Annotated in this window: 49 protein-coding genes, 1 tRNA gene and 1 pseudogene (1 of these 51 running past the window's edge); 29 read left to right on the forward strand and 22 right to left on the reverse strand. The window is 73.1% G+C overall.

What is annotated here, in order from left to right:
- Both ACZ66Z_RS16715 and ACZ66Z_RS16720 read left to right on the forward strand, forming a co-directional pair.
- Window positions 1-77, forward strand: partial view of a hypothetical protein gene (locus ACZ66Z_RS16715; RefSeq protein WP_469934699.1) — the end only. It extends 109 nt beyond the left edge of the window; 77 of the gene's 186 nt are visible here — the last part of the coding sequence; its start codon lies beyond the left edge, outside the window; it ends in the stop codon at window positions 75-77.
- 119 nt (window positions 78-196) lie between these two features.
- Window positions 197-700, forward strand: coding sequence for a GNAT family N-acetyltransferase (locus ACZ66Z_RS16720; RefSeq protein WP_469934700.1), 504 nt, complete (start codon window positions 197-199; stop codon window positions 698-700).
- 27 nt (window positions 701-727) lie between these two features.
- Here ACZ66Z_RS16720 and ACZ66Z_RS16725 read toward each other — a convergent pair whose 3' ends face one another.
- Window positions 728-4,048 (reverse strand): S41 family peptidase, encoded by a 3,321-nt coding sequence (locus tag ACZ66Z_RS16725; RefSeq protein ID WP_469934701.1) that lies wholly within the window; start codon window positions 4,046-4,048, stop codon window positions 728-730.
- Window positions 4,049-4,220: 172 nt separating this feature from the next.
- Here ACZ66Z_RS16725 and ACZ66Z_RS16730 point away from each other — a divergent pair, with 172 nt between their 5' ends.
- Both ACZ66Z_RS16730 and ACZ66Z_RS16735 read left to right on the forward strand, forming a co-directional pair.
- A complete protein-coding gene (locus ACZ66Z_RS16730) occupies window positions 4,221-4,793 on the forward strand; it encodes a TetR/AcrR family transcriptional regulator (protein ID WP_469934702.1) in 573 nt (190 codons plus the stop codon).
- 111 nt (window positions 4,794-4,904) lie between these two features.
- Entirely contained in the window at window positions 4,905-7,091 is a 2,187-nt protein-coding gene (locus ACZ66Z_RS16735; protein ID WP_469934703.1) for an MMPL family transporter, read from the forward strand.
- Window positions 7,092-7,118: 27 nt separating this feature from the next.
- Here the strand turns inward: ACZ66Z_RS16735 and ACZ66Z_RS16740 are convergent, their stop codons facing one another.
- Window positions 7,119-7,481, reverse strand: coding sequence for an SsgA family sporulation/cell division regulator (locus ACZ66Z_RS16740; protein ID WP_469934704.1), 363 nt, complete (start codon window positions 7,479-7,481; stop codon window positions 7,119-7,121).
- A gap of 190 nt (window positions 7,482-7,671) precedes the next feature.
- Here ACZ66Z_RS16740 and ACZ66Z_RS16745 point away from each other — a divergent pair, with 190 nt between their 5' ends.
- The 6 genes from ACZ66Z_RS16745 to ACZ66Z_RS16770 all read left to right on the forward strand — a co-directional run bounded on the left by ACZ66Z_RS16745 (window position 7,672) and on the right by ACZ66Z_RS16770 (window position 12,967).
- Window positions 7,672-8,739 (forward strand): energy-coupling factor ABC transporter permease, encoded by a 1,068-nt coding sequence (locus ACZ66Z_RS16745; protein WP_469934705.1) that lies wholly within the window; start codon window positions 7,672-7,674, stop codon window positions 8,737-8,739.
- Between the two features lies 1 nt (window position 8,740).
- Window positions 8,741-9,502 carry a cobalt ECF transporter T component CbiQ gene (cbiQ, locus tag ACZ66Z_RS16750; protein ID WP_469934706.1) on the forward strand — a complete coding sequence of 254 codons (762 nt, stop codon included), beginning with the start codon at window positions 8,741-8,743 and terminating at the stop codon, window positions 9,500-9,502.
- Window positions 9,499-10,239 (forward strand): energy-coupling factor ABC transporter ATP-binding protein, encoded by a 741-nt coding sequence (locus ACZ66Z_RS16755; RefSeq protein WP_469934707.1) that lies wholly within the window; start codon window positions 9,499-9,501, stop codon window positions 10,237-10,239. Before cbiQ ends, ACZ66Z_RS16755 begins: the two co-directional genes overlap by 4 nt.
- A gap of 74 nt (window positions 10,240-10,313) precedes the next feature.
- Entirely contained in the window at window positions 10,314-11,480 is a 1,167-nt protein-coding gene (locus ACZ66Z_RS16760; protein WP_469934708.1) for a serine hydrolase domain-containing protein, read from the forward strand.
- 66 nt (window positions 11,481-11,546) lie between these two features.
- Window positions 11,547-12,038, forward strand: a complete 492-nt coding sequence (locus tag ACZ66Z_RS16765) for a YbaK/EbsC family protein (protein WP_469934709.1) — start codon at window positions 11,547-11,549, stop codon at window positions 12,036-12,038.
- 137 nt (window positions 12,039-12,175) lie between these two features.
- On the forward strand, window positions 12,176-12,967 hold the full coding sequence (locus ACZ66Z_RS16770) for an SDR family NAD(P)-dependent oxidoreductase (RefSeq protein ID WP_469934710.1): 792 nt from the start codon (window positions 12,176-12,178) through the stop codon (window positions 12,965-12,967).
- Window positions 12,968-13,041: 74 nt separating this feature from the next.
- On the opposite strand, the gene ACZ66Z_RS16775 is transcribed toward ACZ66Z_RS16770, so the two are convergent.
- From ACZ66Z_RS16775 to ACZ66Z_RS16785, 3 genes are read right to left on the reverse strand one after another with little or no spacing between them, the layout of a single operon-like run.
- Window positions 13,042-13,893: an EamA family transporter gene (locus ACZ66Z_RS16775; protein WP_469934711.1), complete on the reverse strand. Its 852-nt coding sequence runs from the start codon at window positions 13,891-13,893 to the stop codon at window positions 13,042-13,044.
- Entirely contained in the window at window positions 13,890-14,387 is a 498-nt protein-coding gene (locus tag ACZ66Z_RS16780) for a YbaK/EbsC family protein (protein WP_469934712.1), read from the reverse strand. Before ACZ66Z_RS16780 ends, ACZ66Z_RS16775 begins: the two co-directional genes overlap by 4 nt.
- A gap of 54 nt (window positions 14,388-14,441) precedes the next feature.
- A complete protein-coding gene (locus tag ACZ66Z_RS16785; protein WP_469934713.1) occupies window positions 14,442-16,079 on the reverse strand; it encodes a penicillin-binding transpeptidase domain-containing protein in 1,638 nt (545 codons plus the stop codon).
- Between the two features lie 152 nt (window positions 16,080-16,231).
- On the opposite strand from ACZ66Z_RS16785, the gene ACZ66Z_RS16790 reads away from it, so the two are divergent.
- The gene (locus ACZ66Z_RS16790) at window positions 16,232-16,405 is read left to right on the forward strand and encodes a hypothetical protein (RefSeq protein WP_469934714.1); all 174 of its coding nucleotides are present in this window, start codon (window positions 16,232-16,234) and stop codon (window positions 16,403-16,405) included.
- A gap of 58 nt (window positions 16,406-16,463) precedes the next feature.
- Here ACZ66Z_RS16790 and ACZ66Z_RS16795 read toward each other — a convergent pair whose 3' ends face one another.
- Window positions 16,464-18,218: a dolichyl-phosphate-mannose--protein mannosyltransferase gene (locus ACZ66Z_RS16795; RefSeq protein ID WP_469934715.1), complete on the reverse strand. Its 1,755-nt coding sequence runs from the start codon at window positions 18,216-18,218 to the stop codon at window positions 16,464-16,466.
- Window positions 18,219-18,270: 52 nt separating this feature from the next.
- On the opposite strand from ACZ66Z_RS16795, the gene rsmI reads away from it, so the two are divergent.
- From rsmI to ACZ66Z_RS16825, 6 genes are all read left to right on the forward strand, one after another.
- Window positions 18,271-19,158 (forward strand): 16S rRNA (cytidine(1402)-2'-O)-methyltransferase, encoded by an 888-nt coding sequence (gene rsmI, locus ACZ66Z_RS16800; protein WP_469934716.1) that lies wholly within the window; start codon window positions 18,271-18,273, stop codon window positions 19,156-19,158.
- 138 nt (window positions 19,159-19,296) lie between these two features.
- Entirely contained in the window at window positions 19,297-19,716 is a 420-nt protein-coding gene (locus tag ACZ66Z_RS16805) for a hypothetical protein (protein ID WP_469934717.1), read from the forward strand.
- Between the two features lie 40 nt (window positions 19,717-19,756).
- Window positions 19,757-20,626 (forward strand): TatD family hydrolase, encoded by an 870-nt coding sequence (locus ACZ66Z_RS16810; RefSeq protein WP_469934718.1) that lies wholly within the window; start codon window positions 19,757-19,759, stop codon window positions 20,624-20,626.
- A 72-nt stretch (window positions 20,627-20,698) separates the two neighbouring features.
- Complete coding sequence (locus ACZ66Z_RS16815) at window positions 20,699-22,009, forward strand: ubiquitin-like domain-containing protein (protein ID WP_469934719.1); 1,311 nt, start codon at window positions 20,699-20,701, stop codon at window positions 22,007-22,009.
- A gap of 119 nt (window positions 22,010-22,128) precedes the next feature.
- Window positions 22,129-23,001 carry a 16S rRNA (adenine(1518)-N(6)/adenine(1519)-N(6))-dimethyltransferase RsmA gene (gene rsmA, locus ACZ66Z_RS16820; protein WP_469934720.1) on the forward strand — a complete coding sequence of 291 codons (873 nt, stop codon included), beginning with the start codon at window positions 22,129-22,131 and terminating at the stop codon, window positions 22,999-23,001.
- Window positions 22,998-23,933, forward strand: a complete 936-nt coding sequence (locus ACZ66Z_RS16825; RefSeq protein ID WP_469934721.1) for a 4-(cytidine 5'-diphospho)-2-C-methyl-D-erythritol kinase — start codon at window positions 22,998-23,000, stop codon at window positions 23,931-23,933. Before rsmA ends, ACZ66Z_RS16825 begins: the two co-directional genes overlap by 4 nt.
- Here the strand turns inward: ACZ66Z_RS16825 and ACZ66Z_RS16830 are convergent.
- Window positions 23,930-24,901, reverse strand: coding sequence for an NHL repeat-containing protein (locus ACZ66Z_RS16830; protein WP_469934722.1), 972 nt, complete (start codon window positions 24,899-24,901; stop codon window positions 23,930-23,932). The two genes, ACZ66Z_RS16825 and ACZ66Z_RS16830, sit on opposite strands and share 4 nt — an antisense overlap.
- A gap of 210 nt (window positions 24,902-25,111) precedes the next feature.
- Here ACZ66Z_RS16830 and ACZ66Z_RS16835 point away from each other — a divergent pair, with 210 nt between their 5' ends.
- The 4 genes from ACZ66Z_RS16835 (at window position 25,112) to ACZ66Z_RS16850 (ending at window position 32,151) form a co-directional block, all read left to right on the forward strand.
- Window positions 25,112-26,434, forward strand: a complete 1,323-nt coding sequence (locus ACZ66Z_RS16835) for an acyltransferase family protein (RefSeq protein ID WP_469934723.1) — start codon at window positions 25,112-25,114, stop codon at window positions 26,432-26,434.
- Window positions 26,435-26,507: 73 nt separating this feature from the next.
- Window positions 26,508-28,313 carry an ABC-F family ATP-binding cassette domain-containing protein gene (locus ACZ66Z_RS16840; RefSeq protein WP_469934724.1) on the forward strand — a complete coding sequence of 602 codons (1,806 nt, stop codon included), beginning with the start codon at window positions 26,508-26,510 and terminating at the stop codon, window positions 28,311-28,313.
- Between the two features lie 138 nt (window positions 28,314-28,451).
- Window positions 28,452-30,326: a PQQ-binding-like beta-propeller repeat protein gene (locus ACZ66Z_RS16845; RefSeq protein WP_469934725.1), complete on the forward strand. Its 1,875-nt coding sequence runs from the start codon at window positions 28,452-28,454 to the stop codon at window positions 30,324-30,326.
- A gap of 13 nt (window positions 30,327-30,339) precedes the next feature.
- On the forward strand, window positions 30,340-32,151 hold the full coding sequence (locus tag ACZ66Z_RS16850) for an outer membrane protein assembly factor BamB family protein (protein WP_469934726.1): 1,812 nt from the start codon (window positions 30,340-30,342) through the stop codon (window positions 32,149-32,151).
- 67 nt (window positions 32,152-32,218) lie between these two features.
- On the opposite strand, the gene ACZ66Z_RS16855 is transcribed toward ACZ66Z_RS16850, so the two are convergent.
- Complete coding sequence (locus ACZ66Z_RS16855) at window positions 32,219-32,665, reverse strand: hypothetical protein (protein WP_469934727.1); 447 nt, start codon at window positions 32,663-32,665, stop codon at window positions 32,219-32,221.
- A gap of 151 nt (window positions 32,666-32,816) precedes the next feature.
- On the opposite strand from ACZ66Z_RS16855, the gene ACZ66Z_RS16860 reads away from it, so the two are divergent.
- From ACZ66Z_RS16860 to ACZ66Z_RS16880, 5 genes are all read left to right on the forward strand, one after another.
- Entirely contained in the window at window positions 32,817-33,500 is a 684-nt protein-coding gene (locus tag ACZ66Z_RS16860; protein WP_469934844.1) for a helix-turn-helix transcriptional regulator, read from the forward strand.
- A gap of 133 nt (window positions 33,501-33,633) precedes the next feature.
- Entirely contained in the window at window positions 33,634-34,677 is a 1,044-nt protein-coding gene (gene galT, locus ACZ66Z_RS16865; protein ID WP_469934728.1) for a galactose-1-phosphate uridylyltransferase, read from the forward strand.
- Window positions 34,674-35,669, forward strand: a complete 996-nt coding sequence (gene galE, locus ACZ66Z_RS16870) for a UDP-glucose 4-epimerase GalE (RefSeq protein ID WP_469934729.1) — start codon at window positions 34,674-34,676, stop codon at window positions 35,667-35,669. The genes galT and galE overlap by 4 nt, the downstream gene beginning before the upstream one ends.
- Window positions 35,666-36,814, forward strand: a complete 1,149-nt coding sequence (gene galK / locus ACZ66Z_RS16875; RefSeq protein ID WP_469934730.1) for a galactokinase — start codon at window positions 35,666-35,668, stop codon at window positions 36,812-36,814. The genes galE and galK overlap by 4 nt, the downstream gene beginning before the upstream one ends.
- Window positions 36,815-37,042: 228 nt before the next feature.
- Entirely contained in the window at window positions 37,043-37,825 is a 783-nt protein-coding gene (locus ACZ66Z_RS16880; RefSeq protein WP_469934731.1) for a LuxR C-terminal-related transcriptional regulator, read from the forward strand.
- On the opposite strand, the gene ACZ66Z_RS16885 is transcribed toward ACZ66Z_RS16880, so the two are convergent.
- Window positions 37,784-38,281, reverse strand: a complete 498-nt coding sequence (locus tag ACZ66Z_RS16885; RefSeq protein WP_469934732.1) for a MarR family winged helix-turn-helix transcriptional regulator — start codon at window positions 38,279-38,281, stop codon at window positions 37,784-37,786. The genes ACZ66Z_RS16880 and ACZ66Z_RS16885 overlap by 42 nt on opposite strands.
- Before the next feature lie 163 nt (window positions 38,282-38,444).
- Between ACZ66Z_RS16885 and ACZ66Z_RS16890 the strand changes: the two genes are divergently transcribed.
- Window positions 38,445-39,278 carry a trans-aconitate 2-methyltransferase gene (locus ACZ66Z_RS16890; RefSeq protein ID WP_469934733.1) on the forward strand — a complete coding sequence of 278 codons (834 nt, stop codon included), beginning with the start codon at window positions 38,445-38,447 and terminating at the stop codon, window positions 39,276-39,278.
- A 230-nt stretch (window positions 39,279-39,508) separates the two neighbouring features.
- Here the strand turns inward: ACZ66Z_RS16890 and ACZ66Z_RS16895 are convergent.
- The 4 genes and pseudogenes from ACZ66Z_RS16895 to ACZ66Z_RS16910 all read right to left on the reverse strand — a co-directional run.
- Window positions 39,509-40,990 (reverse strand): annotated as a pseudogene (locus ACZ66Z_RS16895) (FG-GAP repeat domain-containing protein); the annotation flags it as partial.
- Window positions 40,991-41,269: 279 nt separating this feature from the next.
- Window positions 41,270-43,000 (reverse strand): FG-GAP-like repeat-containing protein, encoded by a 1,731-nt coding sequence (locus ACZ66Z_RS16900; protein WP_469934734.1) that lies wholly within the window; start codon window positions 42,998-43,000, stop codon window positions 41,270-41,272.
- Window positions 43,001-43,321: 321 nt separating this feature from the next.
- On the reverse strand, window positions 43,322-44,011 hold the full coding sequence (locus ACZ66Z_RS16905; RefSeq protein WP_469934845.1) for a TetR family transcriptional regulator: 690 nt from the start codon (window positions 44,009-44,011) through the stop codon (window positions 43,322-43,324).
- Window positions 44,011-44,991: an acyl-CoA desaturase gene (locus tag ACZ66Z_RS16910; RefSeq protein WP_469934735.1), complete on the reverse strand. Its 981-nt coding sequence runs from the start codon at window positions 44,989-44,991 to the stop codon at window positions 44,011-44,013. Before ACZ66Z_RS16910 ends, ACZ66Z_RS16905 begins: the two co-directional genes overlap by 1 nt.
- A gap of 238 nt (window positions 44,992-45,229) precedes the next feature.
- Here ACZ66Z_RS16910 and ppc point away from each other — a divergent pair, with 238 nt between their 5' ends.
- Window positions 45,230-47,959 carry a phosphoenolpyruvate carboxylase gene (ppc, locus tag ACZ66Z_RS16915; RefSeq protein ID WP_469934736.1) on the forward strand — a complete coding sequence of 910 codons (2,730 nt, stop codon included), beginning with the start codon at window positions 45,230-45,232 and terminating at the stop codon, window positions 47,957-47,959.
- A gap of 66 nt (window positions 47,960-48,025) precedes the next feature.
- On the opposite strand, the gene ACZ66Z_RS16920 is transcribed toward ppc, so the two are convergent.
- From ACZ66Z_RS16920 to ACZ66Z_RS16950, 7 genes are all read right to left on the reverse strand, one after another.
- Complete coding sequence (locus tag ACZ66Z_RS16920) at window positions 48,026-48,967, reverse strand: LPXTG cell wall anchor domain-containing protein (RefSeq protein WP_469934737.1); 942 nt, start codon at window positions 48,965-48,967, stop codon at window positions 48,026-48,028.
- Window positions 48,968-49,093: 126 nt separating this feature from the next.
- Complete coding sequence (locus ACZ66Z_RS16925; RefSeq protein ID WP_469934738.1) at window positions 49,094-49,537, reverse strand: hypothetical protein; 444 nt, start codon at window positions 49,535-49,537, stop codon at window positions 49,094-49,096.
- Between the two features lie 40 nt (window positions 49,538-49,577).
- Window positions 49,578-50,174 carry an aminoacyl-tRNA hydrolase gene (pth, locus tag ACZ66Z_RS16930; protein WP_469934739.1) on the reverse strand — a complete coding sequence of 199 codons (597 nt, stop codon included), beginning with the start codon at window positions 50,172-50,174 and terminating at the stop codon, window positions 49,578-49,580.
- A gap of 91 nt (window positions 50,175-50,265) precedes the next feature.
- Window positions 50,266-50,853 (reverse strand): 50S ribosomal protein L25/general stress protein Ctc, encoded by a 588-nt coding sequence (locus tag ACZ66Z_RS16935; protein WP_469934740.1) that lies wholly within the window; start codon window positions 50,851-50,853, stop codon window positions 50,266-50,268.
- A 280-nt stretch (window positions 50,854-51,133) separates the two neighbouring features.
- Window positions 51,134-52,108: a ribose-phosphate diphosphokinase gene (locus tag ACZ66Z_RS16940; protein WP_015034148.1), complete on the reverse strand. Its 975-nt coding sequence runs from the start codon at window positions 52,106-52,108 to the stop codon at window positions 51,134-51,136.
- 121 nt (window positions 52,109-52,229) lie between these two features.
- Window positions 52,230-53,675 carry a bifunctional UDP-N-acetylglucosamine diphosphorylase/glucosamine-1-phosphate N-acetyltransferase GlmU gene (gene glmU, locus ACZ66Z_RS16945; protein WP_469934741.1) on the reverse strand — a complete coding sequence of 482 codons (1,446 nt, stop codon included), beginning with the start codon at window positions 53,673-53,675 and terminating at the stop codon, window positions 52,230-52,232.
- A 109-nt stretch (window positions 53,676-53,784) separates the two neighbouring features.
- A tRNA-Gln gene (locus ACZ66Z_RS16950) sits at window positions 53,785-53,855 on the reverse strand.
- A 377-nt stretch (window positions 53,856-54,232) separates the two neighbouring features.
- Between ACZ66Z_RS16950 and ACZ66Z_RS16955 the strand changes: the two genes are divergently transcribed.
- On the forward strand, window positions 54,233-55,522 hold the full coding sequence (locus tag ACZ66Z_RS16955) for a sensor histidine kinase (protein WP_469934846.1): 1,290 nt from the start codon (window positions 54,233-54,235) through the stop codon (window positions 55,520-55,522).
- Window positions 55,523-55,623: 101 nt separating this feature from the next.
- On the opposite strand, the gene ACZ66Z_RS16960 is transcribed toward ACZ66Z_RS16955, so the two are convergent.
- On the reverse strand, window positions 55,624-56,115 hold the full coding sequence (locus ACZ66Z_RS16960; RefSeq protein ID WP_469934742.1) for an SUKH-3 domain-containing protein: 492 nt from the start codon (window positions 56,113-56,115) through the stop codon (window positions 55,624-55,626).
- 8 nt (window positions 56,116-56,123) lie between these two features.
- Window positions 56,124-56,636, reverse strand: coding sequence for a YwqJ-related putative deaminase (locus ACZ66Z_RS16965; RefSeq protein WP_469934743.1), 513 nt, complete (start codon window positions 56,634-56,636; stop codon window positions 56,124-56,126).
- Window positions 56,637-56,823: the final 187 nt, after the last annotated feature.

Raw genomic sequence — 56,823 nt, forward strand, 5'->3', positions numbered from 1 at the left:
GTGAGCGCTCCGAGGAGGAGACCCGCCGGGCCCGCCAGGAGCCCCAGGACCGCATGGACCGGGAGTACGAGGCCTGAGTCGGTCCGTCCTTGAAGGAGGCGCACCCGGGACGCCGGGTGCGCCTTCGCGCGTGCAGGGACGATCTTGGCTCGTAACTCACGCGCGCCCGCCGCCGGATCTTCGTACCGTGGCGTGCATGGCCGCACTCGAGATACTCCGCCCCGACCACGCCCCCGCCCTGCTCGCCTTCGAGCGGGAGAACCGGGGGTTCTTCGCCGCGCGGGTGCCCGACCGGGGCGACGCGTACTTCGAGGAGTTCGACGACAGGCACCGGGAGCTGATCGAGGCGCAGGAGGCGGGCGAGATCCGCTTCCACGTGCTCGTCGCGGAGGGCGGGGAGATCGTCGGGCGGGTCAACCTGGTCGACGTGGACACCGGCGCGGGCAGCGCCGAGCTCGGTTTCCGGCTCGCCGAGAAGGCGACCGGGCGGGGGATCGCCACCCGGGGGGTGCGGGAGGTGTGCCGGCTGGCCGTCGAGGAGTACGGGCTCAGCCGGCTGACCGCCTTCGTGGCCCTGGGCAACGACGCGTCGCGCGCGGTCCTCGCCCGGGCCGGCTTCGGGGCCGTGGGGAGCGTGGTCCTCGACGACGGCGAACCGGGCACCGCCTACGAGTTGGACCTCGTCCTGGCCGCCGTCTAGGGCCTCCCGCCGGTCGGGCCGGGCTCCCTACGCCTCCCCGCCCCGGTCGTCCTCCGGCCGCGGCGGCAGTTTCGGGCGGGAGCGGTCCGGGAGGGACTCGTAGCGCGGGGGGCTCGCCGCCGGGGTCTCCTCCAGGAGGGCGAGGGCGACGTGGACCGCGTCGTCGAGCTGGGCGTGCCGGCCCTCGGCCCAGTCGAGGGGGGTGCGGAAGACCGCGAGGTCGGGTTCGACGCCGTGGTTCTCCAGGGACCAGCCGTACTCGGGGAACCAGGCCGCGTTCATCGGCACCGTGATCTGGGTGCCGTCGCCGAGCCGGTGGCGGCCGGTCATGCCGACGACCCCGCCCCAGGTGCGCTGACCGACGACGGGACCGAGGCCGAGGAGCTTGAAGGCGGCCGTGATCATGTCGCCGTCGGAGGAGGTGGCCTCGTCGGCGAGGGCGACGACGGGGCCGCGCGGGGCGTTGGAGGCGTAGCTGACGGGCTGGGCGTTGCGGGTGAGGTCCCAGCCGAGGATCCGGCGGGTCAGCTTCTCGATGACGAGTTCGCTGATGTTGCCGCCGGCGTTGCCGCGGACGTCGACGATGAGGGCAGGCCGGGAGACCTCCATGCGCAGGTCGCGGTTGAACTGGGCCCAGCCGGAGCCGCCCATGTCGGGGATGTGGAGGTAGCCGCAGCGGCCGGCGCTGACCTCCCGCACCACCGCACGGCGTTTGGCGACCCAGTCCTGGTAGCGCAGGGGGCGCTCGTCGATGAGCGGGACGACGGCGACGCGGCGGGCGCGTCCCTCTCCCTCGGCGGGGACGAAGGTGAGCTCGACGGTGGTGCCGCCGGTGCCGGAGAGCAGCGGGTACGGGCCGCTGACCGGGTCGACGGGCCGGCCGTCGACGTGGGTGAGGACGGCGCCCTCGCGGATGCCGGTGCCGGCGAGCGGGGAGCGGGCCTTGGAGTCGGAGGACTCGCCGGGCAGGATGCGCTTCACGGTCCAGCCGGCCTCGCGGGGCACGAGGTTGGCGCCGAGCAGGCCCATCGGCCGCTGGTAGTGCGGTGGTCCCTCGTTGCGGCGGGCGGGGGTGACGTACGCGTGCGAGGTGCCGAGTTCGCCCATCACCTCGCGCAGCAGGTCGGCGAACTCGTCGGGGGAGGAGACCCGTTCGACGAGGGGGCGGTACTGGTCGAGGACGGCCGTCCAGTCGACCCCGCCCATGTCGGGTTCCCAGAAGTAGGCGCGGACGATCCGGCCGGCCTCGTCGAAGGCCTGCCGCCATTCGGCGCCGGGGTCGATCTCGTGCAGGATGCGCCGCAGGTCCAGGTAGACGGTGGAGTCGCCGTCCCCGGGCTCGGTGGCGGGCACGGCCCGCAGTTCGCCCTCGTCGGCGACGACGAGCCGGGTGCCGTCGCCGCTGACCGCGAACCAGTCGAGGTCCTTGGCGAGTTCGCTCTTGCGGGCCTTGGTGATGGAGAAGTGCTCCAGGGTGGGCTTGCCGGAGGTGTCGGCGGGGTTGGCGAAGGTCTCGCCGAGCGCGCCCGAGATGGGCCAGCGCAGCCAGACCAGGCCGCCGCCGCTGACCGGGTGCAGCGCCGAGTACTTGGAGGCGGCGACGGGGAAGGGCGTGACCCGGTCGGGGAGCCCCTCGATCTCGACGGTGACCGTGCCGTCGCCGGTCTCGGTGTCGTCGTCGGCGGGGTCGAGGCCGCCGGCCGCCGGGCGCCCGTCGGGGAGCAGCGCGAAGGGGGAGGGCGTGGCGGAGGAGAGCGGCACGAGGTAGGGGCGGCAGCCGAGCGGGAAGGACAGGTCGCCGGTGTGCACGTCGTACACCGGGTCGAAGCCGCGCCAGGAGAGGAAGGCGAGGTAGCGGCCGTCCCGGGTGAAGACCGGGTTCTCGTCCTCGAAGCGGCCGTTGGTGACGTCGACGACGGTGCGGGCGCCGGGGCCGGAGATCCGGGCCATCCTGATGGAGCGCAGGGAGCGGCCGATGCCGGGGTGGGACCAGGTCAGCCAGTCGCCGTCGGGGGAGAAGGCGAGGTCGCGGACGGGCCCGTTGACGGACCTGATCAGCTCGGTGACCCCGCCGTCGGACTCCTCGGTGGTGTCGAGGAGGAGGAGCCGGCCGTCGTGGGAGGCGATCGCGAGCCGCTCGCCGTCCGGGTCGGAGACCATCTCCTCGACCCGGCCGAGGTCGCCCGAGGCGAGCCTGCGGGGCGGCCGGTCGCCGCTGGCGCGCGGCAGGTAGGCGACCTCGACGGCGTCCTCGCCCTCGGCGTCGGTGACGTACGCGACCTGGCCGCCGCTGCCGAGCATCTCGGGGAGCCGGACGCGGACGCCGGGGGTGTCGACGATGGTGCGGGCGGGGCCGTCGCGGTGGGTGAGCCAGTAGAGGCTGCCGCGCACGGAGACGGCGGAGGCCCGGCCGGTCTCGTCGACGGAGACGGCGTCGACGTGGTGGGCGGCCGGCACCTGGTAGGAGCGGCGGCCGACGCGCTGGCCGCCGAGCCGCACCTCCAGCCGGCGGGGGCGGGAGTCGGCGGTGAGGGCGTCGACGATCCACAGCTCGCCCGCGCACTGGTAGACGACCCGGTGGCCGTCGCTGGAGGCGTGCCGGGCGTAGAAGTCGTCGTGGTCGGTGTGGCGGCGCAGGTCGGTGCCGTCGGGGAGGCAGGAGTAGAGGTTGCCGACGCCCTCGTGGTCGGAGAGGAAGGCGATCCGGCCGTCGACGACCATGGCGGAGTCGAGGTGGCCGCCGATGTCGGGGAGCAGCCGTTCCCCGTGGAGCCAGAGGCGGCCGGTGGCGCCGCCCAGGTACCGCTTCCAGGCGGCCGGTTCGTGCGGCGGCTTGCCGGTGAGGAGGAGGGTGCGGCGCTCGGCGCCGTCTCCGCAGACGGCGGGGTCGTCGGTGAGGGCGATGTCCGAGACGGGGCCCCAGGGCTGGCGGAGGCCGGGGGAGCCGTCGGTGGGGACGGTGTAGGCCCAGGAGTAGTACGAGAAGGGCTGCCCGTGCGAGGAGACGGCGAGGATGTCGGAGCGGCCGTCCTTGTCGGGGGGCGTCCAGCCGCAGACCCGGGTGTCGGTGGAGCCCCAGTAGGTGAGCCGCCGGGTGGGGCCGCCCTCGACGGGGACGAGGTGGATCTCTGGGTCGAGGCTGCGCCAGTTCGTGTACGCGATGTGCCGCCCGTCCGGCGAGAAGCGCGGGTGGCCGACCCGCGTCCGGTCGACGGTGAGGCGCCAGGCCCGGCCGGGGCGGTGGCCCTCGGGGGCGAGCGGGGCGATCCACAGGTCGTCCTCGGCGGCGAAGCACAGCAGGTCGTCGTGGAGGTGCGGAAAACGGAGATACGCGACGTCGTCACTCACCTCCCCATGCTTTCCGCGCGGCGGGGGTGAGGCAACTCGTACGGGTGTGCGTCCCGGTTCGGCGTGTGGCCCAGGACACGTACGAAACCGTTTCGTTTCGCTGGGAGCGGGGGTTATCTTCGTACGGTACGAAACCGTTTCGTTCGCTTCTTCACCGGATCGGAGCCACGGCATGGCACGCACCAGACTCACTCCCGAGCGGGAGTCCGAGCTGTACGCGGCCGTGCTCGAACTCCTCCGCGAGGTCGGCTACGACGCCCTCACCATGGACGCCGTCGCCGCCCGCACGCACTCCAGCAAGGCCACCCTCTACCGCCAGTGGGGGAGCAAGCCCGAGCTGGTCGTCCGGGCGCTGCGCGCGAACAAGCCGGCCGATCTCTCCGAGATCGACACCGGCTCCCTGCGCGGCGACTTCCGGGAGCTCATGGAGCGGACCGACGACTGCCAGATGGAGAAAGACTCCGCGCTGATGCGGGGCCTGGCCCATGCCGTCCACACCCACCCCGACCTGCACCGGGCACTGCGCGAGCTGCTCATCGAACCCGAGATGAACGGCCTCGACGAGGTGCTGCACAGGGCGGTCCGCAGGGGTGAGGTCGACGCCGACAACCCGGCGCTGAAGCTCGTCCCGCACATGCTGATCGGCGCGTTCGTCGCCCGTCCGCTGATCGACGATCAGCCGGTCGACCGCGCGTTCCTCAGTGCCTACGTCGACGCCGTCGTGCTCCCCTCACTCGGCGTCTGACCCCGCTCTCCTTCTTTTGCGTTTCTCCGTTCCCTCCCCCTGACGACGAACCGCTCCGCCGTCGGGCCGGCTCCCCATGCCCTGTCCCACCCACACCGGGAGTACGCCCCCGTGGCCACGTTCCTCTACAAGCTGGGCCGCACCGCCTTCCGGCGCCGACGGCTCGTCGCCCTCCTCTGGGTGGCGCTCCTCGCGATCGCCGGCGTCGGTGCCGCCACCGCGCCCACCGCAACCTCCAGTTCCTTCTCGATCCCCGGCACCGAGGCCCAGCGCGCCTTCGACCTGCTCGAAGAACGCTTCCCGGGCGCCGGAGCCGACGGGGCCACCGCCCGCGTCGTCTTCAAGGCCCCCGAGGGCCGGAAGATGACCGACCCGGCCCACAAGGCCGTCGTCGAGGAGACCGTCGCCGCGCTCAGGTCCGGCTCGGACCAGATCGTCCAGGTCACCGACCCGTACACCGCGCACGCCGTCTCCCGGGACGGCTCCACCGCCTACGTCTCGGTCTCCTACGAGGTCAACGCCATGGAGCTGACCGACGGGACGCGCGAGGCGCTGACCCGGGCCGGTCACAACGCCCAGGGCAAGGGGCTGACCGTCGAGGTCGGCGGCGACGCCCTCCAGAGCATGCCGGAGCAGGGCGCGAGCGAGGCCATCGGCATCGTCCTCGCGGGCATCGTGCTCGTCATCACCTTCGGCTCGCTCGTCGCGGCCGGGCTCCCGCTGCTCACCGCGATCATCGGCGTCGGCATCGGCGTCTCGACGATCACCGCGCTCGCGAACGTCCTGGACCTCGGCACCACCACCTCCACGCTCGCGTCGATGATCGGCCTCGCCGTCGGCATCGACTACGCCCTCTTCATCGTCTCCCGCTACCGCGCGGAGCTCGCCGAGGGCCGCGCGAAGGAGGACGCGGCCGGGCGCGCGGTCGGCACGGCCGGCTCCGCCGTCGTCTTCGCCGGACTCACCGTCGTCATCGCCCTGGTCGGCCTGGCCGTCGTCAACATCCCGATGCTGACGAAGATGGGCTTCGCCGCCGCCGGCACGGTCGTGATCGCGGTCCTCATCGCGCTCACCCTCATCCCCGCCCTGCTCGGCTTCGCGGGCGACAAGGTCGTCAGCCGCAAGCAGCGCAGGGCCGCGAAGGACGCCGACGGCGCCGGTGACACCGCCGGGGCGGGCGACAGGCCCAACGGCGGCACCCGCTGGGCCCGCTTCGTCATCCGCCGCCCGCTGATGGTGCTGATCGTCGGCGTCCTCGGCCTCGGCGCGATCGCCGTGCCCGCCGCCTCCCTGGAGATGGGCCTGCCGGACGACGGCGTGAAGCCCACCTCCACCTCCGAACGCCGGGCGTACGACGCGCTGTCCGACGGCTTCGGCCCCGGCTTCAACGGCCCGCTGCTCGTCGTCGTTGACGGCGACAAGGCGACCGCCGACCGGACGGTCTCCACGATCAAGGGCCTCGACGGCTGGGCGGCGGTCACCCCGGCGACCCCGAACAAGGCCGGCGACGCCGCGATGATCACGGTGGTCCCGAAGGACCGGCCGTCCTCGACCGCCACCGAGGACCTGGTCCACGACATCCGCGACGCCACGGGCGACGACGTCCTCGTCACCGGCGCCACCGCGATGAACATCGACTTCTCGCAGAAGATGAACGACGCGCTCGTGCCGTACCTGGCGCTCGTCGTCGGCCTCGCCTTCGTGCTCCTGACCCTCGTCTTCCGCTCGGTCCTGGTGCCGCTCAAGGCGGCCCTCGGCTTCCTGCTCTCGGTGGTCGCGGCCCTCGGCGCGGTCGTCGCGGTCTTCCAGTGGGGCTGGCTCGGCGGCCTGTTCGGCGTCGAGCAGACCGGCCCGATCATGTCGATGATGCCGATCTTCATGGTGGGCGTCGTCTTCGGCCTCGCGATGGACTACGAGGTCTTCCTCGTCACCCGGATGCGCGAGGCGTACGTGCACGGCCAGCGGCCCGGCGAGGCGATCGTGACCGGCTTCCGGCACAGCGCCCGGGTGGTCACCGCCGCCGCGGTGATCATGATCGCGGTCTTCTCCGGCTTCATCGGCATGGACGACCAGATGGTCAAGATGATCGGCTTCGGCCTGGCCGCCGCCGTCCTCTTCGACGCCTTCGTGGTCCGCATGGCGATCGTCCCGGCCGTCCTGGCGCTCCTCGGCCGCAAGGCCTGGTGGCTGCCGAAGTGGCTGGACCGGATCCTGCCGAACGTGGACGTGGAGGGCGAGGGGCTCGCCGGGTCCGCGAACGGGACCGAAGCCGCGAAGCCGGACCTCGTGAAGGCCTGATCCCCGGCCGGTTCCGCACGGGCGCCGTCAGCGCGTCGTCACCGACGACGCGCTGACGGCGTACGTGTGCTTCAGGAAGCGCAACAGGGCGGTGGTGTCGAACTGCACGACCGTGACCCCGTCGTCCCGGTGGAGTTCGACGACCGTCTGCACCCGGCCGCACGGCCAGACGCCGATGTCGCCGCGGCGGGTCGGGGTGCGCATCCCCGTCTCCAGGACGGCGCGCGGGAAGGACCACTCGACGCCGCCCGGGAAGACGAAGCGGACGGTCGCGGGGGAGTGGCCGGGGTCGTAGTGCAGGGCCACGGGGACCGGGCGGGAGAGGGGGGCGTCGCTGATGATCCGCCCCTTGGCATGGTCGTCGATCACGTGCTCGTTTACGGCGGCCATGATGACTCCTCACCTTTTGTCCTCTTGTCTACCAATGTCCCACTCCTTCCCTACCGGTGCGCGGCGCATGCGTACGGGGAGAGAGGTGTGCGCGGTGTCACGCGGCGGGCGTGCGCGGGGTCACGCGCCGGGGTTCTGTGACCGATGCGCTCTTGCAAGCCCTTCGCAAGAGCGCTCTATCATTTCGAACGTGCATGTACCTGACGGATTCATCAACGCCCCCGTATCGGCCGCCGCCGGTGTCGTCGCCGCCGGCGCCGTCGCCGCCGGCCTGCGCGGAGCCCGCCGCGAACTGGACGAGCGGACCGCGCCCCTCGCCGGCCTCGTCGCGGCCTTCATCTTCGCCGTGCAGATGCTGAACTTCCCGGTCGCCGCCGGCACCAGCGGGCACCTCCTCGGCGGTGCGCTCGCCGCGATCCTCGTCGGGCCGTGGACCGGCGTCCTGTGCATCGCCGTCGTCCTGCTCATGCAGGGCATCCTCTTCGCCGACGGCGGCCTCACCGCCCTCGGCGTGAACATCACGGTCATGGGCGTCGCCACCGTCGTCGTCGCCTACGCCCTCTTCCGCGGCCTGGTCCTCCTCCTGCCGCGCACCCGCCGCTCGGTGACCGTCGCCTCGTTCGCCGCCGCGCTCGTCTCCGTACCGGCCGCGGCCACCGTCTTCACCCTCGTCTACGCGATCGGCGGCACCACCGACGTCCCCGTCTCCAAGGTCCTCACGGCCATGGTCGGCGTGCACGTCCTCATCGGCGTCGGCGAGGCCGTCATCACCATGCTGACCGTCGGCGCCGTCGTCGCCGTCCGCCCCGACCTGGTGCACGGCGCCCGCGGTCTGACCGCGCCGCTCAAGCTCCGCGTCGACGGCGAGCTCATCGACGTCGCTGACGTCGCTGACGTCGCCGACGTCGCTGACGTCGCCGACGCCGCCCCGGCCCCCGCCGTCCCGGCGGGCTCCCCGAAGAAGCTCTGGATCGGCGGCGTCGTCACCGCCCTCGTCCTCGCCGGCTTCGTCTCCTTCTACGCCTCCTCCAGCCCCGACGGCCTGGAGAAGGTCGCCGCCGACCAGGGCATCGACAAGAACGTCGAGGAGCACGCCTCCGCGAACTCCCCGCTCGCCGACTACGGGGTCAAGGGCGTCGAGGCCCCCCGTCTCTCCGGCGGCCTCGCGGGCGCGATCGGCGTCGGCGCCACCCTCGCCGTCGGCACCGGCGCCTTCTGGGTCGTACGCCGCCGCAAGACCGCCGCCCTGGAGGCCTGACGTGGGAGCGGGGCACGCGCACAAGCTCTACCGGCACGGGCACTCGCCCGTCCACGGGCTGCCCCCGCACACCAAGCTCGCCGCCGTCCTCGGCTTCGTCGTGGTCGTCGTCTCCACGCCCCGCGAGGCCGTCTGGGCCTTCGCCCTCTACGCCGCGCTCCTCGCGGCCGTCGCGGCGAAGGCCCGGATCCCGGCCGGCTTCCTGCTCAAGCGGCTCCTCATCGAGATCCCGTTCGTCGCCTTCGCGCTGCTCATGCCCTTCGTGGTCCCCGGCGAGCGGACGACGGTCCTCGGCCTCTCGCTGAGCGTCCCCGGCCTGTGGGGCGCCTGGAACGTCCTGGCCAAGGGCACCCTCGGCGTCGCCGCCTCCGTGCTCCTCGCCTCCACCACCGAACTGCGGGCGCTGATCCTCGGCCTCCAGCGCCTCGGACTGCCGCCGCTGCTCGTCCAGATCGCCTCGTTCATGATCCGGTACGGCGACGTCATCACCGACGAGATGCGCCGCATGTCCGTCGCCCGCCGCTCGCGCGGCTTCGAGGCGAAGGGCGTCCGGCACTGGGGCGTCCTCGCCAAGTCGGCGGGCGCGCTCTTCATCCGCTCGTACGAGCGCGGCGAACGCGTCCACCTCGCCATGGTCAGCCGCGGCTACACCGGCACCATGCCGGTCATCGACGAGGTGACCGCCACCCGCGCCCAGTGGACGTACGCCGCCGCCCTGCCGCTCTCGGCACTCCTGATCTGCATCCTGGGACGGACCCTGTGACACCTTCTCTCGAGGTCTCCGGCCTCGCGTACGCCTACCCCGACGGCCACCAGGCCCTCTTCGGCGTGGACCTGACCGTCGGGCGCGGCGAACGGGTCGCCCTCCTCGGCCCCAACGGCGCCGGCAAGACGACCCTCGTCCTCCACCTCAACGGCATCCTCACCGGCGGCGCGGGCACCGTCACCGTCGCCGGGCTGCCCGTCGGCAAGAAACACATGGCCGAGATCCGCCGCAAGGTCGGCATCGTCTTCCAGGACCCCGACGACCAGCTGTTCATGCCGACCGTCCGCGAGGACGTGGCCTTCGGCCCGGCGGCGGCCGGCGTCCGGGGCGCCGAGCTCGACGCCGTCGTCCTCCGCGCACTGGAGAGGGTCGGGATGGCGGAGTTCGCCGACCGGCCCCCGCACCACCTCTCCTTCGGGCAGCGCCGCCGGGTCGCCGTCGCCACCGTCCTCGCCATGGAGCCCGAGATCCTCGTCCTCGACGAGCCGTCCTCCAACCTGGACCCGGCCTCCCGCCGCGAGCTCGCCGACGTCCTCCGGACGCTCGACGTCACCGTCCTGATGGTCACCCACGACCTGCCGTACGCCCTGGAGCTCTGCCCGCGCTCGGTGATCCTCAGCGAGGGCGCCATCGCCGCCGACGGGCCGACCGCCGGGATCCTCGCCGACGAGGAGCTGATGGCCCGGCACCGCCTGGAGCTGCCGTTCGGCTTCGTGCCGGGCTCGGTGGTCTGACGGCCCCCGGAATCCGCCCCTCACCGGCCGCGTTGCACCATGGAGGGTCGGATCGGCGAGTGAGGAGTGGGGACGTGGACGTCCAGGGCACGGTGGCGGCGGGCTGGGAGCCCGTCAGGGACGCGTTCCTGCGCAACTTCGACCAGCGGGGCGAGCGCGGCGCGGCCGTCGCCGTCCACCACGACGGCGTCCGGGTCGTCGACCTGTGGGCGGGCGCGAAGGACGCCGACGGCACGGACCCGTGGACCGCCGACACCGCCCAGGTCGTCCGCTCGGCCACCAAGGGCGTCGCCGCCGCCGTCCCCCTGCTGCTGCACCAGCGCGGACTGCTCGACCTGGACGCCCCCGTCGCCTCGTACTGGCCCGACTTCAAGGCCCACGGCAAGGACCGGGTGACCGTGCGGCAGCTCCTCGCGCACCGCGCCGGAGTGCCCGTCCTCGACCGGCCCCTCAGCCTCGCCGAGGCCGTCGACCTGCCGACCGCGACCGGGGCGATAGCCGCCCAGGCGCCCGTCTGGGAGCCCGGCACCGCCCACGGCTACCACGCCCACACCTTCAGCTGGCTGCTCTCCGGCCTGGTCCACCGGGTCACCGGCCGCACCATCGGCCGCTGGGTCGCCGAGGAGATCACCGGTCCCCTCGGCCTCGACCTGTGGATCGGCCTGCCCGACGCCGAGGCCCACCGCGTCGGCCGGCTCGCCCCCGTCGAGGAGGTCGACCCGCCCGGCGGCGGCGCGCTCAAGCTCCGCCCCAAGCGCTCCGTCGCCGAGGCCTACCGGGATCCCGAGTCCCTCACCCGCCGCGCCTTCGGGGTCATCGACCCCCAGCCCGACGAGAACGACCCCGCCTACCGGGCCGCCGAGCTCCCCGGCTCGGCCGGTGTCGCCACCGCCCGCGCCCTCTCCCGCTTCTACGCCGCCGTCCTCGGCCCCGTCGACGGCGCCGAGCGCCTCTTCGCCCCCGCCACCCTCGCCCTCGCCCGCACCGAGGAGTCCGCGGGCCTGGACGAGGTGCTGCTCGTCGGCACGCGCTTCGGCCTCGGCCACATGCTGCACGGCCCGGCCTCCCCGCTCCTCGGCCCGTCCTCCTTCGGACACCCCGGCCGCGGCGGCTCCCTCGGCTTCGCCGACCCGGACGCGGGGATCGCCTTCGGCTACGTCACCAACGGCATGCGCAAGACGGTCACGGCCGACCCGCGCGCCCAGGCGCTGGTGCGCGCGGTCCGCTCGGCGGCACTCTGAGGCCGCCTGCGGCGAGTAGGGTCGACACGCCGGAGACGTACACAAGTCCCAAGGGGAGCAAGGCCGATGGACTCCATGCACGACACGTACGAGAAGCTGCTCGCCCTGCTCGACGAGCGCGGCGCGGCCCACCGGGTGATCGAGCACGCCCCCGAGGGCGCCACCGAGGCGGTCAGCGCGCTGCGGGGCCACGCGCTCGACCGGGCGGCCAAGTGCATCATCGCCATGGTGAAGATCGGCAAGAAGGAGAAGCGCTTCGCGCTCGTCGTCGTACCGGGCGACCGGCGCGTCGACCTCGCCGCCGTGAAGGCGCTGTACGGCGGCACGTACGTCTCCTTCGCCTCCCCGGAGATCGCCGAGGAGCTCGCCGGCTCCCCCAGCGGCACCATCCTCCCCTTCGCCTTCGACGAGCGCCTCGAACTGCTCGTCGACCCCGCCCTGTTGGCGCACCCGGAGTTCTTCTTCAACGCGGCCCGGCTCGACCGCTCGATCGCCCTCTCCACCGAGGACTACCGGGCGATCGCCGAGCCGCGCGTCGAGCGGGTGTCCACCGACTGACCGGCGGGACCGGACGACGGCCGGCGTGAGCGCGAGGACCGCCGGCCCGTCTTCCCGCCCGGGCGGCACGGGACGTGCGGCGTCAGGTGACCGCCAGGGCGTTGCGGGAGGGTTCCACGGGATGCTGGGATCGGCCCATGGACCTCAGGGAACGCTTCGGCGGATACGCGGTACTGGTCACGGGCGCGGGACGCGGCATCGGAGCGGCCACCGCCCGGCGGCTCACGGCGGAGGGGGCGCGGGTCCTCGTCACGGACGTCGACGAGGAGGCGGCCCGCGGGACGGCCGGGGAACTCCCCGGGGCGGAGGCGCTGCGCTGCGACGTCGGCGACCGGGCGTCGGTCGACGCGGCCGTCGCGCACGCGGTGAAGGCCTTCGGTCGCCTCGACGTCCTCGTCAACAACGCGCTCGGGCCCGTCGTCCCCGACCGGGACCTCTTCGAGGACGAGCCCGACGAGACCTGGGCCGTCCAGCACGACGTCACCTTCATGGGCGCCGTCCGCTGCGCCCGGGCGGCCATGCCGCACCTCGCGGCGGCCGGCGGACGCGGGGCGATCGTCACGATCGGCTCGGTCAACGCGGAGGCGGACTTCGGCGGCCACGCCTACAGCGCGGCCAAGGCGGGCCTCGCCTCCCTCACCCGCACCCTGGCGGGCGACGCGGCGCCGCGCGGGGTGCGGGTCAACCAGATCGACCCGGGCACGATCGCGACCAGGGCCTGGGCGGACCGGGAGGCCGACCTCACGGCCCTGGCCACCCGCGTCTACCCCCTGGGCCGCGTCGGCACCCCGGAGGACGTGGCGGCGGCGGTGGCCTTCCTGGCCTCCACGGACGCCGCCTGGATCACGGGCACGACCCTCCGCGTCGACGGCGGCCTGCTCGCGGTGCACACCCACTTCGGGGAGGTGCTGGGCGAGCGGCGCCCCTGAGGCGCCGCGCGGAAGGGGCCGGCGCCCCGGCGGCCGGCGCCCGGCCGACGCCGTCGGCACCCGGCGCCCGGCGCTCACCCCGCGTGCAGCATCAGCCCGATGCCCACCACCATCAGGCCCGCCGCGGCGATCCTCGGGGCGCCGAAGCGCTCCTTGAAGAAGAGGGCGCCGATGGCCGCGCCCACGATGATGGAGGATTCGCGCAGGGCGGCGATCGGAGCCAGGGGGGCCTTCGTCTGGGCCCACAGGACGAGGGCGTACGCCGCGACCGACAGGGCCGCGCCGAGGAGGCCCCGGGCCGCGTACGGGCGGAGCTGGGGGAGGAGCGCCGCACGCCGGACCCAGAGGGCGTAGGCCGGGATCGCGAGGCCCTCCAGGACCATCAGCCACCCGATGTAGCCGAGCGGCGTGCCCGAGGCGCGGACGCCGACGCCGTCCACGACCGTGTAGAGGGCGATCGACAGGCCCGTCGCGCCCGCCGCGAGCAGGGCGGGCCAGTGCGGGCGGGCGCCCTTGCCCCGGATGCCCCACAGGGCGAGGCCCGTCAGGCCCGCGGAGGCCACCGCCACCCCGAGCAGCTGCCAGCCGTCCGGCACCTCGTGGACGAAGACCGCCGCGAGGACGGTCACGGCCAGCGGGGCCGTCCCCCGCGCGATCGGATACATCTGCCCGAAGTCGCCGAGGCTGAACGAGCGCATCAGCAGGACGTAGTAGCCGACGTGCAGGAGCGCCGACGCGAGGAGGTACGGCCACGCCCCCGCCGCCGGCAGCGGCGCGAAGCACGCCACGGCCATGCCGATCAGCGCCCCGCCGCCGGAGATCAGCGTGAAGGAGAGCAACTGGTCCTTGATGCCGTGCGCGATCGCGTTCCAGCCGGCGTGCGTGACGGCCGCGACGAGGACCGCGAGCGTGACGAGCGGCGTCACGCGGCGGGCTCGCGGACGTCCACCAGCGTGCCGCCGGCGTGCGCGACCAGCGCCTTCGGGTCCATCGCGAAGACCGTGTGCGGGGTGCCCGCCGCCGCCCACACCACCGGGTGGTCGAGGACGCCCCGGTCGGCGAGGACCCGCGTCCCGGTGCGGTGCCCGAACGGCGGCACGCCCCCGATCGCGTACCCCGTCGCCTCCCGGACCGCCTTCGCGTCCGCCCGGGTCACCTTCTCGGCGTCCAGCTCCTGTCGTACCCGCTCGACGTCCACCCGGGACGCGCCGTCCACCAGGACGAGGACCGGCACCCCGTCGGCCGCGAAGACCAGCGACTTCACGATCTCCGCGACCTCGCAGCCGATGGCCTCGGCGGCCTGTCGCGCGGTCCGGGTCTCGTCCGGGAAGCGCCGGACCTCGACGTCGAGACCCGCCTCCCGCAGGGCGGCGGCGAAAAGGGGATGGGCGGCGGAAGCGGTGTCCTCGTCAGTCGTCATGGCCCGCACGCTAGTGGTCGGTGTACGGGCCACGCGAACGGGTTCCGGCGGGGGTCACCCCGCCTTCAGCACCTGCGCGACCACCGGGCCGGCCGCGTCGCCGCCGTGTCCGCCGGCCTGGACGACGGCCGCCGCCGCGAGGTCGCCGGAGTAGCCGGTGAACCAGCTGTTCGAGACGGCCTGGCCGTCGAGCTCGGCGGAGCCGGTCTTGGCGCCCTTGGGGAAGGGGACGCCGGCCATCGCCTCGGCGGCGGTGCCGTGCGTCGCCGCCGCGTTCATCATCCGGTGCAGGCCGGAGGCCACCCCGGGGGAGAGCCGGTCCGCCGTCGCGAACTCGCGGTCGTCGAGCTCCCTCGCCACCAGGTACGGCTGGAGGAAGCCGCCGTTCCGGACGGTCGCGGAGAGCGAGGCGACGTTCAGGGCGCTCATCGTGATCCTGCCCTGGCCGATGTACGAGGCGGGCGTCTCGGCCCCGGCCGACTCGGGCACGGAGCCGTCCGCCGCCTGGACGCCGATGTTCCACGTCCGGCCGATGCCGAAGGAGTCGCGGGCGGTCGCGCCGAGGGCGGTGTCCGCGACGCCCTCGTCGCTGAGCTTGCTGATCGCCTTGATGAAGGCGGTGTTGCAGGAGCGGCGGAAGGCGTCGGTGAGGGTGCCGCCGGTGATGCCGAACCTGTCGAGGTTCTGGAAGGTCCTGCCCCGCGACAGGACGTCGGGGGGACACTCGACCCGGCTGTCCGGCGTGGCCAGACCGTGCTGCATCATCATCGTCGCCGTGACGATCTTCATCGTCGAGCCGGGGGCCTGCGCCCCCATGAACGCGGTGTTGAACTCCTTGACGGGATGGTTGGCGACCGCCCGTATCGCTCCCGTCGACGGCTCGATCGCGGCCACCGAGGCCGAGCCGAACCCCTTGACCGCCTTCTCGGCCGCCGCCTGGACCCCCGCGTCGATCGTCGTCCTCAGCGTCCCCGGCTTCCCCTTGGACAGGACGAGGAGCGTGGTGTCGGCGACGGCCCCGCTGCCCGAGTCGATGTACGTCTCGACGCCGGCCGCGCCGTCGACCCTCGACCCGTACCGTCTGCGCAGCTCGGTCAGGACCGGCCCGAGCGAGGGGTACTCCTCCGCCGTCAGCTCCACGCCGTTCCGGTCGACGGCCTTCACGGGCGCGGTCTTCGCGACGCCCGTCCGCAGGGTCCCCGTCGCGGTCAGCCTCGGGTGCAGCACGGTCGGCTGCCACTTCACGAGCGGACGGCCGGTGGTCTGCCCGCGCACCACGGTCAGCTCGGAGGCGTACGACCAGTCCTTGGACACGTCCTCGTACGCGATGGTCGCCCTCACCGTGAACGGCACCCTCGCCCCGACGGCCGTCCCCGGCGTGATGACGGCCTTCGAGACCTTCACCTCCTCCCGGTAGGCGGCGATCGCGGACCCCGCCGTGACCGGGTCGTTCGTCAGCTGGGCCGCCCGTTCCGGCTCCCCGGCGGCCCAGGCCGCCAGGAAGTCCTTCGCGGCCGTCGTGACCTCGTCGGCGGTGAGCGGTCCCGTCCTCGGCGCGTCACCGGCCCGCACGCCCACGGAGGTCTCACCGCCCGTGATCCCGTTCCAGAGGTTGTAGCCCCCGTACCCCACCCCACTCGCCACGACGACGAACACGCCCCCGACGACGGCGACCTTGACCCCACTGCGCATGACGGCGATTCCCCTCCCCAGGCGGACCGACGAGTGAAGCAGCCGCGGAGTCCGCGTGTCGAGCAGCCACCGCCACATCCGTCAAACCCGCGGGCGGTGTCGGCAGTGCCCCGGAGCGGAGCCTGCCGGGAACCGGCACGGACCTTCCCGTCGTGCACGGTGACGACGAGGGCGGTCTCCTCCGACTCGCCTTCGTGGCCGAGCAGTTCGGGTACGCGGCGTACGCGAGCCTCCAACAGGGCGGGCACGGGTTCGTACCGGACCCCTGTTGGCGGGCCCGGGCGCTCGCCCGGGAGCGGTACCCGTTCGCCGACGAGGACGCCTGAGCGGGCCGGAAGCGGGCGCGAACGGGACCGGCCGCGTCCCCTCCGCGCAATTCCCCCGCTACACCCACGTCTCCAGCCACATCCGCGCCCGCCACTGGTCCAGCGGAATGGGGGTCCCGGTGTAGATGGGCCAGAAGTAGATGAAATTCCAGACGATGAGCAGGACGAGACATCCCGCCGCCACCGCGCCGAATGTCCGGCGTCTTTCCGATGAACCGCGGGGACCGATGAGCGCACCCAGCATCATGGTCACCGCCAGGCACAGGAAAGGCACGAAGACGACCGCGTAGAAAAGGAAGATGGTGCGTTCCTGGTAAAGGAACCAGGGGAGCCAGCCGACCGCGATGCCGCAGGCGATCGCGCCCGCGCGCCAGTCGCGGCGGAAGGCCCAGCGCCACAGGACGTACAGGATCGCGAAGCAGGCCGCCCACCAGAGGAGCGGGGTGCCGAGGGCCAGGACCTCCTGGGCGCACTTCCCCTCCGCGGTCGCCGGGCAGCCGTTCGTGCCGGGGGCGGGGGACTCGTAGAAGTACGAGACGGGGCGGCCCAGGACGATCCAGGACCAGGGGTTCGACTGGTAGGTGTGCGGCGAGGTGAGGCCGACGTGGAAGGTGTACACCTCGGACTCGTAGTGCCAGAGGCTGCGCAGCCAGTCCGGCAGCCAGCCCCACGTGCCGCCGCCGACCGCCCTGTCGTGGTCCGCGGCCCAGTGCCGGAAGTAGCCCTTGTCGCCGGCCAGCCAGCCGGTCCAGGTCGCCAGGTACGTCGCGAGCGCCACCGGCACCACCGACACGAACGCCGGCAGCAGGTCCTTCTTGACCACCGCGAGGTACGGGCGGACGGCGCCGGCCGTGCGGCGGCCGCCGACGTCCCACAGGACGGTCAGCAGACCGAAGCCGACCATCACGTACAGGCCGTTCCACTTGGTCGCCGCCGCGAGGCCGAGGGACACGCCGGCCGCGAGCCGCCACGGCCGCCAGCCCAGGCGCAGGCCCTCCGCGATCTCCGCGTCCGGCCGCAGCACGCCCTCCTCGTCCTCCGGGAGCGCCGCCGCGAGCCGCGCCCGCGTCCGGTCCCGGTCGAGGACGAGACAGCCGAAGGCGGCGAGCACGAAGAACATCAGCACCTGGTCGAGCAGCGCGGTGCGGCTCATCACGAAGTGCAGTCCGTCGACGGCGAGCAGCAGGCCCGCCAGACAGCCGAGGAACGTCGAGCGGAAGAGGCGCCGGCCGATCCGGCACAGCATCAGCACCGACAGGGTGCCGAGCAGCGCCACCATGAAGCGCCAGCCGAAGGGCTCGAAGCCGAAGAGCTTCTCGCCGACGCCGATCACCCATTTGCCCATCGGCGGGTGGACGACGTACCCCGGGTCGGTCGGAATCAGGACCGACCCCGGGTCCTTCAGGATCGTCTTGTCGATGTCCTTCGGCCAGGCCCCCTCGTACCCCTGGTTGATCAGGGCCCAGGAGTCCTTGGCGTAGTACGTCTCGTCGAATATCACCGCGTGCGGCTTGCCCAGGTTCCAGAACCGCAGCAGGCCCGCGACGGCCGTGACCAGGAGCGGACCGCCCCAGGCGAGGAGCCGCCACAGCCGTTCGGTGCCGCCGGGGCCGAGGCCGAGCAGCGACCACGTCCGGGCGGAGGGCCGGGTGTACGGGGGGACGAGCCGCTCGCGCAGCCCGATGGGCGCGGTGCCCGGGGCCGGCGGCGCGTAGCCGAAGCGCCGCAGCCTGAGCTGCCAGGAAGAGGGCTCTGCCACGGGCGCCGCCATGGGGTGCTGACCCTCCAGGGCCTCGGGTGCGGTACTGGTCACCGCGCCATCGTAGGGAACGCGCCTGTGCGAGTCGCCTGTCCGGGCTGGGAGGATGTCCCGTGTGACAGGAACGCTGGTACTCGCAGGGACCCCCATCGGTGACATCGCGGACGCCCCGCCCCGGCTCGCCACCGAACTGGAGAGCGCGGACATCGTGGCCGCCGAGGACACCCGGAGGCTGCGCGGCCTCACCCGGGCGCTCGGCATCCACACCACGGGCCGGGTCGTCTCGTACTTCGAGGGCAACGAGTCCGCCCGTACGCCCGAACTGGTCGAGGCGCTGGTCGGCGGCGCGCGGGTGCTGCTCGTGACCGACGCGGGCATGCCGTCCGTCTCGGACCCCGGCTACCGGCTCGTCGCCGCCGCCGTCGAGCAGGACATCAAGGTGACGGCCGTCCCCGGCCCGTCCGCCGTGCTCACCGCGCTCGCCCTCTCCGGCCTCCCCGTGGACCGCTTCTGCTTCGAGGGCTTCCTGCCGAGGAAGGCCGGCGAGCGCCTCGGACGCCTACGCGAGGTCGCGGACGAGCGGCGGACCCTCGTCTACTTCGAGGCGCCGCACCGGCTCGACGACACCCTCGCCGCGATGGCCGAGGTGTTCGGCGCCGAGCGCCGGGCCGCCGTCTGCCGCGAGCTGACCAAGACGTACGAGGAGGTCAGGCGCGGCCCGCTGGCCGAGCTCGCCGCCTGGGCCGCCGAGGGCGTGCGGGGCGAGATCACCGTCGTCGTCGAGGGCGCCCCGGAGACCGGGCCCGCCGAGCTCGACGCGGAGGAGCTGGTGCGCAGGGTGCGGGTGCGCGAGGAGGCGGGGGAGCGCCGCAAGGAGGCGATCGCCGCCGTCGCGGCGGAGGCGGGACTTCCCAAGAGGGAGGTGTTCGATGCCGTGGTCGCGGCAAAGAACGCGGACGCTTCGGGCCCTGGAAAGGGTAAAGAGCTAATCTGAATGGCAAAGCCGAAACCGGCGCCGGGACTGTTCCTTGGGCGCTTGGCAAGGGAAGAGCCAAAAGCCTTCCATGGTTCGTCCCCCGCTGATGCGCTCCGGCCCGAAAAGGCGTCCACTGATCAGTGGAGAGGAGCTGGCATGAGCGAGATCACCGGCACCGGCATATCCGCCGCCCATGAGGCGTACGCCTTCGCCTGCATGCGCTGCGGATACGGCTGGGAGCAGGCGTACGACATCGAGCACCACGTCGACGCCGCCGGCCAGGAATTCGTCGTCTACAAGGCCGACGGAGAGCGGGTACCGTCCCCGCTGTCCAGTCCCACCTGCATGAACTGCGGCGGCCACGTCGTCCGCATCATGCGCGCGGGGCAGGTGTCGTCGGTGCTCGACCTGGTCGCCGCGACCGAGAAGCACCACCACGGGGCGCGGGCGACGAAGCCCGTCTCGCCGGCCGGCCCCATCGGCCAGGAACTGACCGAGGACGCTCCCGAGAAGCCGCCGGTGCCGCACCACTGGCACCTGTCGGACCTCCTCCACCCCTTCCGGCGTCACCAGTAGGCCACGCGGGGGCACTCGTGGTCCTCGTACGATCGGGGCCATGAGTGCCAAGGACGCCCCGCCGCCGCTGCCCGAACCCCTCCTCGTGGAGGTCGCGGACTCGCACACCCACATGGACCTGCAGTCCGGGACCGTCGAGGAGGCCCTGGTCAAGGCCGCCGCCGTCGGCGTGACCACGGTCGTCCAGGTCGGCTGCGACGTGAAGGGCTCGCAGTGGGCCGCCGAGACGGCCGCCGCCCACGAGAACGTGCACGCCGCCGTCGCGCTGCACCCCAACGAGGCCCCCAGGATCGTGCTCGGCGATCCCGACGGCTGGTCCCGCCAGGGCGCCCGGCAGGGCGGCGGCGACGCCGCCCTCGACGACGCCCTCGCCGAGATCGACCGGCTCGCCGCCCTTCCGCACGTCCGCGGGGTCGGCGAGACCGGCCTCGACTTCTTCCGCACCGGGCCCGAGGGCATCGCCGCGCAGGAGCGTTCCTTCCGCGCCCACATCGAGATCGCCAAGCGGCACGGCAAGGCGCTCGTCATCCACGACCGGGAGGCCCACGCCGACGTGCTGCGCGTCCTGGACGAGGAGGGCGCCCCCGAGCGGACCGTCTTCCACTGCTACTCCGGCGACGCCGCCATGGCCGAGATCTGCGCCGCCAAGGGCTACTACATGTCCTTCGCCGGCAACGTCACCTTCAAGAACGCCCAGCCGCTGCGGGACGCCCTCGCGGTCGCCCCGCTGGAGCTGGTCCTCGTCGAGACCGACGCCCCCTTCCTCACCCCCGCGCCCTTCCGGGGCCGCCCGAACGCCCCGTACCTGATCCCGGTCACCGTCCGGGCCATGGCGGAGGTCCGGGGGATCGGGGAGGACGAGCTGGCCGGGGCGATCGCCGCGAACACGGCCCGCGCCTTCGATTACTGATGCATAACGGTTACGCGAGGTAGTCGGGTCGTCGTGGAGCGTGACCGCCGCCGGGGCTAGGGTCCCGGCCTCGTGAGCACTTCCCAGGGCAGTCACCGAGCCGGACGGCGGGCGGCGGGCGCCACCCTGCCCCTGCACGAGCAGCCGACGATGGCGGCGCCGCTCGTCGTCCCCGCCGCGCCGGGGGCGGCCCCCGCCCCCGCCGCCGTCTCCGTCCCCGGGCAGGGTTCCCGGGCCGGGGCCCGGCGCGCCGCCCGCCGCCGCAAGGCCCCCGGGGGCGCCGGAACGGCCGCGGAAGGCCTGCGGAGGCTCCTCCCGCAGGCCCTCGTCGTCGCCTTCCTGGCCGGCGGCACCAGCGCCTTCGTCGCCGACGACAAGGCGATCGAGCTCACCGTCGACGGCGTCCCGCGCACCCTCCACACCTTCGCCGACGACGTCGCCGAGCTCCTCGCCGACGAGGGCGTCACCGTCGGCGCGCACGACATCGTCGCCCCCGGTCCCGGCGAGGCCCTGGCCGACGGCGACGACATCGTCGTCCGGTACGGGCGGCCGGTCTCCCTGACCGTCGACGGGCACCGCCGCCAGGTGTGGACGACCGCCGGGACCGTCGAGGGGGCGCTGCGCCAGCTCGGGGTCCGCGCGGAGGGCGCCCTCCTCTCGGCCTCCCGCGGCGCCGCGATCTCCCGCCACGGCCTCGCCCTCGACGTCCGCACCGAGCGGGCCGTCACCTTCCTGGCGGACGGGCGCGAGCGGACCGTCCGCACGAACGCCGCCACCGTCCGGGAGGCCCTCGCCGAGGCCGGGATCACCCTCTCCGGGCAGGACACCACCTCCGTGCCGGCCGACTCCTTCCCCCGCGACGGCCAGACCGTGAACGTGCTGCGCATCACCGGCTCCCGGCAGGTGCGGGAGGAGTCCGTCCCGTACGCCGTCGAGCGGGTCCGCGACCCCGGGCTTTTCGCCGGCACCGAGGTCGTCGAACGGCAGGGCGCCCCGGGCGTCCGCCGCGTGACGTACAGCCTGCGCACGGTCAACGGCGTCGCGCAGCGGCCCCGCAGGACCGGCGAGGAGATCGTCCGCGAACCGGTCAGCCGCAAGGTGCGGATCGGCACCCGGCCGCTGCCCGCCTCCGTCGCCGGCGCCGACGGCCTCGACTGGGGCGCGCTCGCCGCCTGCGAGTCCGGGGGCCGTCCGGGCGCGGTCGACCCCTCGGGGACGTACGGCGGGCTCTACCAGTTCGACCCCGGCACCTGGCACGCCCTCGGCGGCACCGGCACCGCGCAGAACGCGCCCGCCGCCGAGCAGACGTTCCGCGCGAAGAAGCTGTACGTGCAGCGGGGCGCGAGCCCCTGGCCCCACTGCGGCCGACGGCTGTACCGATGAGCGCGCGGCCGGACCGACGGACCCGCGGCCGGACCGGTGAGCCGCGGGTCGGCCGCACGGGGCGGGGTCGGACCGGTGAGCCGTGGGTCGGCCGTACCAGCGCCCCGTAGGCTGTACCGGTGAGCACCACCACCGGCCCCGAAAGCCCCGACGCCCTCCTCGGCCCCGCCGACATCCGTGAGCTGGCCGCCGCCCTCGGCGTGCGCCCCACGAAGCAGAAGGGCCAGAACTTCGTCATCGACGCCAACACCGTCCGGCGGATCGTCCGCACGGCCGAGGTCCGGCCCGAGGACGTGGTCGTGGAGGTGGGACCCGGACTCGGCTCCCTCACCCTGGCCCTCCTGGAGGCCGCCGACCGCGTGACGGCCGTCGAGATCGACGACGTGCTCGCCGCCGCGCTGCCCGCCACGATCGCCGCCCGGATGCCCGCCCGCGCCGACCGCTTCGCGCTCGTCCACTCCGACGCGATGCACGTCGAGGAGCTCCCGGGCCCGCCGCCCACCGCGCTCGTCGCGAACCTGCCGTACAACGTGGCCGTGCCCGTCCTGCTGCACATGCTGGAGCGGTTCCCGACCATCGAGCGGACCCTCGTCATGGTCCAGGCCGAGGTCGCCGACCGGCTCGCCGCCAAGCCCGGGAACAAGGTGTACGGGGTCCCCTCCGTCAAGGCCAACTGGTACGCGGAGGTCAAGCGCGCCGGGGCCATCGGCCGCAACGTCTTCTGGCCCGCGCCGAACGTCGACTCGGGCCTCGTCTCCCTCGTCCGCCGCACCGAACCCCTCCCGACCACCGCCGGCCGGCAGGAGGTCTTCGCGGTCGTCGACGCGGCCTTCGCACAGCGCCGCAAGACCCTGCGCGCGGCCCTCGCGACCTGGGCGGGCTCGCCCGCCGCCGCGGAGGAGGCCCTCGTGAAGGCCGGGATCTCGCCGCAGGCGCGCGGCGAGGCCCTGACGGTGGAGGAGTTCGCGCGGATCGCGGAGGCGAAGGCGTGAGCGGGGACGCGGAGTTCCGGAGCGCCCCGGGGGCCGTCACCGTACGGGTCCCCGCCAAGGTCAACGCGCAGCTCGCCGTCGGCGCGGCCCGCCCCGACGGCTTCCACGACCTGGCGAACGTCTTCCTCGCCGTCTCCCTGTACGACGAGGTGACCGCCGCCCCCGCCGACGGGCTGACGGTCACCTGCGAGGGCCCGGACGCCGACAAGGTGCCGCTGGACCGCACCAACCTGGCCGCGCGCGCCGCCGAACTGCTCGCCGCCCGGCACGGCATCGCCCCCGACGTGCACCTGCACATCCGGAAGGACATCCCCGTCGCCGGCGGCATGGCCGGCGGCAGCGCGGACGGTGCGGGCGCGCTGCTCGCGTGCGACGCGCTCTGGGGCCTGGACACCCCCCGCGACGTGCTCCTGGAGATCTGCGCGGAACTCGGCTCCGACGTGCCGTTCAGCCTCGTCGGCGGGGCGGCGCTCGGCACCGGGCGCGGCGAGAAGCTGACGGAGCTGCCGGTCGGCGGCACCTTCCACTGGGTCTTCGCCGTCGCGGACGGCGGGCTGTCGACCCCGGCGGTGTACGGCGAGTTCGACCGCCTCGCCGAGGGCGCCGACGTCCCCGAGCCGGCCGCCTCCCCGGCCCTCCTGGAGGCCCTGGCGACCGGCGACACTGCCGCCCTCGCCGCCACCCTCGCCAACGACCTCCAGGCCCCGGCGCTCTCCCTGCGGCCCTCGCTCGCCGCGACCCTGACGGCCGGCACCGACGCGGGCGCCCTCGCGGCCCTGGTCTCCGGCTCGGGCCCGACGACGGCGTTCCTGGTGAAGGACCGGGAGGCGGCGACGGCGGTCGCCGCCGCCCTCACCGCCTCGGGCACCTGCCGCACGGCCCGCGCGGCGACGTCGCCGGCGCCGGGCGCGGTCGTCCTCCCGGCCGGTTAGAGCTTGTTCCTGGAGATCCGGGCCAGGAGGAGGTTCGGGTCCGGGGACGTGGTGTCGAAGTAGGCCGCGCTGGGGACGTGGACGGTCTTGGCGCGGACCGCCACCGAGGTCGGGTTGTCGAGGCCGTCCGCCGCGGTGAGGACGGTCCTGTGCGTGCCGTCGTGGCGGACGAGTTCGACCTTGTTCGGCGTGTTCAGCGCGGCCAGGACCGTGTCCCCGTGCCCGGTGAAGGCGAAGTCGTCGATCCCGTCGAGCCCGGTCGCCCGGGTCTCGACCGGGCCCGCGGTGCGGTCCTCCGCGAACGGGATGCGCAGCAGGGTCCCGTGGGCGGTGTTGGACACCCAGACGGCGCCGTCGTGGATCTTGAGGCCGTTGGCGCCGAAGGGGAGCGCCGCGGTCGGCCGGAGGGCCGCGCCGGCGGCCCAGACCGTGGGCGCGTCCCCGTCCAGCGGCACGCGCCACACGACGCCGCGCGCCGAGTCGGCGGTGTACAGGGTGCCGCACCTCTCGTCCAGGGCGAGCCCGTTGGGGAACGCGTCGACCGGCAGCTGCGCGATCTGCTCGGGCGCGCCGCCGTCGGGGGCGATGCGCCAGATGCCGTTCTCGGCGGTGCCGGTGGCGTAGCCGACGTACAGGGTGCCGTCGTGGGCGCGGACGATGCCCGTGGTGATCGCCGCGCCGATGTTCGGGGTCTGCGGGTTCGCGACCTCGGGCAGCGTGGCGAGGACCGTCGTCGCGCCCGCCCTCGTGACCCGGGCGACCTGGTGGGCGAAGGCGAAGGTCAGGTCGGCGGAGCCGTCGGGCTCCAGGGCGATGTTCTCCGGGGTCTGCCCGGCGGCGAAGTCGAAGTGGGCGACGACACGGGGACCGGACACGGTCGGCTCCCCGGCCGACACGGGGCCGGCGGCGATCACGGCCAGGGCGGCGGTGGCGACGGCGACGGCCGCCAGGCGTGGGTGTCTGGGCATGGACCTCTCCTCGGGACGGTGGATGACCTGAGGAGAGGCTCGCGGTTCCCCGGCCGGGGAACCCGGCAGCCGTGGCCGCGAGGTCGCCCACGTGGCCGACGCCATGGAGCCGGTTGGCACTGCGCCGGGCGAGGGCCGGGGCCATACTCAGCCGGCGGTTGAGTATCCGCGCCCTGACGGCCTCCCCGGGCGCCGCGGGACCGTACCCGCATGGGAATCAGCGCGCGTGAACTCGCCGCCGCCGCACCGGCGACGCGGGACCGGTACGTCGACCTGCTCCGGGTCGCCTCGCTCGCGGTCGTCGTCCTCGGCCACTGGCTGATGGCGGCCGTCACCGCCGACGGACGGGTCGGGAACCTGCTCGCCGTCGTGCCGGAGCTCCAGGTGGTGACCTGGGCGTTCCAGGTGATGCCGGTGTTCTTCTTCGTCGGCGGCTTCTCGCACGCCCTCGCCCACCGCTCCCGCCCCCGGTACGCGGCCTTCCTGCACACCCGGCTCCGGCGGCTGCTGCGGCCGACGACGGTGTTCGTCGGGGTGTGGGGCGCGGCCGCGCTGGTGCTCCAGCTGTCCGGCGCCGACGGGGGGCTCGTCGGGGTCGCGCTGCGGCTCGTCGCGCAGCCGCTGTGGTTCATCGGGATCCACCTCGCGATGGTGGCCTTCACGCCGCCGCTGCTGCGGCTGCACGAGCGGTGGGGCTGGGGCGCGTTCGGCGCGCTCGCCGGCGGGGCGGTCGCGGTGGACGCGCTGCGGTTCGCGGCGGACGTCCCCTTCGTGGAGTTCCTGAACTTCGCGTTCGTGTGGCTCGCCGTCCACCAGCTCGGCTTCCTCCGCGCCGACGGCATGATCCGCCGCCCGGCCCTGCTCGCCGGCGCGGGCCTGGTCGGCGCGACCGCGCTCGTCGCCCTCGGGCCGTACCCGCTGTCGATGGTCGGCATGCCCGGCGAGAAGGTGTCGAACATGGCCCCGCCGACCCTCGCCCTGCTCTGCCACGGGCTGTGGCTGGTCGGCGCGGTCGAGCTGCTGCGGGGCCCGGGCGCGCGGCTCGTCGCCCGCGCCGGGGTGTGGCGGACGGTGGTCGCCGCCAACGGGATCGCGATGACGGCGTTCCTGTGGCACCTGACGGCCATGCTCGGCGTGTACGGGGCGCTGCTCGGTCTCGGCGCGGGGCTCCCGGCACCGGCCTCGGCCGCCTGGTGGGCGCAGGTCCCGCTCCGGTTCGCGGCGGCGGCCGTGCTCACGGCCCTGCTCGTCGCCGTCTTCCGCCGCTTCGAGGCCCCGGCTCCGGCTCCGGCCCCGGCTCCGGCCCCGGCCCCGGCCGTCCCGGCGGCCGACGCGGGCGGTCCCCTCGCCGCCCTCGGCGTCACCCTCGCCCTCTTCGGCGTCCTGGGCCTGTCCCTGACGGGCTTCGGCGGGCTCCTCGACGGGCACGCGGCGACCCTGATCGCCGTGCCCGTGACGGCCCCGGTGGCCGTCGGCCTGATCCTGGCGGGCCGGCTGCTCGCGGAACGGGCGGGGCGGGGCCCCGGGGCCTGACGGCGGGCGCCCGGGGCGGTCCGCGCGGCGACGTACCCTAGGACGTCGAACGATCCCCCGTACAGGAGTCAACGTGGCCGTCAACCTGGTCAATGTCGAGGCAGTCAGCAAGGTGTACGGCACCCGTGCCCTGCTCGACGGGGTCTCGCTCGGGGTCTCCGAAGGGGACCGGATCGGGGTCGTCGGACGCAACGGCGACGGCAAGACCACCCTCATCCGGATGCTCGCCAAGCTGGAGGAGGCCGACACCGGCCGCGTCACCCACAGCGGCGGCCTCCGCCTCGGGGTGCTCACCCAGCACGACTCCCTCGACCCGAAGGCCACCATCCGGCACGAGGTCATCGGCGTCATGGCCGACCACGAGTGGGCGGGCAGCGCCAAGATCCGCGACGTGCTCACCGGGCTCTTCGGCGGGCTCGACCTGCCCGGCTTCGAGCAGGGCCTCGACACGGTCATCGGCCCGCTCTCCGGCGGCGAGCGGCGGCGCATCGCGCTCGCCAAGCTCCTCATCGAGGACCAGGACCTGATCGTCCTCGACGAGCCCACCAACCACCTCGACGTCGAGGGCATCGCCTGGCTCGCCGGCCACCTCCAGACCCGCCGCTCGGCGCTCGTCTGCGTCACCCACGACCGCTGGTTCCTCGACCAGGTCTGCACCCGCATGTGGGACGTGCAGCGCGGTGCCGTGCACGAGTACGAGGGCGGCTACTCCGACTACGTCTTCGCCCGCGCCGAGCGCGAGCGGATCGCGGCCACGGAGGAGGCCAAGCGGCAGAACCTGATGCGCAAGGAGCTGGCCTGGCTGCGGCGCGGCGCCCCCGCCCGCACCTCCAAGCCGCGCTACCGCATCGAGGCCGCGAACGAGCTGATCGCCGACGTGCCGCCGCCGCGCGACACCAGCGAGCTGATGAAGTTCGCCAACGCCCGCCTCGGCAAGACGGTCTTCGACCTGGAGGACGTGAGCGTCACCGCCGGGCCCAAGGAGCTGCTCAAGCACCTCACCTGGCAGCTCGGGCCCGGCGACCGCATCGGCCTCGTCGGCGTCAACGGCGCGGGCAAGACCTCCCTCCTGCGGGCGCTCGCCGAGGCGGCCGTCACCCAGGGCGAGAAGCAGCCCGCCGCCGGGCGGATCGTCGTCGGCAAGACCGTCCGGCTCGCCTACCTCTCGCAGGACGTCACCGAACTCCCCGCCGCGCTGCGCGTCCTGGAGGCCGTGCAGCAGATCCGCGACCGGGTCGACCTCGGCAAGGGCCGCGAGATGACGGCCGGACAGCTCTGCGAGCAGTTCGGCTTCTCCAAGGAGAAGCAGTGGACGCCGGTCGGCGACCTCTCCGGTGGTGAGCGCCGCCGCCTCCAGCTGCTGCGCCTGCTGATGGACGAGCCGAACGTCCTCTTCCTCGACGAGCCCACCAACGACCTCGACATCGAGACCCTGACGCAGCTGGAGGACCTCCTCGACGGCTGGCCCGGCTCCATGATCGTCATCTCCCACGACCGGTTCTTCGTCGAGCGCACCACGGACCGGACGTTCGCGCTGCTCGGCGACAAGGCCCTGCGGATGCTGCCGCGCGGCATCGACGAGTACCTGGAGCGGCGCCGGAAGATGATCGAGGCGTCGGTCCCGGCGCCCGCCGCCGCACCCGCGCAGCAGAAGCCGGGCGTCTCCGCGGCGGACGCGCGCGCGGCCAAGAAGGAGCTGCAGAAGGTCGAGCGGCAGCTCGACAGGCTCTCCGACAAGGAGGCGAAGCTGCACGCGCAGATCGCCGACGACGCCACCGACTTCGAGAAGGTGGCGAAGCTCGACGCGGAGCTCCGGGAACTCGCGGGGGAGCGGGAGGAACTGGAGATGCGCTGGCTGGAGCTGGCCGAGGACGCGTAGGCGCACTTCGCGTCCGCGACGCATAACGAGGGCATCACGGGCCGGTCCTCCCTTGGGTACAAGGGGCGGACCGGTCGCTTTTGCGCCATCGCGTGAGTGGTAGAAAGAAAACCCGTTCACGTCAAGGGGGAACCGCTGATGACCCAGCCGCCCAGCAACCAGCCGCCGGGGGGCTTCGGAGCCCCTCAGGACCCGAACCAGGGGCCGGGCCAGGGCATGCCGCCCGTCCCGCCGCAGGCGCCGCAGACCCCGCCCGCGCCGCAGACCCCGCCCGCGCCGCAGACCCCGCCCGCGGCCGCGCCGGGACCGTACGGACAGCCGACGCAGCCCGGGTACGGATACCCGCAGCAGCCCGGCCAGGCCCCGCAGCCGGGCCAGGCCCCGCAGCCCGGTCCGTACGGCCAGCCCGGTCCGTACGGGCAGCCGGCGCCGCAGTCGTACGGCTACCCGCAGCAGCCCGGTCAGGCCCCGCAGCCCGGACCGTACGGGCAGCAGAACCCGTACGGCGGCTACCCGACCCAGCCCGGGTACCCGGGCGCCCCCACCCCGCCCCAGGGCCCCGGCGGCGGCGGTCCCTTCAAGGGCCGGACCGGTGTCGTCGCGGGCGTGGCCGCCGCGGCCGTCCTGGTCGCCGCCGTCACGACCTGGGCCGTCGTCGGCGGGGACGACGAGAAGGACCCGGTGGCGCAGCCCACCACGGCCGGCTCCTCCGCCGCCCCCAAGCCCACCGAGTCGGTGGACCAGGGCGACGGCACGGGCGACGGCGGCGACAACGGCGACGAGGACCTCAACGCGGGTCGCCAGGCCGGCGAGGCGAAGGTGAACTGGCTGCTGAAGAACGACGTCGACCTGCCCCGCAACGGCTCCGACGTCTTCGGCCCGTGGATCGTCGGCGACACCGTCGTCAAGGCGATGTACAAGGGCGTCGACGGCTACGGCCTGGGCGACGGCAAGCGCAAGTGGCACGTCGACCTGCCGTTCGAGCTGTGCGCGGTCCCGCCGGAGCCCGCCGCCGACGGCAGCATGGTCTTCGGCTACGCCGAGAGCGCCAAGGACGGCGCCAAGTGCACCCAGCTCCAGAAGGTCGACCTCAAGACGGGCAAGCCCGGCTGGAAGAAGGCCGTCCCGAAGGCCACGGGCTTCTTCGCCTTCTCCGACAACACCCTGGCCATCAGCGGCAACACGGTCACCGCCGCCGGCTCCAGCAGCGCGTACGGCTTCTCGCTCGCCGACGGCCACCAGCTCTTCAAGGGCCCCGACAGCGGCTGCAAGCCCTTCGCCTACGCGGGCGGCAGCAAGCTGATCGCGGCCATGGACTGCCCGTCGGGCAGCACGAGCAAGAAGGTCCAGGCGGTCGCCCAGGTCGACCCCGCCACCGGCAAGCCGAAGTTCACCTTCCAGCTGGAGGCGAACTGGGAGGTCGACAAGGTCTACTCGGTCGACCCGCTGGTCGTCTCGGCCACCCAGCGCGACCAGAAGAAGTGGTCCGTGTTCGCGCTCGACGCCAACGGCAGGCTCCGTTCGCAGATCCAGGGCGGCAGCGACAAGTTCGCGCCCTCCTGCGGCGGCAGCTTCGTCATCTTCGGCAAGAACCTCTCGGGCTGCACGGGCGTCGCGGCCGACGCGAACACCTTCTACATGGCCACCGACGCCGGATACGGCAAGACGAACGAGGTCGTCGCCTTCGACCTGGGGAACGGCAAGGCCAAGTGGCGCGCCAAGGCGCCCGAGGGCCGGTCGATGTCCCCGCTGCGCATGGAGGGCGGACAGGTCCTGGTGTACGTGGACCCCACGTACGACAAGGGCGGCGCCGTCGCCACCATCGCCCCGACCGGTGGCGCGCCGAAGATCCTGCTCCAGCACCCGGCCTCGACCGCCGAGATCGAGAGCAACTTCTACGACGCGAGCTTCGCCTACGGCAGCGGCGCCTTCGTGGTGGCGAGCGGGCGCGTGTCGGCGTCCAACGACGAGGACGAGATGCAGGTCAAGACGATGATGGCCTTCAGCAAGTGAGGTACACGGACCGATGACGCAGCCACCCCCGCCGCCGAACCAGCCGCCGGACCCGCAGGGCGGCTTCGGCGCGCCGACGCCCCCGCAGCAGCAGCCGGGGTACGGCTACCCGCAGCAGCCGCCTCAGGCACCGCAGCCCGATCCGGGGTACGGCTACCCGCAGCAGCAGCCCCCGGCGTACGGCTACCCCACCGCGCCCCAGCAGCCGCAGCAGCCCCCGCAGTACGGCGGCTACCCGCAGCAGCAGCCGGGTCAGCCCCCGTACGGCTACCCGACCCAGCCGCAGCAGCCCTACGGCGGCCACCAGCAGCCCGTCGCGGCTCCGGTCCCGGGCGGCGGCAAGAAGCTGTCGGCGCAGCTCCAGATCGTCATCGCGGCGGCCGTCGCCGTCGTTCTGATCGTCGGCGTCGGCATCTGGTACGCCAACTCCGGCGGCGGTGACGGGGGCGACGAGGCCAAGGGCGCGGGCGGCACCTCGCAGGGCACCGGCGGGGGCACCGGCGGCGGGAGCACCGGCGGCAACGGGCTCGGCGGCGACGGCAAGGAGAAGCCGGGGGCGAACACCGGGGCGAAGCTGGCGTTCCGCGTCGACGCCCCGAAGGTTCCCGACACCACGCCGGTCGCCGGTTCGTGGCTCACCGACAAGGTCTTCGCGAAGACGGGCGTCAACTCGGTGGTCGGCTACGACCTCGACAAGGGCACGGTGGCGTGGACGCTGCCGCTGACCGGCCAGGTCTGCGGCGCGTCCCGGCACGTGACCGCCGACCACAAGGTCCCGATCCTCTTCGAGGCCGCCAAGCGGGTGGCGCCCCGCTACTACCAGAACTGCACCGAGGTCGGCATGGTCGACCTGAACACCGGCAAGCTGCTCTGGTCGACGTCCGTCACCGGCGGCTCCGCCGGCGACCGGAAGGTCCGGTTCAACGAGGTGACGCTCAGCGGCCGGACGGTCGCGGCCGGCGGCACCGACGGCGGCGCGGCCTTCGACGCGGCCAACGGCAACCCGCGCTGGAAGCCGCAGGCCAACGCGCAGAGCTGCTACGACATGGGCTACGCCGGCGGTCCGGGCCTGGTCGCGGTCCGCAAGTGCGGCACGTACGGCTCCGAGTCGCTCCTGATCCAGAACCTGGACGCCACGTCGGGGCAGCCGCTCTCGGAGTACAAGATGGCGTCGGGAGTGAAGTACGCGGCGGTCGTCTCGACGAAGCCGCTGGTGGTGGCCGCCGACGTCGGCGACACGGCCGGTGACGGCAGCGGCATCTCCGACTACTTCTCGATCGACGAGAAGACCGGGAAGCTGCGGGCGAAGATCTCGGCGAACGCGGACCACTACGGGGGCCGTTGCGCCTCCACCAAGGTGGAGGCGTGCACGCAGGTCCTCGTCGGCAACGACCGGCTCTACGTGCCGACCGAGGAGCACGAGGGCTCCTCCGGCGAGTACGGCGACGAGACCAACGAGATCGTCGCCTTCGACCTGGCGACCGGCCGGACCCTGCCGGAGAAGGCCGACGCCGGTGACGCGTACACGCTGGTCCCGCTGCGCATGGACGGCGGCGACCTCATCGCGTACAAGGCGCCTCCGTACGACAAGGGCGGACAGGTCGTGTCCGTCAACGCCGGCACGATGAAGGAGACCCTGCTCCTGGAGAACCCGTCGGACAAGCCGGTGCGGGACGTGGAGACCAGCTTCTCGGTCAACGGCACCGAGTTCCTGTACGAGAACGGCCGGTTCTTCGTCTCGTCGGTGTACGCCAGCAAGACGCGGGAGTCCGACTCGGCGTACGGCAAGCGGTACCTCGCGGCGGCGTTCGCCACCAAGGGCTGACGTCCGCGACGGAACGCGAGGAGGGCCTCCCCGGGACACCGGGGAGGCCCTCCTCGCACGTGCGGGGTCAGCCCGCGGCGGAGGAGTCGTCGATCGGGTTGTACGTGATCCGGGTGTCCCGGCACTCGTACCGCGTGTTGTTCTTCCACTTGCAGACCTCGACCCAGGCGGCCTGCGGGGAGTAGCCGGTGACGGCGTAGGTGGTGACGTTGACGCCGGTGCCGCTGCCGCCGGTCACGAAGCGGTACGGCCAGTAGCGGGTGCCCTGGGCGTTGGACTGGGTGACCAGGCGGAAGGCGACGGCGTAGCCGTCCGGGTTGACGTCCTGGACGGACATCATGACCGGGTCGAGCCGGTCGGCACGCCACTGCCAGCCGGCGACGACCTTGGCGTACGAGGTCGTCAGGTACACCTCGCTCTTCGGCACGGCGGCCTGGGAGGTGCCGGCGGTGACCGGGATCGAGAGGGCGGCCGCGGCGGCCGCCAGCGCGACGGAGCGACGTCGCATGCGCATGCGTGTTCCTTTCTGCGGGAGTGAGTGATCATGCCAGACATCTCCGTTTCGTGCCGCGGGGATTGACGCGCCGTGAGGCGGGGGGAGCGTGTAGCTTGCCGGGTCGGGCCACCGGGGCGTCCGGCCGGCCAGGAGGAGGGGGATGACCGGGATGGGCGTACGCCTCGTGGTGGTGGACGACCACCGCCTGCTCGCGGAGGCGCTCGCCTCGGCGCTGAAGCTGCGCGGGCACCGGGTGCTCGCGGCGGCCGCGCCGGTGGCGGGGGCCGCGGAGCTGGTGGTGGGCCGGGCGCCGGAGGTCTGCCTCCTGGGCACGGCGACGCCGGACGCGCCGGGGACCTTCGACCCGGTCGTACGGATCAAGCGGGAGCGGCCGCAGGTGGCGGTCGTCGTGCTCGGTCCGGTGCCGTCGCCGCGCGGGATCGCGGCGGCGTTCGCGGCCGGGGCCTCGGGATACGTCCGTCACGACGAGCGCATCGAGGGCGTCGAGCGCGCCCTGGTGAAGGCGCGGGCGGGGGAGCCGGCGGTGGCGCCGCAGCTGCTCCAGGGGGCCTTCGCGGAGCTGCTGCACCCCTCGGCGCAGCCGGACGACGAGGCGCAGCGGCTGCTCCGGCTGCTCACGCACCGGGAGGTGGAGGTCCTCGTGCGGGTCGCGGAGGGCGAGGACACCCGGCTGATCGCGGCGGGGATGGGGATCGCGCCGAGCACGGCGCGGACGCACGTGCAGCGGGTCCTGATGAAGCTGGGGGTCGGTTCGCGGCTGGAGGCGGCGGCGCTCGCGGCGCGCACGGGGCTGCTCGACCGGGCGGTGCCGGGACCCCGCGGTTCCCTCTGAGGCCTCTTCCCGTACCCCCTTCGGGGTGACATCGGCGGGCCCCGGCGCGCGGGGTCCGCTCCGCCATTGACTGGGATGTTCGAATGTGGTTCTTTGTGCGTGGTTCTGTTCGGTCCCGTCGGAGGGTACCCCCGTGAAGAAGACCGTCACCACGCTCGCCGACGGGCGCGAGCTGATCTACTACGACACGCGCGACGACACCGTCCGCGCCGCCGTCGACCCCCGCCCCCTCACCCCCGTCGTCTCCCGCTCCGAGATCCGGTACGACGAACTGACCGGCGACCCCGTCGCCATCGCCTCGCACCGGCAGGCCCGCACCTACCACCCGCCGGCCGACGCCTGTCCGCTCTGCCCCGCCAAGGGCGGCCGCGCGAGCGAGATCCCCGAGGAGAGCTACGAGGTGGCGGTCTTCGAGAACCGCTTCCCCTCCCTCTCCGGCGGCGTCGGCCGCTGCGAGGTCGTCTGCTTCACCGACGACCACACGGACTCCTTCGCCGACCTCACCGAGGAGCGCGCCGCACTCGTCCTCGCCGCCTGGACCGACCGGACCGCCGCCCTGTCCGCCCTGCCCGGCGTCGAGCAGGTCTACTGCTTCGAGAACCGCGGCGCGGAGATCGGCGTCACCCTGTCCCACGCACACGGCCAGATCTACGCCTTCCCGTACGTCACCCCCCGGACGGCCGCCATGCGCCGCCGCGTGGACGAGCACCGCGCGGCGACCGGACGGAACCTCTTCGACGACGTCGTCGCCCGGGAGCGGGCCGACGGCGAGCGGGTGGTCCTGGAGACCGAGCACTGGATCGCCTTCGTGCCCTACGCCGCCCACTGGCCGTACGAGGTCCACCTCCACCCCCGGCGGCGGGTCCCCGACCTGCTCGCCCTCGACGCCCCGGCCCGCACAGAGTGCGCACAGGTCCATCTGGAACTCTTGAGGCGCTTCGACCGGATCTTCGGCCCGGACGAGCCGCCGACGCCCTACATCGCCGCCTGGCACCAGGCGCCCTTCACGGACGAGCGGCGCGAGGACTTCGGACTGCACCTGGAGCTCTTCACCCCCCGAAGGACCTCTGACAAGCTGAAGTTCCTCGCGGGCACCGAGTCCGGCATGGGCGCGTTCATGAACGACGTGAGGCCGGAGGACGCGGCCCGACGACTCCGAGAGGTGGCGGGCAAGTGACCGCGGCAGCGAAGAAGTACCTGGTGACCGGAGGGGCCGGCTACGTGGGCGGCGTGGTCGCCGCCCACCTCCTGGAGCGGGGCCACCGGGTCACCGTCCTCGACGACCTCTCCACCGGCTTCGCCGAAGCCGTCCCGGCGGGCGCCGGGTTCGTCGAGGGCCGCGTCCAGGACGCCGCGCGGTGGCTGGACGACTCCTACGACGGCGTCCTGCACTTCGCCGCCTCCTCCCAGGTCGGCGAGTCCGTCGCCAGGCCCGAGAAGTACTGGGAGAACAACGTCGGCGGCACCATGGCCCTGCTCGCCGCCATGCGGTCGGCCGGCGTCCGCAAGCTGGTCTTCTCCTCCACCGCCGCCACCTACGGCGAGCCGGAGACCGTGCCGATCACCGAGGCCGCGCCCACCGCCCCCACCAGCCCGTACGGGGCGAGCAAGCTGGCCGTCGACCACATGATCGGCGGGGAGTGCGTCGCCCACGGCCTGGCCGCCGTCTCCCTGCGGTACTTCAACGTCGCCGGGGCGCACGGCCCGCTCGGCGAGCGCCACGACCCCGAGTCCCACCTGATCCCGCTCGTCCTCCAGGTCGCCCTCGGCCGGCGCGAGGCGATCGCCGTCTACGGCGAGGACTACCCGACCCCGGACGGCACCTGCGTCCGCGACTACATCCACGTCGCCGACCTCGCCGAGGCCCACCTCCTCGCCCTCGACGCGATGACGGCGGACACCGTCCCGGCCGGCGAGCACCTGATCTGCAACCTGGGCAACGGCAACGGCTTCTCCGTCCGCGAGGTCGTCGAGACCGTGCGCAAGGTCACCGGCCACCCGATCCCGGAGATCACCGCCCCGCGCCGCCCCGGCGACCCCGCCGTCCTCGTCGCCTCCGCCGGGGCCGCCCGCGAGCGGCTCGGCTGGATCCCGTCCCGCCCGGACCTCGCGGACGTCGTCGCCGACGCCTGGGCCTTCGCCCGGCTCCGCGAGGAGGAGGGCGCATGAGCCTCGCCGCCGACTTCGAGGCGCTGTACGGGGCCGTGCCCGACGGCCTCTGGGCCGCCCCCGGCCGGGTCAACCTCATCGGGGAGTACACCGACTTCAACGACGGCTTCGTGCTGCCGCTCGCCCTGCCGCACACGACCGTCGCCGCCGTCTCCCGCCGCGACGACGGCGTCCTGCGGCTGCACTCCGCCGACGTCGACGGCGGAATCGTCCAGCTGGACGTGGACGCCCTGGAACCGGCCCCCGGGGGCGGGAGCGGCGGCTGGGCGGCCTACCCGGCCGGTGTCGTCTGGGCGCTGCGGGAGGCCGGGCACCCCGTCACCGGGGCCGACGTCCACCTCGCCTCGACCGTGCCGACCGGCGCGGGCCTCTCCTCCTCGGCGGCCCTGGAGGTCGTCACCGCGCTCGCCCTGGACGACCTGTTCGCGCTCGGGCTCCCCCGCCCCGAACTCGCCCGGCTCGCCCAGCGCGCCGAGAACGCCTTCGTCGGCGTGCCCTGCGGGGTCATGGACCAGATGGCCTCCGCCTGCGCACGGCGGGGGCACGCCCTCCACCTGGACACCCGCGACCTCTCGTACCGTCAGGTCCCCTTCGATCCGGCGCGGGAGGGGCTCCGGCTGCTCGTCGTCGACACCCGCGTGAAGCACGCGCTCGGCGACGGCGCGTACGCCGAGCGGCGCGCGGGGTGCGAAGCGGGTGCGCGGGCGCTCGGCATGCGCACCCTGCGCGAGGTGAGCGCCGCGCATCTGCCCGAAGCGCTCGCCCGGCTGGACGACGAGGCGGTGCGGCGGTACGTGCGGCACGTCGTCACCGACAACGCCCGCGTGGAGCGGATCGTCGCGCTGCTCGACGCCGGCGCCACCCGCGAGGTCGGCCCGGTCCTCACCGAGGGCCACGCCTCCCTCCGGGACGACCTGCGGGTCTCCTGCCCTGAGCTGGACCTCGTCGTCGAGGCGGCGAACGCGGCCGGGGCGCTCGGCGCCCGGATGACCGGCGGCGGCTTCGGCGGCTCCGCCGTCGTCCTCGTGGAGACCGCGCGGGCGGAAGAGGTGTCCGCCGCCGTCGGGAAGGCCTTCGCCGGGGCCGGGTACGCGACCCCCGGGATCTTCCCGGCCGTCCCCTCGGCGGGCGCGCGCCGACTCTGAGTCACCGCACACACCCGGACTGCTTCGGACAGTTCCGCGAATCGGCCCCCGCCGCGGCGCCCCGCCCCTACTCTGAGGGGCAGCGCCGGTGGGGGCCGGTGCCGCTCAGGGGGCGAGACCCGTCGGGTACGGCGTCAGGAGCGGGTGACGGTCAACGCACGGCGGCGGCCGTGTCCTTGACGGACCCGCCTCCGGCGCCGTACCCGCGTCGGTCCGTTCCTCGACACTATGGGAGTGTCCGTGGCACGCATCCGCGTCCTGGTGGTGGACGACCACCGCATCTTCGCCGAATCGCTGGCCGCCGCCCTCGCGGCGGAGCCCGACGTCGACGTCGCCGCCGCCGGCAGCGGCCCGGCGGCCCTGCGCTGTCTGGAGCGCGGCGCGGCGGAGGGCCGCCGGTTCGACGTGCTGCTCGTCGACGCCGAGCTGGGCGCGGGCCCCGCCGGAGCGGCCGCGGCACGCCCGGCGACCGACGACGCCGGGAGCGCCGTGGACGGGATCTCGCTGGTCACGGGCGTACGGCGGATGCAGCCCGCGCTCCGCACGATCGTCCTCGCGGAGAAGGACGATCCGCGCCGAGCCGCGCTCGCGCTCCAGGCCGGGGCCTCCGGCTGGGTCGCGAAGGACTGCTCGCTGCAGCGGCTGCTCGCGGTGGTCCGGGGCGTGCTGCGGGACGAGACGCATCTGCCGCCCGCGCTGCTCACGGGCGTCCTGCGGGAGCTGACGGAGGCCCGCAGGCACCGGACGGACAGCGAGCGGCTGGTGGAGTCGCTGACCCCGCGCGAGCGGGAGGTGCTGCGCTGCATGGTCGCGGGCCTGGGCCGCAAGGCGGTCGCCGAGCGCCTCTTCCTCTCCCCGCACACCGTCCGGACGCACATGCAGAACGTGCTCGGGAAACTGGGCGTGCACTCGACGCTCGCGGCGGTGGCGCTGGCCCGCCGGGCGGGCGTGGGCCCCGCGGAGCCGGCGCTACCCGGGGATGTTGTCGAACGGGGCGGTCAGCCGGCGTAGCAGTGCGGCCAGCTCGCCGCGCTGGCCGCGGGAGAGCTGGGCCAGGATGGCGCGTTCCTGCGCGAGGAGCCCGGCGAGCGCCTCGTCGGCGCGGTCGCGGCCCTCGGGGGTGAGCCGGACCAGGACCCCGCGCCGGTCGCTGGGGTCGGGGAGCCGCTCGACGAGGCCCTTCTTGGCGAGCCGGTCGATGCGGTTGGTCATGGTGCCGGAGGTGACCAGGGTCTGGGTGAGGAGCTGGCCGGGGGAGAGCTGGTACGGCGCTCCGGCACGGCGCAGGGAGGTCAGGACGTCGAACTCCCAGGGCTCCAGCTGGTGCTCGGAGAAGGCGAGCCGACGGGCGCGGTCGAGGTGGCGGGCGAGCCGCGAGACGCGGCTGAGCACCTCGAGCGGTTCCACGTCGAGGTCGGGGCGCTCACGGCGCCATGCTGCGACCAGTCGGTCGACCTCGTCCTCCATGACGATCAGTGTAGAGGGTCTGTTGACATAAAGTCTCTTGTATTCGAGTTTCTCGACATCGAGTATCTTGGAATCAAGATATATTTTCCTGGACTATGGGGAAGGGACCCCGCCGGAACTCCGTTCCGCTTCGGCAACACGTGCCAGCAAGGGGGCTTCGAACATGCATTCCGTGGACACCGCCGCACCGACCTGGGATCCACAGCAGTACCTCCGACACTCCGGCCACCGCACCCGCCCGTTCCTCGATCTCCTCGCCCGAATACCGCAGCTGCCCGCCCGGCGACGACCCGCCCGCATCGCCGACCTCGGCTGCGGACCCGGCAACGTGACGGTCCTCCTCGCCGACCGGTGGACCGACGCCCACATCACCGGGTTCGACCTCTCGCCCGACATGCTGGAACGCGCCGAGAAGGACTGGGCGGGCACCACCCGGGGCGGCGGCTGGCTCGACTTCCGGCCCGCCGACGCCGCCCACTGGACCCCCGACGAGCCCCACGACCTGATCGTCTCCAACGCCGCCCTCCAGTGGGTGCCCAACCACCCCGAGTCCTTCGCCGCCTGGATCGACGGCCTCCGCCCCGGCGGCACCCTGGCCTTCCAGGTCCCCGGCAACTTCGGCTCGCCCAGCCACGCCCTGCTCGGCGAGCTCTGCGAGACCCCCGAGTGGCGGTCCCGCCTCGGCGACCAGGGCCGCCGCTACGTCCACGTCCTCGACACCGCCGACTACCTCACCCGCCTCACCGACCTCGGCTGCGAGACGGACGTCTGGGAGACCACGTACTGCCAGCTGCTCCAGGGGGAGGACCCCGTCCTGGACTGGGTCAAGGGCACCGCGCTGCGGCCCGTCCTCACCGCCCTGGGCGACGACCGGGAGGCGGTCGACGCCTTCCTCGCCCAGTACCGCCGGCTCCTGCGCGAGGCCTACCCGCCCGGCCCGCACGGCACGGTCTTCCCCTTCCGCCGCATCTTCGCCGTCGCCCGCAAGAAGGGGTGAACGCACGGGCGCCCCGCACCGGAGGTCCGGTGCGGGGCGCCCTTTCACGTCCCGGGGCGTCAGGACACGTTGTCGTAGACGCTCCAGCCCGAGCCGAGGTCGGCCCGCGGGGCGAACGTGCCCGGAGCGGTGTTCAGGTAGCCGTAGAGGACGCCGCCGGAGGTGATGCCGAGGAGGTCGGCCTTGCCGTCGGCGTTGAGGTCGCCGGGGGCGACCAGCTTGGAGTACGCGTTCCAGCCGCCGCCGATGTTCTGGCGGGCCTTGAACGGCGCGAGGGGGTTGCCGGTGCCCGGGTACAGGTACAGGTCGCCGCCCGGGGTGCGGGCCAGCAGGTCCGTGCGGCCGTCGCCGGTGTAGTCGCCCGCGCCCACGAGCTTGTTGTACGCGCCCCAGCCGGTGCCGACCTTGATGCGCGAGGCGAGGGCCGTGCCCGAGCCGTCGCCCTTGTACAGCCACAGGACGCCGGAGGCGTCACGGGCCAGCAGGTCGCCCTTGCCGTCGCCGGACAGGTCGCCGGGGCCGACGAGCGCGTTGTAGGCGCCCCAGCCGCTGCCGATCCTGTTGCCCGAGACGAACAGGACGCCCCGGTCGACGTACGACAGGTCCGACCAGGCGTCCGCGTCCATCGAGGACAGGTGCGTGAAGTTCGCCCCCGCCCAGTCGCCCGCGTCGCCGACCTGGTCGCGGGGAGCGAGCTTGCCGCCGGTCGTGGCGCCGTACCAGAAGAGCGTCCCGGCCCTGTCCCGGGCGTAGGCGCCCGCCTTGCCGCCCATGACCGGGTTGTTGCCCGCCCCGCCGAACTGCGGGACGCCGGCCCAGCCGCCCGGGTCGCTGATCCGCACGCGGGCGTCGAGGGTGCCGTCGCCCTTGCCGGTGTAGTACCAGAGCGTGCCCTTGAGGTCGCGGGCGATCAGCTCGCCGTTGCCGTCGCCGTTGTCGTCGCCGACGGCGAAGATCTGGTTGTAGGCGCCCCAACCGCCGCCGATGGACCTGCGGGTGGCGAAGGGCCCGGCCTTGTCGCCCGTACCGGCGTAGAACCACAGGGTCCCGGAGGAGTCGCGGGCGATCAGGTCCGCCCAGCCGTCGCCGTTGTCGTCGCCGATGCCGACGAGCTGGTCGTACGCGTTCCAGCCGCTGCCGAGCCTCACCCGCGCGGAGAACGGCGCGGTGCGCCTGCCGGTCGCGTAGTACAGCCACAGGGTGCCGTCCTGGTCGCGGGCGACCAGGTCCGCGCGACCGTCGTCGTTCACGTCCCCGGGCGCGACGAGCTTGTTGTAGATGCCCCAGCCGTTGCCCTGCCAGACCCGCGAACCGCCCGAGGGCGTGGCGTCCGCGTACAGGCTGAGCGTGCCCGTCCGCGACAGCGTCAGGACCTCGGGACCGCTGGCGTTCCCGTCCTGGTTGCCGATCGGGACGACGTCCTTCGGGGGCTGCGCCGCGAAGGACCCGAACTGGCCGCCCTCGACCGAGGTCGGGGCGGTGTAGACGTTGCCGTCCCAGCCGAGGTAGATGAAGTCGCCGCTGCCGTCGCCGTCGAAGTCCGACAGCTGGGGAGAGGCGCCGACGCCGGTGGCCGCCGCGGCGCCCGCGCGGGCCGGGTCGAACCCCGGTCGGGTCGGCGACGGCGGGGTGAAGTCGGCCGCCGGCTTCTCGACGGCCGGACGCGGCGCCGGAGTGCCGGGGGAGGCGGAGGCCGGGCCCGCGAGGAGCATGCCGGCGGAGAGGACGAGCGCGGTGCAGGTGGCGACACGACGCGCACGCGTGGAATGCGGGAAGCGCAAGGGATCCCCCCAGGGACCAGAGGTCGACGGAACCGGACAGGGGCTCGCACGGATTCGGACGGCGTCGGCGCGTGCCCGCGGGCACGTGGCGACGGCTTCGTCCGAGGACGGGAACACCCCCCGGGTATGGGAACAGGAGTCTACTCACGCCCCCGCCGCACGCGCGGGCGCCCCGCACCGGACCTCCGGTGCGGGGCGCCCGGGGCCGCGTCAGTACAGGTCGGTGTACGTCTGGTAGCCGGAGCCGATCGCGGCCCGGAGGCCGAGGGCGGCGCTGGTGCCCTTGCCCGTGCCCAGGTACCGGTACAGGGTGCCCGCCGCGTCCACCGCGAGCAGGTCGGCCTTGCCGTCGCCGTTCAGGTCGCCCGGCACCGCCAGCTTGGTGTACGCGCCCCAGCCCGTGCCGATCTTCACGCGCCCGGCGAACGGCGCGGTCGCCGAACCCGTCCCCTTGTACAGGGAGAGGGTGCCCGCACCGTCACGGACCAGGACGTCCGCACGCCCGTCACCCGAGAAGTCGCCCGCGCCGATGATCCGGTTGTACGCGCCCCAGCCCGCGCCGACCTTGATCCGGGAGGCGAAGCCCGTGCCCGCCCCGTTGCCCCGGTACAGCCACAGGACGCCGGAGGTGTCACGGGCCAGCAGGTCGCCCTTGCCGTCACCGCTCAGGTCGCCGGGGCCGACGAGCAGGTTGTAGATCTGCCAGCCGCCGCCGAGGTCACGGTCGGCGTTGAGGAGGTGACCCCGGTAGACCTCCAGGAGGTCGGCGAACGAGCCCTCGTCCAGGGCGGAGACGTACGAGAGGCTCGCGCCGGCGTAGCCGCCGGTGGTGCTCCACGCCGTGCGTGCGGTGAGTTTGCCGTTGTTCTGGTCGCCGTACCAGAAGAGCGTCCCGGCCTTGTCGCGCCCGAGGAACCCGCTCTTGCCGGCGGCGGGGACGTTGCCCGCCCCGGCGAACTGGTCCACGCTGAGCCAGCTGCCGGAGAGCTTCAGCCGCGCCGAGTACGAGCCGTCGCCGAGACCGCTGTAGGCCCAGAGCGCACCGTCCTGGTCACGGGCGAGCAGGTCGGCCCTGCCGTCGCCGTTCCGGTCGTCGGGGGCGACGATCTGGTTGTACGCGTTCCAGCCCTGGCCGAGCTCCTTGCGCGGCTTGAACGGCGCCGCCGGGTCGCCGGTGCTGCCGTAGAAGTACAGCCGGCCGTCCGTGGTGCGGGCCACGACGTCACCGAGGCCGTCGCCGCTGTTGTCACCGACGCCCACGAGCTGGTCGTAGCCGCCCCAGCCGGCGCCGACCCTCACGGGGCCGGCGAAGGGCGCCGTCGGCACGCCGGTCGCCCGGTAGGAGAAGAGCTCGCCGTCGGGCCGGCGGGCCAGCAGGTCGGCCCTGCCGTCACCGTCGACGTCACCCGGCGAGAACACCTTGTTGTAGACGTTCCAGCCGTTGCCCGACCAGGTGAGCGTGCCGGAGGTCGCGGTGGCCTCCGCGTACAGCCGGAGCACGCCGTTCCGGGAGACCGCGAGCACCTCGGGCTTGCCCGTGCCGTCCTGGTCCCCGAGCGGCACGAGGTCGAGGTTGTGGCTGAGCAGCGAGTTGTCGGGCGTGAACTTGGTGGCCTCCGCCGTGGCGGTCGGCGCGACGTACGTCCGGCCGTCCTGCTTGCGGTGGATCAGATCGGTCCTGCCGTCGCCGTCCACGTCGAAACGGGCCGGCACGACGGCCGTCGCACCGGCGGCACGGACCGCGCCCGCCCCGACGGCCGGCTGCGACATGTCCAGCTTCGGCGTCGTCGTGTCGGCGATCTGCGGCTGCTCCACGACCGGCCGCGGCGGCCGGACCGCGGGGCCGGCGACGGCGGGCGACGCCAGCAGCATGCCGGCGGACAGGGCGAGCGCGGTGCAGGTGGTGACACGACGAGCACGCCCGGAGAATGCGGAACGCAAAGGATCCCCCCCTGGGGAACGTGAGAACCAAGGACCGGAAAGAGGGATCCGCGGCGCCTCCGCACGGCCCTGGGCACGCACGGAGGGCGAACACCCCCCCGGATGTGGGGGTGAGTGTACTCCTGGGCGAAAGTGGGGAGTCCACCCGGTTTCCACAGTCCGTCAGCTCATCCGGCCGGTCCGGCACGGGGCCCGTCGCGTCCGGCACGCGGACCCCCGTCGCGTCCGGCCCCGGGCCCCGTCGCGTCCGGTCCGGGAACAGGCGTCCCGTCCGGCCCGGGCCGCCCTCAGGCCCGGGCCGCCCTCAGGCCCGGGCCGCCCTCAGCTCTTGCGGTGACCTATCAGCCGCGGCTTCTGCTCCATGCCGTCCAGGCCGTGCCACGCCAGGTTCACCAGATGCGCGGCCACCTCGGCCTTCCGCGGCTTGCGCACGTCCAGCCACCACTGGCCGGTCAGCGCCACCATGCCCACCAGCGCCTGCGCGTACAGCGGCGCCAGCTTCGGGTCGAACCCCCGCGCCTTGAACTCCAGGCCCAGGATGTCCTCCACCTGCGTGGCGATGTCACTGATCAGCGACGCGAACGTGCCCGTCGACTGCGCCACCGGCGAATCCCGCACGAGGATCCGGAAACCGTCCGTGTAGTTCTCGATGTAGTCGAGCAGCGCGAACGCCGCCTGCTCCAGGAGCTCCCGCGGATGCCCCGCCGTCAGCGCCCCCGTCACCCCGTCCAGGAGCTGCCGCATCTCCCGGTCGACCACGACCGCGTACAGCCCCTCCTTCCCCCCGAAGTGCTCATACACCACCGGCTTGGAGACCCCTGCCTTCGCCGCGATCTCCTCCACCGACGTGCCCTCGAAGCCCTTCTCCGCGAAGAGCGTGCGACCGATGTCGAGCAGCTGCTCCCGGCGCTCCGCGCCCGTCATCCGCACCCGGCGCCCACGCCGGGGCTTCTGCTCTCCGCCGCTGCCGCCCGTACCGCCGGTCCTGCCCTCGATCGCCACGTCTTCCATCATGCCGCGTCTGCGGACGCGCTCTGGCGGCGGGCTTCGATGCGGGACTTCGCCGGCCAGCGCACATCGGTCGCCCAGCCCAGCTGCTCGAACCAGCGGATCAGCCGCGCACTGGAGTCGAGCTGCCCGCGCAGCACCCCGTGCCGGGCCGACGTCGGGTCCGCGTGGTGCAGGTTGTGCCAGGACTCGCCGCAGGACAGCACCGCCAGCCACCACACGTTGCCCGACCGGTCACGCGACTTGAACGGCCGCTTGCCCACCGCGTGACAGATCGAGTTGATCGACCACGTCACGTGGTGCAGCAGCGCCACCCGCACCAGCGAACCCCAGAAGAACGCCGTGAACGCGCCCCACCACGACATCGTCACCAGACCGCCCACCAGCGGCGGGATCGCCAGCGACACGACCGTCCACAGCACGAACTGGCGCGAGATCGCCCGGATCGCCGGATCCTTGATCAGATCGGGGGCGTACTTGTGCTGCGGCGTCTGCTCCTCGTCGAACATCCAGCCGATGTGCGCCCACCACAGGCCCTTCATCAGCGCCGGAACCGTCTCCCCGAACCGCCACGGCGAGTGCGGGTCACCCTCCGCGTCCGAGAACTTGTGGTGCTTGCGGTGGTCCGCCACCCAGCGCACCAGCGGCCCCTCCACGGCCAGCGAACCCATGACCGCCAGCGCGATCCGCAGCGGCCGCTTCGCCTTGAAGGAACCGTGCGTGAAGTACCGGTGGAAACCGATCGTGATCCCGTGGCAGCCGATGTAGTACATCGCCACCATCAGCCCCAGGTCCAGCCAGCTCACCCCCCAGCCCCAGGCCAACGGCACCGCGGCGAGCAGCGCCAGGAACGGCACCGTGATGAACAGCAACAGGGTGATCTGCTCGATCGAACGCTTGCTGTCCCCGCCCAGCGTGGCGGAAGGCAGCGCCTCGGCGTCCGGCGCCTCGGACGCCGACGTCATCTCGGGGCTCATGGTCATGGGTGTCCCTGGGGGTGAGGGGAAGGGGTAAACGCGTCGAAGGACGAATCCGTGGCTACGCCTCCGTAACCTACGGCGTCGTAAGTATGGCAGCGCCGTGGCGCGCGGCAAGAGGGCACAAGAGGCCCCTGCCCGCCGCCCACCATGTGGACACCTATCCTGGGGACGTCGGACAGCGCGGTCCGCAAGCCTCCAGACCCCCTCCAGACGTGCTCAAACACTGCAAGGAGCCGCACCTGTGAGCAGTGCCGACCAGACCCCCGCCGCCAGCACCGAGCTGCGCGCCGACATCCGCCGACTGGGCGACCTCCTCGGCGAGACCCTCGTACGCCAAGAGGGCCACGAACTCCTCGACCTCGTCGAGAAGGTCCGCCGCCTCACCCGCGAGGACGGCGAGGCCGCCGCCGAGCTGCTCCGGGGCGTCGAACTCGAGACGGCCGCCAAGCTCGTGCGCGCCTTCTCCACCTACTTCCACCTCGCGAACGTCACCGAGCAGGTCCACCGCGGCCGCGAGCTGCGCGAGAAGCGCGCCGCCGAGGGCGGCCTCCTCGCCCGCACCGTCGACATGCTCAAGGACGGCGACCCCGAGCACGTCCGCGAGACGGTCAAGAACCTCAACGTCCGGCCCGTCTTCACCGCACACCCCACCGAAGCCGCCCGCCGCTCCGTCCTCAACAAGCTCCGCCGGATCGCCGCCCTCCTGGAGACCCCGGTCGCCCAGGGCGACCGCCGCCGCACCGACCTCCGCCTCGCCGAGAACATCGACCTCATCTGGCAGACCGACGAGCTCCGGGTCGTCCGACCCGAGCCCGCCGACGAGGCCCGCAACGCCATCTACTACCTCGACGAGCTGCACGCGAACGCCGTCGGCGACGTCCTGGAGGACCTCGCCGCCGAACTGGAACGCGTCGGCGTCGAACTGCCCTCCGGCACCCGCCCCCTCACCTTCGGCACCTGGATCGGCGGCGACCGCGACGGCAACCCCAACGTCACCCCCCAGGTGACCTGGGACGTCCTGATCCTCCAGCACGAGCACGGCATCACCGACGCCCTCGAACTCATCGACTTCCTCCGCGGGCTCCTCTCCAACTCCATCCGCTACACCGGAGCCACCCAGGAACTCCTGGACTCCCTCCAGCGCGACCTGGACCTCCTCCCGGAGATCAGCCCCCGCTACAAGCGCCTCAACGCCGAGGAGCCCTACCGGCTCAAGGCCACCTGCATCCGGCAGAAGCTCGTCAACACCCGCGAGCGCCTCGCCCACGGCACCCCCCACCAGGACGGCCGCGACTACCTCGGCACCGCCGACCTCATCCGCGACCTCACCCTGATCCAGACCTCCCTGCGCGAGCACCGCGGCGCACTCTTCGCCGACGGCCGCATGGACCGGGTCATCCGCACCCTCTCCGCCTTCGGCCTCCAGCTCGCCACCATGGACGTCCGCGAGCACGCCGAAGCCCACCACCACGCCCTCGGCCAGCTCTTCGACCGCCTCGGCGAGGAGTCCTGGCGGTACGCGGACATGCCCCGCGACTACCGGCAGAAGCTGCTCGCCAAGGAGCTGCGCTCCCGCCGCCCGCTCGCCCCCACCCCGGCCCCGCTGGACGCCGCCGGCGAGAAGACCCTCGGCGTCTTCCACACCGTCAAGGAGGCCTTCGAGCGCTTCGGCCCCGAGGTCATCGAGTCCTACATCATCTCCATGTGCCAGGGCGCCGACGACGTCTTCGCCGCCGCCGTCCTCGCCCGCGAGGCCGGCCTCGTCGACCTCCACGCCGGCTGGGCCAAGATCGGCATCGTGCCGCTCCTGGAGACCACCGACGAGCTCAAGGCCGCCGACGTCATCCTCGACGACATGCTCGCCGACCCCTCCTACCGCCGCCTCGTCTCGCTCCGCGGCGACGTCCAGGAGGTCATGCTCGGCTACTCCGACTCCTCCAAGTTCGGCGGCATCACCACCAGCCAGTGGGAGATCCACCGCGCCCAGCGCCGCCTCCGCGACGTCGCCCACCGCTACGGCGTCCGCCTCCGCCTCTTCCACGGCCGCGGCGGCACCGTCGGCCGCGGTGGCGGCCCCTCGCACGACGCGATCCTCGCCCAGCCCTGGGGCACCCTGGAGGGCGAGATCAAGGTGACCGAACAGGGCGAGGTCATCTCCGACAAGTACCTCATCCCCTCCCTGGCCAGGGAGAACCTGGAGCTGACGGTCGCCGCCACCCTCCAGGCCTCCGCCCTGCACACCGCCCCGCGCCAGTCCGACGAGGCCCTCGCCCGCTGGGACGCGGCCATGGACGTCGTCTCCGACGCCGCCCACGCCGCCTACCGCCGCCTCGTCGAGGACCCCGACCTGCCGACGTACTTCCTCGCGTCGACACCGGTGGACCAGCTCGCCGACCTGCACCTGGGCTCCCGGCCCTCCCGCCGCCCCGGCTCCGGCGTCTCGCTCGACGGACTCCGGGCCATCCCGTGGGTCTTCGGCTGGACCCAGTCCCGCCAGATCGTCCCCGGCTGGTTCGGCGTCGGCTCCGGCCTCAAGGCCCTGCGCGAGGCCGGCCTCGACGCCGTCCTCGGCGAGATGCACGAACGCTGGGGCTTCTTCCGCAACTTCCTCTCCAACGTGGAGATGACGCTCGCCAAGACCGACCTGCGCATCGCCCGCCACTACGTCGACACCCTCGTCCCCGACCACCTCAAGCACGTCTTCGAGACCATCGAGGCCGAACACGCGCTGACCGTCGCCGAGGTCCTCAAGGTCACCGGCGGCGAGCGGCTCCTCGACTCCAACCCGGTCCTCCAGCAGACCTTCGCCATCCGCGACGCCTACCTGGACCCGATCTCCTACCTCCAGGTCGCCCTCCTCGCCCGCCAGCGCGCGGACGCCGAAAGCGGCCAGGACCCGGACCCGCTGCTCGCACGGGCCCTGCTCCTCACCGTCAACGGCGTGGCGGCGGGCCTCCGCAACACCGGCTGACGGCCCCCGCCCTCCGTGACGGAGCCCCCGCCGGGGAAACCGGCGGGGGCTCCGTCACGAACGGCCTCAGCCCTGCTGGGCCTTGCGACGGCGGGTCACCAGGACCGCGCCGACGGCCGCGAGGGCCAGCGCGGCGGCGGCGATGACGCCGACCGGGGCACCGGAACCGGTCTCGGCGAGGTCGCCCCCACCCGAACCACCGGCGGCCGAGCCGCCGGTGGCCTCACCCGCCGTCGAACCACCGGCGGTGGAGCCGCCGTTGGCGGAGGTCCCACCGGTGCCGGAGCCGCCGGTCGCGGTGGTCCCGCCCGTGCCGGAGCCACCCGTGGCGGTGGTCTCACCGGTGGCGGAACCTCCGGTGGTCTGCTCGCCGGTGGTAGAACCTCCGGTGGTCTGCTCGCCGGTGGTCGAACCGCCGGTGGTCTGCTCGCCGGTCGTGGAGCCTCCGGTGGTCTGCTCGCCGGTGGTCGAACCGCCGGTGGTCTGCTCGCCGGTCGTGGAGCCTCCGGTGGTCTGCTCGCCCGTGGTCGAGCCCCCGGTCGTCTGCTCGCCGGTCGTGGAGCCGCCCGTGGTCTGCTCGCCGGTCGTGCCGCCGGTCGTGGACGTGGCCACGCAGGTGTGGGACAGGTTGAACCAGCCCTGCTTGATCACGCCGTCGACCACGGCCTCGGCCGAGACCAGCTTCGCACCCGGCGCGGAAGCCACGTACGCGTGCTTGGCGTCCGGCGGACCGAAGGCCGTGACGACCTGCTCGCCACCCGGCTCGAACGTCACCGTCAGCTTGGTGAACTCCACGCCCTTGCCGGGGATGACGAAGTGCCAGCCGTCCTTGTCGGCCGGGATCGTCGGGCAGTCCCCGTCGTGCGGCGCGTCCGCCGCGACGATCGGCGTCGGCTGGTGCAGCGGGTACGTGTGGGAGCCGTCCGACGCGAAGGCGGCGGAAGCCAGGGACAGAGAACCCGCCGTGGCCGCGACGAGAGCGGCTGCGGGAATGAGGGAACGTCGCATGTGCAGTCGTCCATCCGTGGGATGAGGATGCCGTGGGAGGTGGCCGGGGCAGCCTATCCACCCCCTCACGCCCCCTTGAACCGGCGGTCCACGACCGACCGGCCCCCACCACCGGGACCGCACGGGTCACAGCGCGAAGAACGCCGCCACCAGCACCGCACCGCCGACCCCCGCCAACGACCACGCCGTCCGCGGCAACCGCATCCCCCCGCCCACCAACGGCGCCGCCAGCAACAGCGCCCCGCCCAACGGCAGCCAGGCGTGCAACCCCCCGCCCCAGCCCGTCCGCACGCCCTCGTCCGTACCCGGCTTCACCACCACCGGGATCGTCACGCCCTTCTCCGCCGCCACCGAACGCGCGATCGACAACGTCCGGCGCGTCGACGACGGATCCTCCGGCACGTAACGCCCGCTGCACGTCTCGTCCGCGCAGGCGGTCACCGTCAACGTCCCGTGCTCGCGCCCCTTCGCGAGCAGGACGTGCTGGGCGGAGTTCCACGAGGCCCAGGCGCCCGCGACGACGAGGAGCAGGGCGACCAGGGCCATGGCTGCGGTACGGACGTGCGTCATGACCCGCGATCGTACAGTCGTACGGTCCCGGCGCCAGGCCCTACGCGTTGTACGCCGACTGGGCCCGCTCCAGACCCTCCGCCACCAGACACTCCACCGAATCCGCCGCCCGGTCCACGAACCAGTCCAGGTCCTTGCGCTCCGCCGACGAGAAGTCCTTCAGCACGAAGTCCGCCACCTGCATCCGACCCGGCGGACGCCCGATCCCGCACCGCACCCGGTGGTAGTCCGCGCCCATCGCCTTCGTCATCGACTTCAGACCGTTGTGCCCGTTGTCCCCGCCGCCCAGCTTCAGCCGCAGCACCCCGTAGTCGATGTCCAGCTCGTCGTGGACCGCCACCACGTGCGCCGTCGGCACCTTGTAGAAGTCGCGCAGCGCCGTCACCGGACCGCCCGACAGGTTCATGTACGACATCGGCTTCGCCAGGATCACCCGCCGGCTCGAAGGCCCCGCAGGCCCCATCCGGCCCTCCACGACCTGCGCCTGCGCCTTCTGCGCCCGCTTGAACGAACCGCGGATCCGCTCCGCGAGCAGGTCCACGACCATGAAACCGATGTTGTGCCGATTGGCCGCGTACTCGGGCCCCGGGTTGCCGAGGCCGACGATCAGCCAGGGGGCGTGGGCGTCGTCCGTCATGTGCGTCAGGTCTCCTCGTATCCGTACAAGAGAAACGGGGTGACGGGCCCGTACGGCCCGTCACCCCGTCACGTCAGACAGAGCCTACGGCTCAGGCCTCGGCGCCCTCGGCGGCCTCGGTCTCGGCGGCCGGCTCCTCGGCCTGCGCGGCCAGGACCTGGATGACGACGGCGTCGGCGTCGGTCACCAGGGTCGCACCCTTCGGAAGGGTGATGTCCTTCGCGAGGATGGAGGCACCGGCCTCCAGGCCCTCCACGGAGACCGTGACGGACTCGGGGAGGTGGGTGGCCTCGGCCTCGACGGACAGGGTGCCGAGCACGTGCTCCAGCAGGTTGCCACCGGCGGCGAGCTCACCCTCGGCCTGGACCGGGATCTCGACCGTGACCTTCTCGCCGCGCTTCACGAGGAGCAGGTCGACGTGGATCAGGAAGCCCTTGATGGCGTCGCGCTGGACGGCCTTCGGGATCGCCAGCTCGTTGGTGCCGTCGATGTCCAGGGCCAGCAGGACGTTCGGCGTGCGCAGCGCGAGACCGAGGTCGTGGGCCGGGAGGGTGACGTGGATCGGGTCCGAGCCGTGACCGTAGACGACGGCGGGAACCTTGGCGTCACGGCGGATCGCGCGGGCGGCGCCCTTGCCGAACTCGGTACGGACGGAAGCGGCGAGCTTGACCTCGGACATGGTGCACTCCTCGTAGAAGGTGACGAAAAAGGTGGTCACCCGGCCACGACTGGCGATGGCCTGCTACGAAGAGCGCGTCGATAACGGACCGCCGGGACCCTCACGGATCCGGCCTCCCTCGCCGAGCAACTACGGCAGTCTACCCGCCACCCCCGACCCGCCCAAATGGATCAACCCGAAGAGAACCCGGAGAGGACCCCCGGGAGAACGAGGAAGGGCCGCTTCCCCCACCAGGAGGAAGCGGCCCTTCTCACGCGGACCTCACGCGGACGCGTGGAGCTCAGTGCTCCTCGAAGAGGCTCGTCACCGAACCGTCCTCGAACACCTCGCGCACCGCACGCGCGATCGTCGGCGCGATCGACAGCACCGTGATCTTGTCCAGCTCCAGCGCACCCGGCACCGGCAGCGTGTCCGTGAACACGAACTCGCTCACCTTCGAGTTCTTCAGCCGGTCCGCCGCCGGACCCGACAGGATGCCGTGCGTGGCCGTCACGATCACGTCCTCCGCACCGTGCGCGAACAGCGCGTCCGCCGCGGCGCAGATCGTGCCGCCCGTGTCGACCATGTCGTCCACCAGGACGCAGACGCGGCCCTTCACGTCACCCACGACCTCGTGCACGGTGACCTGGTTGGCGACGTCCTTGTCACGGCGCTTGTGCACGATCGCGAGCGGCGCGTCCAGACGGTCGCACCAACGGTCGGCGACCCGCACACGACCCGCGTCCGGAGAGACGATCGTCAGCTTGGAGCGGTCGACCTTCGCACCCACGTAGTCCGCGAGCACCGGCAGCGCCGACAGGTGGTCCACCGGACCGTCGAAGAAGCCCTGGATCTGGTCCGTGTGCAGGTCCACGGTCAGGATCCGGTCCGCACCCGCCGTCTTCAGCAGGTCCGCCACCAGACGCGCCGAGATCGGCTCACGGCCGCGGTGCTTCTTGTCCTGACGGGCATAGCCGTACGACGGGATGATCACGGTGATGCTCCGGGCGGAAGCCCGCTTCAGAGCATCGATCATGATCAGCTGCTCCATGATCCACTTGTTGATCGGAGCCGTGTGGCTCTGGATCAGGAAGCAGTCCGCGCCGCGCGCCGACTCCTGGAAGCGGACGTAGATCTCACCGTTGGCGAAGTCGAACGCCTTGGTGGGAACGAGACCGACGCCCAGCTGGTGCGCGACCTCCTCGGCCAGCTCGGGGTGGGCGCGGCCGGAGAAGAGCATCAGCTTCTTCTCGCCGGTCGTCTTGATCCCGGTCACAGCACTGTCTCCTCAGACGTGTTCTCTGGCCGCGATCCCGCGCCTGTCGAGCGCATGTGCGTGCCAGCCGAATTTGTGTGCACGTATCACGGTACGCCGAGTTCGACGCACCTGTTTCCGGTCAGCTTTCGCCGGCGGACTCCCCGGCGGCGGCCTGAGCGGCCTGCGCGGCAGCGCTCCCCGGACGCTTCCGGGCCACCCAACCCTCGATATTCCGCTGCTGGCCCCGGGCCACGGCGAGCGAACCCGCCGGCACGTCCTTCGTGATCACGGACCCCGCGGCGGTGTAGGCCCCGTCCCCGATGGTGATGGGAGCCACAAACATGTTGTCCGAACCCGTACGGCAGTGAGAGCCGATCGTGGTGTGGTGCTTCGCCTCGCCGTCGTAGTTCACGAAGACGCTCGCGGCACCGATGTTCGAGTACTCGCCGATCGTCGCGTCACCCACGTACGACAGGTGCGGAACCTTCGTCCCCTCGCCGATCGTCGCGTTCTTCATCTCGACGTACGTACCCGCCTTGGACTTCTTCCCGAGGTTCGTCCCCGGACGGAGGTACGCGAACGGACCCACCGAGGCGCCCTCGCCGACGACCGCGGAGAACGCCACCGCGTTGTCCACCCGGGCGCCCTTGCCCACCGTGACGTCCGTCAGGCGCGTGTTCGGTCCGACCACGGCGTCCTCGGCGATGTGCGTCGCACCGTGCAGCTGCGTCCCCGGCAGGATCACCGCGTCGGCCTCGAAGGTCACCGTCACGTCCACCAGGACGGAAGCGGGATCCACGACCGTGACGCCGGCCATCATGGCCCGCTCCAGCAGCCGCCGGTTCAGCAGGGCACGGGCCTCCGCGAGCTGCACGCGGTTGTTGATCCCCAGGATCTCGCGGTGGTCCCCGGCGACGGAGGCACCGACCCGGTGACCGGCACCACGCAGGATCGACAGCACGTCCGTGAGGTACTCCTCACCCTGGCTGTTGTCCGTCCGCAGCTGCCCGATCGCCTCGGCCAGCAGCTTCCCGTCGAACGCGAACACACCGGAGTTGATCTCCCGGATCGCGAGCTGCTCGACGGAGGCGTCCTTGTGCTCGACGATCTCGGTGACCGCACCGCCGGCGTCCCGCACGATCCGCCCGTACCCCGTGGAGTCCGGAACCTCGGCCGTCAGCACGGTCACGGCGTTCCCGTCGGCGGCGTGCGTGTCGGCCAGCGCCCTCAGGGTCTCCCCGGACAGCAGCGGAGTGTCGCCGCAGACGACGACCACGGTCCCGTCGGGCGCGGCGCCCAGCTCCTCCAGAGCCATCCGCACCGCGTGCCCGGTGCCGTTCTGCTCCTCCTGAACGGCGGTGCGGGTCCCGGCGTAGTGCTCCTCCAGGTGCCCCTTCACCTGCTCGCGGGCGTGCCCGACGACCACGACGAGGTGCTCGGGCTCCAGCTCCCGGGCGGCGGACACGACGTGCCCGACGAGCGACCGTCCGGCGATCTCGTGCAGGACCTTGGGGGTCTTCGACTTCATGCGGGTGCCCTCACCCGCTGCGAGGACGACGACGGCTGCCGGGCGGTTGGCGCTCACGGGAATGCCCTTCGGCTTTGGGTGGTGGACGCACGAAGGATACCGGGGGGCCGGGGGGCGGACATGAGTGCGGGTCCTGACCTGGACGGTCAGGACCCGAACCTGTGGGCTCCCGGAGAAGGATTCGAACCCTCATTCAATGGACCAAAACCATTTGTCCTGCCCTTAGACGATCCGGGATGGTTCGCCCCCTGTGCCCGATTCTCCGTCAGGGAGATCGGGACGGCCCCTACTATGCCGCACCGGGCCCCCTCGATGCGACGGTACGGATCGGCGCTCCCGAGGATTCGGATCACGAGACAACCGCGGTGGTTGTCGTTCGGGTTCTTGCGGTTGGTCCGCGGGCCGTGGCGTTCGAGGGTCGCCCTTCCGGACGTCGAGGGCTCGACGCCGATGGGATGGCCTCAGTGTTGCTCTGCGCCGGGTTCATCCCGGCTGTCGTGCGAACACCGTCGTCCGGAATGAGGACGTCCGAATCGAAAGTCTGGACGATTCGATAGTTCGAGGGACTGGTGTGTGCCGGGTTGACGTGGGGACCCACCCGTAGGGTGTCGGGTATGACCACAACGGGGGCAGACCGGGACGCCGCGGGCGTCGGGACTTGGTGGTGGGGGAGACGGCGGAGCGCCGTGTTCGACGGGGCGCTCGCGCTGGTGTCCGCGCTGGAGTGTGCCGTCGAGGGCGTCGGGTTCGCCGACAAGGCGTCGCTGCCGGTGCCGCTGGGGGTGGTGTTCGGGCTGCTCGTGGGGTCCGTGCTGCTCGTGCGGCGCCGCCGGCCCGTGGCCGTCGTGCTCGTGTCGATCGCCGTGGCGCCCGCCGAGATGGGCTTCCTGATGGGGATCGTCGGGTTGTACACGCTCGCGGCCTCGGAGGTGCCCCGGCGGATCACGGCCGTGCTGGCCGGCATGTCGACGCTCGCCGTGTTCGTCGTGACCGTGGTGCGGATGCGGCAGGACGTCGCCCAGGACATCGATCCGAGCGGCTGGTACGTGCCGAGCGTGTCGCTCTTCATGACGCTGGGGCTGAACGCCCCGCCCGTTCTCCTCGGGCTCTACGTGGGGGCGCGCCGTCGGCTCATGGAGAGTCTGCGGGAGCGGGCCGACAGTCTGGAGCAGGAGTTGTCGCTGCTGGCCGACCGGGCGGAGCAGCGGGCGCAGTGGGCGCGGCAGGAGGAGCGGACGCGGATCGCGCGGGAGATGCACGACGTGGTGGCGCACCGGGTGTCGTTGATGGTGGTGCACGCGGCGGCGTTGCAGGCGGTGGCGTTGAAGGATCCGCAGAAGGCGGTGAGGAACGCGGCGCTGGTGGGGGACATGGGTCGGCAGGCGTTGACGGAGCTGCGGGAGATGTTGGGGGTGCTTCGGGAGGGGGAGGTTCCGGCCGCTCCCGCCGCGGTGCCCCTGGCCGCCGTCGGGCGGGCCGCCGCCGCCGCGGCGGAGGCCGCCGCGGAGGACGGACCGTGTCTGGACGCGCTGGAGGCGTTGTGCGAGCAGTCGCGGCTGGCGGGCGTGCTGGTGGAGCTGGTGGTGATGGGGGAGGTGCGTCCGTATGCGTCGGAGGTGGAGCGGACGGCGTACCGGGTGGTGCAGGAGGCGTTGACGAACGTCCACAAGCACGCGGCGGGGGCGAGGGTCGTGGTGCGTCTGGCGCACCGGGAGGCCGAGGTCGCGATGCAGGTGGAGAACGGTCCTTCGGACGCGGCGGTGGCCGGTGTGGGGTTGCCGAGCGGGGGGAACGGGCTGGTGGGGATGCGTGAGCGGGTGGTGCGGCTCGGGGGCGTGTTCGTGTCGGGGCCGACGGACGCGGGTGGTTTCAAGGTGTCGGCGGTGCTGCCGACGGGGGCCTGAGCGGGTGCGGCGGTGCTGTCGGCGGGGGCCTGAGCGGGTGCGGCGGTGCTGTCGGCGGGGGTCTGGGTCGGCGCGGTCGTGCCGTCGACCCCGCCGGTCGGCTAGCCGGCCGTGAGGCGGGTCGGCTGGGCTCCGGTGATCAGGGTGGACAGGGCCGCGTCGATGTCCTTGCCGAGGTACCAGTCGCCCGCGTGGTCGAGGCTGTAGACCCGGCCTTCGGCGTCCATGGCGAGGACGGCCTGGTGTTCGCCCTCCTCGCCGAGGGGGGCGAGCTCGGTGTCCAGGGCGCGGCCGAGGTCGGCGAGGGTGCGGGAGAGGTGGAGTCCGGCGAGGGGGTCGAAGCGGACGGCGGCGGGCGCTATCTGCCGGCCGTGGCCGGGTGCGGTGATCCGCAGGCCGCCGAATTCGGCCCAGGCCTCGACGGCGGCGGGGAAGACGCTGTGCCGGTGGCCGGCGGGGGAGGTGTGGGCGCGCAGGGTGTCGGCCCATTCTTCGGCGAGCTTGATGTCCCAGCGGCCGGGCTGCCAGCCGGCCTCGCGGAGGGCGGCGTCGACGTTGACCGGGAAGCGGGTGGTGTTGAGGTGGTCGGGCATGGGGTGGGTCAGCCGTTCTCGACGGGCGTGGTGGGGTCGACGGCGCGGACGCCGAAGTGGGCGAGCATCGCCGTACAGGAACGGCAGGGTGCCGCGTAGCTGCCGTGGAGCGGGTCGCCGTCCTCGCGGATGCGCCGGGCGGTGAGCTTGGCCTGTTTGAGGGAGCGGCGGGCCTCGCTGTGGGTGAGCGGTTTGCGCTGGGCGCGCTTGGAGCGGTTGTTCTCGGTGGCGGTGAGGTGCCGGGAGAGCAGGATCGCTTCGGGGCAGCGGCCGGTGAAGCGTTCCCGCTGGCCGCTGGTGAGGGTGTCCAGGAAGTCCTGGACGAGGGCGTGCAGGACGGGGGGCCGGTCGCCGCGGCCCGCGGTGCACGTGAGGGTCTCGCCGCGGACGGAGAGGGCGGCTCCCACGGTGGGGAGGATTCCGTCGCGGCGGTGTCGCAGTAAGGGTGCGCGCGTGGCCTCGGCGCTGCTGCTCCAGTTGAGGCGTGGGTCACCCTGTGTGGGCGTTGTGGCTGCGTACATGGTGCTGGTCTTCCCCTCCTGCAATCCCCCGAGTTGCGTGGACAGCCTGCCAAATGGGGAGCCTTATGGGGAAGCTGGGGCGGCCAAACGCGTCTTCGGTGTGTCGGAATCATGGTGTACCTGTCATGGCGTCGTGACAGTTGGTCACCGTCGGTCGTGGTCGGATCGGGGCCGGTTCGGCCTCTTG

The sequence above is a fragment of the Streptomyces sp. NPDC107498 genome (assembly GCF_055582805.1).

Coding starts and splice junctions, on each gene's coding strand:
- ACZ66Z_RS16720 (WP_469934700.1), top strand. CDS start 197: ATGGCCGCACTCGAGATACTCCGCCCCGACCACGCCCCCGCCCTGCTC.
- ACZ66Z_RS16730 (WP_469934702.1), top strand. CDS start 4,221: ATGGCACGCACCAGACTCACTCCCGAGCGGGAGTCCGAGCTGTACGCG.
- ACZ66Z_RS16740 (WP_469934704.1), bottom strand. CDS start 7,481: ATGGCCGCCGTAAACGAGCACGTGATCGACGACCATGCCAAGGGGCGG.
- ACZ66Z_RS16765 (WP_469934709.1), top strand. CDS start 11,547: ATGGACTCCATGCACGACACGTACGAGAAGCTGCTCGCCCTGCTCGAC.
- ACZ66Z_RS16770 (WP_469934710.1), top strand. CDS start 12,176: ATGGACCTCAGGGAACGCTTCGGCGGATACGCGGTACTGGTCACGGGC.
- ACZ66Z_RS16780 (WP_469934712.1), bottom strand. CDS start 14,387: ATGACGACTGACGAGGACACCGCTTCCGCCGCCCATCCCCTTTTCGCC.
- ACZ66Z_RS16785 (WP_469934713.1), bottom strand. CDS start 16,079: ATGCGCAGTGGGGTCAAGGTCGCCGTCGTCGGGGGCGTGTTCGTCGTC.
- rsmI (WP_469934716.1), top strand. CDS start 18,271: ATGTCCCGTGTGACAGGAACGCTGGTACTCGCAGGGACCCCCATCGGT.
- ACZ66Z_RS16805 (WP_469934717.1), top strand. CDS start 19,297: ATGAGCGAGATCACCGGCACCGGCATATCCGCCGCCCATGAGGCGTAC.
- ACZ66Z_RS16810 (WP_469934718.1), top strand. CDS start 19,757: ATGAGTGCCAAGGACGCCCCGCCGCCGCTGCCCGAACCCCTCCTCGTG.
- ACZ66Z_RS16830 (WP_469934722.1), bottom strand. CDS start 24,901: ATGCCCAGACACCCACGCCTGGCGGCCGTCGCCGTCGCCACCGCCGCC.
- ACZ66Z_RS16835 (WP_469934723.1), top strand. CDS start 25,112: ATGGGAATCAGCGCGCGTGAACTCGCCGCCGCCGCACCGGCGACGCGG.
- ACZ66Z_RS16845 (WP_469934725.1), top strand. CDS start 28,452: ATGACCCAGCCGCCCAGCAACCAGCCGCCGGGGGGCTTCGGAGCCCCT.
- ACZ66Z_RS16850 (WP_469934726.1), top strand. CDS start 30,340: ATGACGCAGCCACCCCCGCCGCCGAACCAGCCGCCGGACCCGCAGGGC.
- ACZ66Z_RS16855 (WP_469934727.1), bottom strand. CDS start 32,665: ATGCGCATGCGACGTCGCTCCGTCGCGCTGGCGGCCGCCGCGGCCGCC.
- ACZ66Z_RS16860 (WP_469934844.1), top strand. CDS start 32,817: ATGGGCGTACGCCTCGTGGTGGTGGACGACCACCGCCTGCTCGCGGAG.
- galK (WP_469934730.1), top strand. CDS start 35,666: ATGAGCCTCGCCGCCGACTTCGAGGCGCTGTACGGGGCCGTGCCCGAC.
- ACZ66Z_RS16880 (WP_469934731.1), top strand. CDS start 37,043: ATGGGAGTGTCCGTGGCACGCATCCGCGTCCTGGTGGTGGACGACCAC.
- ACZ66Z_RS16885 (WP_469934732.1), bottom strand. CDS start 38,281: ATGGAGGACGAGGTCGACCGACTGGTCGCAGCATGGCGCCGTGAGCGC.
- ACZ66Z_RS16890 (WP_469934733.1), top strand. CDS start 38,445: ATGCATTCCGTGGACACCGCCGCACCGACCTGGGATCCACAGCAGTAC.
- ACZ66Z_RS16905 (WP_469934845.1), bottom strand. CDS start 44,011: ATGGAAGACGTGGCGATCGAGGGCAGGACCGGCGGTACGGGCGGCAGC.
- ACZ66Z_RS16910 (WP_469934735.1), bottom strand. CDS start 44,991: ATGACCATGAGCCCCGAGATGACGTCGGCGTCCGAGGCGCCGGACGCC.
- ACZ66Z_RS16920 (WP_469934737.1), bottom strand. CDS start 48,967: ATGCGACGTTCCCTCATTCCCGCAGCCGCTCTCGTCGCGGCCACGGCG.
- ACZ66Z_RS16925 (WP_469934738.1), bottom strand. CDS start 49,537: ATGACGCACGTCCGTACCGCAGCCATGGCCCTGGTCGCCCTGCTCCTC.
- pth (WP_469934739.1), bottom strand. CDS start 50,174: ATGACGGACGACGCCCACGCCCCCTGGCTGATCGTCGGCCTCGGCAAC.
- ACZ66Z_RS16935 (WP_469934740.1), bottom strand. CDS start 50,853: ATGTCCGAGGTCAAGCTCGCCGCTTCCGTCCGTACCGAGTTCGGCAAG.
- ACZ66Z_RS16955 (WP_469934846.1), top strand. CDS start 54,233: ATGACCACAACGGGGGCAGACCGGGACGCCGCGGGCGTCGGGACTTGG.
- ACZ66Z_RS16960 (WP_469934742.1), bottom strand. CDS start 56,115: ATGCCCGACCACCTCAACACCACCCGCTTCCCGGTCAACGTCGACGCC.
- ACZ66Z_RS16965 (WP_469934743.1), bottom strand. CDS start 56,636: ATGTACGCAGCCACAACGCCCACACAGGGTGACCCACGCCTCAACTGG.